The 57,671-nt window shown below is 47.2% G+C and carries 53 protein-coding genes, 4 tRNA genes and 1 other annotated feature (1 of these 58 running past the window's edge); of the genes, 4 read left to right on the top strand and 53 right to left on the bottom strand.

Features of this window, described 5'->3' with window-relative positions; all coding sequences use genetic code 11:
* Window positions 1-69 precede the first annotated feature (69 nt).
* The 3 genes from AC0YOB_RS12715 to AC0YOB_RS12705 all read right to left on the bottom strand — a co-directional run bounded on the left by AC0YOB_RS12715 (window position 70) and on the right by AC0YOB_RS12705 (window position 1,476).
* Entirely contained in the window at window positions 70-606 is a 537-nt protein-coding gene (locus AC0YOB_RS12715) for a hypothetical protein (RefSeq protein ID WP_475793136.1), read from the bottom strand.
* A gap of 225 nt (window positions 607-831) precedes the next feature.
* A tRNA-Val gene (locus AC0YOB_RS12710) sits at window positions 832-907 on the bottom strand.
* Window positions 908-1,161: 254 nt separating this feature from the next.
* On the bottom strand, window positions 1,162-1,476 hold the full coding sequence (locus tag AC0YOB_RS12705; protein WP_210042303.1) for a hypothetical protein: 315 nt from the start codon (window positions 1,474-1,476) through the stop codon (window positions 1,162-1,164).
* Window positions 1,477-1,726: 250 nt separating this feature from the next.
* Between AC0YOB_RS12705 and AC0YOB_RS12700 the strand changes: the two genes are divergently transcribed.
* Window positions 1,727-2,749 carry an S-layer homology domain-containing protein gene (locus tag AC0YOB_RS12700; RefSeq protein ID WP_475793135.1) on the top strand — a complete coding sequence of 341 codons (1,023 nt, stop codon included), beginning with the start codon at window positions 1,727-1,729 and terminating at the stop codon, window positions 2,747-2,749.
* A gap of 96 nt (window positions 2,750-2,845) precedes the next feature.
* Here the strand turns inward: AC0YOB_RS12700 and AC0YOB_RS12695 are convergent, their stop codons facing one another.
* The 7 genes from AC0YOB_RS12695 to AC0YOB_RS12665 form a co-directional block, all read right to left on the bottom strand.
* Window positions 2,846-3,664 carry an SPL family radical SAM protein gene (locus tag AC0YOB_RS12695; protein WP_475793134.1) on the bottom strand — a complete coding sequence of 273 codons (819 nt, stop codon included), beginning with the start codon at window positions 3,662-3,664 and terminating at the stop codon, window positions 2,846-2,848.
* Window positions 3,665-3,667: 3 nt separating this feature from the next.
* Complete coding sequence (locus tag AC0YOB_RS12690; RefSeq protein ID WP_475793133.1) at window positions 3,668-4,375, bottom strand: uracil-DNA glycosylase; 708 nt, start codon at window positions 4,373-4,375, stop codon at window positions 3,668-3,670.
* A 448-nt stretch (window positions 4,376-4,823) separates the two neighbouring features.
* Window positions 4,824-5,750 (bottom strand): restriction endonuclease, encoded by a 927-nt coding sequence (locus AC0YOB_RS12685; protein WP_475793132.1) that lies wholly within the window; start codon window positions 5,748-5,750, stop codon window positions 4,824-4,826.
* Window positions 5,751-6,053: 303 nt separating this feature from the next.
* Window positions 6,054-6,701 (bottom strand): restriction endonuclease, encoded by a 648-nt coding sequence (locus AC0YOB_RS12680; RefSeq protein ID WP_475793131.1) that lies wholly within the window; start codon window positions 6,699-6,701, stop codon window positions 6,054-6,056.
* A gap of 299 nt (window positions 6,702-7,000) precedes the next feature.
* Window positions 7,001-7,837 (bottom strand): abortive infection family protein, encoded by an 837-nt coding sequence (locus AC0YOB_RS12675; protein ID WP_442052792.1) that lies wholly within the window; start codon window positions 7,835-7,837, stop codon window positions 7,001-7,003.
* Window positions 7,838-7,921: 84 nt separating this feature from the next.
* Window positions 7,922-9,148: a hypothetical protein gene (locus AC0YOB_RS12670; RefSeq protein WP_475793130.1), complete on the bottom strand. Its 1,227-nt coding sequence runs from the start codon at window positions 9,146-9,148 to the stop codon at window positions 7,922-7,924.
* The gene (locus AC0YOB_RS12665; protein ID WP_475793129.1) at window positions 9,141-9,722 is read right to left on the bottom strand and encodes a hypothetical protein; all 582 of its coding nucleotides are present in this window, start codon (window positions 9,720-9,722) and stop codon (window positions 9,141-9,143) included. Before AC0YOB_RS12665 ends, AC0YOB_RS12670 begins: the two co-directional genes overlap by 8 nt.
* 402 nt (window positions 9,723-10,124) lie before the next feature.
* Between AC0YOB_RS12665 and AC0YOB_RS12660 the strand changes: the two genes are divergently transcribed.
* Together AC0YOB_RS12660 and AC0YOB_RS12655 are read left to right on the top strand one after the other, a co-directional pair.
* On the top strand, window positions 10,125-10,898 hold the full coding sequence (locus tag AC0YOB_RS12660) for a restriction endonuclease (RefSeq protein ID WP_475793128.1): 774 nt from the start codon (window positions 10,125-10,127) through the stop codon (window positions 10,896-10,898).
* Window positions 10,899-10,913: 15 nt separating this feature from the next.
* The gene (locus tag AC0YOB_RS12655) at window positions 10,914-11,492 is read left to right on the top strand and encodes a hypothetical protein (RefSeq protein ID WP_475793127.1); all 579 of its coding nucleotides are present in this window, start codon (window positions 10,914-10,916) and stop codon (window positions 11,490-11,492) included.
* Window positions 11,493-11,664: 172 nt separating this feature from the next.
* On the opposite strand, the gene AC0YOB_RS12650 is transcribed toward AC0YOB_RS12655, so the two are convergent.
* From AC0YOB_RS12650 to lspA, 31 genes are all read right to left on the bottom strand, one after another.
* Window positions 11,665-14,871 carry a hypothetical protein gene (locus tag AC0YOB_RS12650; protein WP_475793126.1) on the bottom strand — a complete coding sequence of 1,069 codons (3,207 nt, stop codon included), beginning with the start codon at window positions 14,869-14,871 and terminating at the stop codon, window positions 11,665-11,667.
* A gap of 84 nt (window positions 14,872-14,955) precedes the next feature.
* Window positions 14,956-15,414 carry a hypothetical protein gene (locus AC0YOB_RS12645; protein ID WP_475793125.1) on the bottom strand — a complete coding sequence of 153 codons (459 nt, stop codon included), beginning with the start codon at window positions 15,412-15,414 and terminating at the stop codon, window positions 14,956-14,958.
* 39 nt (window positions 15,415-15,453) lie between these two features.
* Window positions 15,454-15,789: a hypothetical protein gene (locus tag AC0YOB_RS12640; protein WP_475793124.1), complete on the bottom strand. Its 336-nt coding sequence runs from the start codon at window positions 15,787-15,789 to the stop codon at window positions 15,454-15,456.
* Window positions 15,790-16,089: 300 nt separating this feature from the next.
* The gene (locus AC0YOB_RS12635; RefSeq protein ID WP_475793123.1) at window positions 16,090-17,124 is read right to left on the bottom strand and encodes a hypothetical protein; all 1,035 of its coding nucleotides are present in this window, start codon (window positions 17,122-17,124) and stop codon (window positions 16,090-16,092) included.
* 218 nt (window positions 17,125-17,342) lie between these two features.
* Window positions 17,343-17,555, bottom strand: coding sequence for a helix-turn-helix domain-containing protein (locus AC0YOB_RS12630; RefSeq protein ID WP_475793122.1), 213 nt, complete (start codon window positions 17,553-17,555; stop codon window positions 17,343-17,345).
* A gap of 1,197 nt (window positions 17,556-18,752) precedes the next feature.
* Window positions 18,753-18,938 carry a hypothetical protein gene (locus tag AC0YOB_RS12625; protein ID WP_475793121.1) on the bottom strand — a complete coding sequence of 62 codons (186 nt, stop codon included), beginning with the start codon at window positions 18,936-18,938 and terminating at the stop codon, window positions 18,753-18,755.
* Window positions 18,939-18,993: 55 nt separating this feature from the next.
* On the bottom strand, window positions 18,994-19,506 hold the full coding sequence (locus AC0YOB_RS12620) for a hypothetical protein (RefSeq protein ID WP_475793120.1): 513 nt from the start codon (window positions 19,504-19,506) through the stop codon (window positions 18,994-18,996).
* 838 nt (window positions 19,507-20,344) lie between these two features.
* Complete coding sequence (locus AC0YOB_RS12615) at window positions 20,345-21,289, bottom strand: tyrosine-type recombinase/integrase (RefSeq protein WP_475793119.1); 945 nt, start codon at window positions 21,287-21,289, stop codon at window positions 20,345-20,347.
* A 163-nt stretch (window positions 21,290-21,452) separates the two neighbouring features.
* Window positions 21,453-21,541, bottom strand: a tRNA-Leu gene (locus tag AC0YOB_RS12610).
* Window positions 21,542-21,560: 19 nt separating this feature from the next.
* Window positions 21,561-21,637 (bottom strand) — tRNA-Ile (locus AC0YOB_RS12605).
* A gap of 21 nt (window positions 21,638-21,658) precedes the next feature.
* Window positions 21,659-21,735: transfer RNA gene (locus AC0YOB_RS12600), tRNA-Met, on the bottom strand.
* An 86-nt stretch (window positions 21,736-21,821) separates the two neighbouring features.
* Window positions 21,822-21,986 (bottom strand): hypothetical protein, encoded by a 165-nt coding sequence (locus AC0YOB_RS12595; protein WP_210046537.1) that lies wholly within the window; start codon window positions 21,984-21,986, stop codon window positions 21,822-21,824.
* Between the two features lie 192 nt (window positions 21,987-22,178).
* Window positions 22,179-23,714, bottom strand: coding sequence for an ABC transporter substrate-binding protein (locus AC0YOB_RS12590; protein WP_475793118.1), 1,536 nt, complete (start codon window positions 23,712-23,714; stop codon window positions 22,179-22,181).
* 5 nt (window positions 23,715-23,719) lie between these two features.
* Window positions 23,720-24,601, bottom strand: coding sequence for an ABC transporter ATP-binding protein (locus AC0YOB_RS12585; protein ID WP_475793117.1), 882 nt, complete (start codon window positions 24,599-24,601; stop codon window positions 23,720-23,722).
* A gap of 7 nt (window positions 24,602-24,608) precedes the next feature.
* Window positions 24,609-27,527: an ABC transporter permease gene (locus AC0YOB_RS12580; protein WP_475793116.1), complete on the bottom strand. Its 2,919-nt coding sequence runs from the start codon at window positions 27,525-27,527 to the stop codon at window positions 24,609-24,611.
* Window positions 27,528-27,530: 3 nt separating this feature from the next.
* A complete protein-coding gene (locus AC0YOB_RS12575) occupies window positions 27,531-28,613 on the bottom strand; it encodes an efflux RND transporter periplasmic adaptor subunit (protein ID WP_475793115.1) in 1,083 nt (360 codons plus the stop codon).
* Entirely contained in the window at window positions 28,579-29,379 is an 801-nt protein-coding gene (locus AC0YOB_RS12570) for an ABC transporter ATP-binding protein (RefSeq protein WP_475793114.1), read from the bottom strand. The genes AC0YOB_RS12575 and AC0YOB_RS12570 overlap by 35 nt, the downstream gene beginning before the upstream one ends.
* Window positions 29,380-29,759: 380 nt before the next feature.
* On the bottom strand, window positions 29,760-30,590 hold the full coding sequence (locus AC0YOB_RS12565) for an ABC transporter permease (RefSeq protein WP_475793113.1): 831 nt from the start codon (window positions 30,588-30,590) through the stop codon (window positions 29,760-29,762).
* Complete coding sequence (locus AC0YOB_RS12560) at window positions 30,574-31,392, bottom strand: ABC transporter permease (protein ID WP_475793112.1); 819 nt, start codon at window positions 31,390-31,392, stop codon at window positions 30,574-30,576. Before AC0YOB_RS12560 ends, AC0YOB_RS12565 begins: the two co-directional genes overlap by 17 nt.
* Window positions 31,392-32,405 carry an ABC transporter ATP-binding protein gene (locus tag AC0YOB_RS12555; RefSeq protein WP_475793111.1) on the bottom strand — a complete coding sequence of 338 codons (1,014 nt, stop codon included), beginning with the start codon at window positions 32,403-32,405 and terminating at the stop codon, window positions 31,392-31,394. The genes AC0YOB_RS12560 and AC0YOB_RS12555 overlap by 1 nt, the downstream gene beginning before the upstream one ends.
* Before the next feature lie 238 nt (window positions 32,406-32,643).
* Complete coding sequence (locus tag AC0YOB_RS12550; protein WP_475793110.1) at window positions 32,644-32,889, bottom strand: hypothetical protein; 246 nt, start codon at window positions 32,887-32,889, stop codon at window positions 32,644-32,646.
* A 259-nt stretch (window positions 32,890-33,148) separates the two neighbouring features.
* Window positions 33,149-33,796, bottom strand: coding sequence for an orotate phosphoribosyltransferase (pyrE, locus tag AC0YOB_RS12545; protein ID WP_475793109.1), 648 nt, complete (start codon window positions 33,794-33,796; stop codon window positions 33,149-33,151).
* A 1-nt stretch (window position 33,797) separates the two neighbouring features.
* Window positions 33,798-34,532: an orotidine-5'-phosphate decarboxylase gene (gene pyrF, locus AC0YOB_RS12540; RefSeq protein WP_475793108.1), complete on the bottom strand. Its 735-nt coding sequence runs from the start codon at window positions 34,530-34,532 to the stop codon at window positions 33,798-33,800.
* 67 nt (window positions 34,533-34,599) lie between these two features.
* The gene (gene carB, locus AC0YOB_RS12535; RefSeq protein WP_475793107.1) at window positions 34,600-37,815 is read right to left on the bottom strand and encodes a carbamoyl-phosphate synthase large subunit; all 3,216 of its coding nucleotides are present in this window, start codon (window positions 37,813-37,815) and stop codon (window positions 34,600-34,602) included.
* Complete coding sequence (carA, locus tag AC0YOB_RS12530; RefSeq protein ID WP_475793106.1) at window positions 37,802-38,947, bottom strand: glutamine-hydrolyzing carbamoyl-phosphate synthase small subunit; 1,146 nt, start codon at window positions 38,945-38,947, stop codon at window positions 37,802-37,804. The genes carB and carA overlap by 14 nt, the downstream gene beginning before the upstream one ends.
* A 134-nt stretch (window positions 38,948-39,081) precedes the next feature.
* A complete protein-coding gene (locus AC0YOB_RS12525; protein ID WP_475793105.1) occupies window positions 39,082-40,374 on the bottom strand; it encodes a dihydroorotase in 1,293 nt (430 codons plus the stop codon).
* 52 nt (window positions 40,375-40,426) lie between these two features.
* The gene (locus tag AC0YOB_RS12520) at window positions 40,427-41,326 is read right to left on the bottom strand and encodes an aspartate carbamoyltransferase catalytic subunit (protein WP_475793104.1); all 900 of its coding nucleotides are present in this window, start codon (window positions 41,324-41,326) and stop codon (window positions 40,427-40,429) included.
* A gap of 18 nt (window positions 41,327-41,344) precedes the next feature.
* On the bottom strand, window positions 41,345-41,911 hold the full coding sequence (gene pyrR, locus AC0YOB_RS12515) for a bifunctional pyr operon transcriptional regulator/uracil phosphoribosyltransferase PyrR (protein ID WP_475793555.1): 567 nt from the start codon (window positions 41,909-41,911) through the stop codon (window positions 41,345-41,347).
* A 281-nt stretch (window positions 41,912-42,192) separates the two neighbouring features.
* Window positions 42,193-43,428, bottom strand: a complete 1,236-nt coding sequence (locus tag AC0YOB_RS12510) for an LL-diaminopimelate aminotransferase (RefSeq protein WP_475793103.1) — start codon at window positions 43,426-43,428, stop codon at window positions 42,193-42,195.
* A gap of 119 nt (window positions 43,429-43,547) precedes the next feature.
* Complete coding sequence (locus AC0YOB_RS12505) at window positions 43,548-44,501, bottom strand: RluA family pseudouridine synthase (RefSeq protein ID WP_475793102.1); 954 nt, start codon at window positions 44,499-44,501, stop codon at window positions 43,548-43,550.
* Window positions 44,467-45,033 (bottom strand): signal peptidase II, encoded by a 567-nt coding sequence (gene lspA / locus AC0YOB_RS12500; RefSeq protein WP_475793101.1) that lies wholly within the window; start codon window positions 45,031-45,033, stop codon window positions 44,467-44,469. The genes AC0YOB_RS12505 and lspA overlap by 35 nt, the downstream gene beginning before the upstream one ends.
* A 185-nt stretch (window positions 45,034-45,218) precedes the next feature.
* Here lspA and AC0YOB_RS12495 point away from each other — a divergent pair, with 185 nt between their 5' ends.
* Entirely contained in the window at window positions 45,219-45,926 is a 708-nt protein-coding gene (locus AC0YOB_RS12495; protein WP_475793100.1) for a TraR/DksA C4-type zinc finger protein, read from the top strand.
* Window positions 45,927-45,979: 53 nt separating this feature from the next.
* On the opposite strand, the gene AC0YOB_RS12490 is transcribed toward AC0YOB_RS12495, so the two are convergent.
* From AC0YOB_RS12490 to AC0YOB_RS12435, 12 genes are all read right to left on the bottom strand, one after another.
* Window positions 45,980-46,264, bottom strand: a complete 285-nt coding sequence (locus AC0YOB_RS12490) for a DUF5665 domain-containing protein (RefSeq protein ID WP_379114353.1) — start codon at window positions 46,262-46,264, stop codon at window positions 45,980-45,982.
* Window positions 46,265-46,463: 199 nt separating this feature from the next.
* A complete protein-coding gene (gene ileS / locus AC0YOB_RS12485) occupies window positions 46,464-49,559 on the bottom strand; it encodes an isoleucine--tRNA ligase (RefSeq protein WP_475793099.1) in 3,096 nt (1,031 codons plus the stop codon).
* Window positions 49,560-49,651: 92 nt separating this feature from the next.
* Window positions 49,652-50,022: a binding site (T-box leader), on the bottom strand.
* Window positions 50,023-50,085: 63 nt separating this feature from the next.
* Window positions 50,086-50,583, bottom strand: coding sequence for a DivIVA domain-containing protein (locus AC0YOB_RS12480; RefSeq protein ID WP_210046556.1), 498 nt, complete (start codon window positions 50,581-50,583; stop codon window positions 50,086-50,088).
* Between the two features lie 141 nt (window positions 50,584-50,724).
* Entirely contained in the window at window positions 50,725-51,507 is a 783-nt protein-coding gene (locus AC0YOB_RS12475) for a YlmH family RNA-binding protein (protein ID WP_475793098.1), read from the bottom strand.
* Window positions 51,504-51,749, bottom strand: a complete 246-nt coding sequence (locus tag AC0YOB_RS12470; RefSeq protein WP_210046588.1) for a YggT family protein — start codon at window positions 51,747-51,749, stop codon at window positions 51,504-51,506. Before AC0YOB_RS12470 ends, AC0YOB_RS12475 begins: the two co-directional genes overlap by 4 nt.
* Window positions 51,750-51,783: 34 nt before the next feature.
* Complete coding sequence (locus AC0YOB_RS12465; protein WP_210046558.1) at window positions 51,784-52,236, bottom strand: cell division protein SepF; 453 nt, start codon at window positions 52,234-52,236, stop codon at window positions 51,784-51,786.
* A gap of 235 nt (window positions 52,237-52,471) precedes the next feature.
* Window positions 52,472-53,194: a YggS family pyridoxal phosphate-dependent enzyme gene (locus tag AC0YOB_RS12460; RefSeq protein WP_475793097.1), complete on the bottom strand. Its 723-nt coding sequence runs from the start codon at window positions 53,192-53,194 to the stop codon at window positions 52,472-52,474.
* Window positions 53,191-54,060, bottom strand: coding sequence for a peptidoglycan editing factor PgeF (gene pgeF, locus AC0YOB_RS12455; protein WP_475793096.1), 870 nt, complete (start codon window positions 54,058-54,060; stop codon window positions 53,191-53,193). Before pgeF ends, AC0YOB_RS12460 begins: the two co-directional genes overlap by 4 nt.
* Window positions 54,061-54,151: 91 nt before the next feature.
* Complete coding sequence (locus tag AC0YOB_RS12450) at window positions 54,152-54,430, bottom strand: PRC-barrel domain-containing protein (protein ID WP_210046560.1); 279 nt, start codon at window positions 54,428-54,430, stop codon at window positions 54,152-54,154.
* A 213-nt stretch (window positions 54,431-54,643) separates the two neighbouring features.
* Window positions 54,644-55,426 (bottom strand): RNA polymerase sporulation sigma factor SigG, encoded by a 783-nt coding sequence (gene sigG / locus AC0YOB_RS12445; protein WP_188992832.1) that lies wholly within the window; start codon window positions 55,424-55,426, stop codon window positions 54,644-54,646.
* A gap of 156 nt (window positions 55,427-55,582) precedes the next feature.
* On the bottom strand, window positions 55,583-56,812 hold the full coding sequence (locus AC0YOB_RS12440) for a hypothetical protein (RefSeq protein ID WP_475793095.1): 1,230 nt from the start codon (window positions 56,810-56,812) through the stop codon (window positions 55,583-55,585).
* Window positions 56,813-56,831: 19 nt separating this feature from the next.
* Window positions 56,832-57,671, bottom strand: the 3' portion of a protein-coding gene (locus AC0YOB_RS12435; RefSeq protein ID WP_475793094.1) for a hypothetical protein. It continues 9 nt past the right edge of the window; only the last 840 of its 849 coding nucleotides appear in the window; the start codon falls outside the window, past its right edge; its stop codon occupies window positions 56,832-56,834.

Below are 57,671 nucleotides of genomic sequence, written 5' to 3'. Positions count from 1 at the left end.
ACGCTACGCTCGAGCATTAAGTGCATACGTGTTTAGTTACTAGAGAGGAAGAAAAGATAAAAGCAAACGCTAATTTTTGATTGGGACTTCATTCACCCAAATAACATAGTTCTTTGTCTCACTGAAATTCATAATCCAAGGAGACCAAACTCGGAAAAACACAGATCTTCCTGGTTTGATTATGAGTTGATGCTCAGCCTGTTGATACCACCCATCATTTTTTGCATAGCTGTATGGACCATTCTTTTGTGCAAGATAGCTGTATTTATCATCAGGACGAACGGTTAAATTGTAACTGTCTTTAGTTCCTTTTGGAGTGGGAGTGGAAAACATTGGAGAGAAAAGCCAGACTTCAATGGCAATATCATGATCGGTGGTGTTGGCCCATTTAAAGTAATCCCTATCAGTTACTTTCGTTATCGGATCAGGACCACTGATATACCCCATAAAATATTGATTAAACTTAATGTTCATCGCTTGAGCTTCCCGATCACTGATGTCTTTCGTTTCAATAGCTGACGAATACGTTGCTGCAAATGCTGACTGCGCCGACGCCAACAGACTAATCCCGATTAAACTGGATATCAATAGCTTTTTCATTTTCATAAATGGACCTCCCTATTTGGTTTTGCCGTCTACAAAGATCATGCCACAGATACCCATGTGCTTTAAGAGTCCTTATCCTTATTTTCATGTCGAATCGTGTTTACGTCGGTTCGTATCAAAAGTAAATTCGTATCAAAACCATAATTCGTATCTTTTTGGTGAGTGATGGAGAAACATATAAACAAAAAAACCCTTGAATACCAAGGGTTTCGACATTTAAAGTTATGGTGATCTGAACAGGGTTCGAACCTGTGACCCCCACCCTGTCAAGATGGTGCTCTCCCAGCTGAGCTATCAGATCATAAGATAAGTCGTTCAGTGACAAATATTAATATATCAAAATCGAAAAACGAAGTCAACAATTAATTTCATCATTTTCCTGCGCTAGCAAGTTCCGGGTCTTTGATTCCATCCTCTTCCCGATATAAAAGGGCCACCCGGGATTCGAGTGGTCTTATTTACATAGAAAATGAACCCTTCACCGCATTACCCCTCCGGAATAAAGGGTAAGGCAATAGAAGGATGCGCAAACTATAAACTATCCGGATTGCCGATTTAATCAATTTTTACCGTTTTAAATACATTATCAAGTTTCTCATTCAGCTTCAGGCGTTTTTTCAAAGGAATTTTGATATCTCTTCCCAGCTCCTTGAAGAAGGTCTCCACATCACAGTTCACATTGCTCAGCAGCACAATCAATGAACCGCTTGCGGCAATATTATTGTTGTCTTCAGCAGGGACCGCAACATCAACCGTATATTTCTTGGTTAAAGTATTGCTGTAGCGGGCAAATATCTCAATTAGTTCCTCGTTATCGAAATTTTCAATTGCGGCCTGACCTTTTGCAGTGAAATTTAAATTTACTCTCACGTTCACTTTACCCCTTTTCTTTGAACCATTATTATTATCGTCGCTGGCCATCCTGGTTGATCATATGGGTTCCTGAAGAGAAAAGCTTTTATACTCAACTCTCTAATCATAGCACAAAACAGCCCGGTTCATCGATAAATATATGAATAAAACAACTGGTGAATATTTCAGGCGCAACATTCGGCCGTTTCGGTCCGTCTATTGGGATACAGACAAGATAAATACCAAATTAACCCTGAGGTGATAAACCATGAAAAGAAGTCTGGTTATGCTGTCCGTTGTCGTTCTGCTGCTGTTTGCCGCAACCCAATCCGTATGGGCATTCTCCGACACGAAAAATGATCCGAATGAGTCCAAGATTGCCGATTTGCAAAGCAAAGGCATTCTCTCCGGAGGTAAAGACGGTTTATTCAAACCGGGAAATAATTTGACCTACGCGGAAGGCGTCTCGCTTATAGTCAGAGGTCTGGATCTGAACATCGACACGATCCGCTTCGTCAAAGCGCCTAAAGCCAGTGATTATTATTCCAAAGCAAAAGACGGCTCATGGTATGAGGATGCATTCATCATTGCACAATTTAACGGCATTAACCTTCCTAAGGATGTCGATCCCAATGCAGTCATGACACGCGAGCAGTTCGCTTACCATTTGTTCCAGGGAATTATGAAAACAGGAGATTATGCGTTTATTGATATTTACGCGATGATTAATGACGAGGCGGACATCAATAAAGACTATATGAGCAATATTCAAAGACTGCTGATCGCCAAAATTGTCCAGCTCGACAGCAAACAAAATTTCTATCCGCAAAAAGCGATTACCCGAGGCGAAGCGGCCGGCTGGCTGTTCAACTCCATTCAATTCGTAGAAGAACAGGCAGACAACACGGTACCGCCAGTTGAGGAGCCCACACCTTCACCGCTTAGCGATGTGAAAATCAGCACGGTCGCCGTGAATGATAAAGTTAATGAAGTCACGGTCTCAGCCATGGCTCCCAACCCCGGCTACGGACTCAAAATCAGCTCCATCTCCTTTGACGGCGACAAGGCTGTCCTGCAAGTCGAGGCAACCTATCCAGAAGCCGATCAGGTCTATCCTCAGGTAATCACAGAAGTAAAATCGGTGACCTATGTCTCGTCAGCCTACACTCCCACGCTTGCTGACGCACCAGGTTCCACAGGAGGATCAGACGGCAGTGCTGGTTCCTCAACCGGTATCATGCACGGTGACTCGTCACAATTGGACCCAGGCGATAGTGTGAGCCCGCAGTAATCGTCCGGCAGAGAAAAAGAAGCTTCCCAAGACTTTTCGTAAAGTCATCGGGAAGCTTCTTTTTTGATTGGTCTTTCGCAAGCTACGCACGCCTCACTATGGCATAAATCCTTCATGGCCAAAATAAACCGCCCCCGGCTTCATCAGCTTGCCCAGCTCTCCAACAAAACGGTCCGCTGTTTCCTCCTCATAGAGATGCTCCAGTCCAAGCTGGCGATAATGCTCCCGCATCCCAAGCTGTGCGGAACGTTTGCCCTTGCTGCCGTCGCCGCGGAAGAAATCATCGACGACAACCCGTTCCACGGCTTCAGCGAGCTTCGCTGCAAAACGCTCTGAGCACGGCAGAAGCGGTGACACGGCGGCTTGAACCGGTATGCCATTATTCCTCAATTCGCGGATTGCGCTCCATCTTGCGGCGAGTGGAGGCGCTTTGGGAGTCAACTGCTTGCGGATATCCTCCCGGTCCGTCTCAACCGTCATACTGACGCGGACATGACTGCCCAGACGCTTGAGCAAGTCCATATCCCGCACAACAAGCGGACTCCTGGTCTGCACCAGTACAAATTCAGGCGGCTTCTCCGCCATAACCTCCAGCACGAGCCTCGTCCGCATTGATGCATATTCTGCCGGCTGATAAGGGTCCGTTGCCGAGGACATGAAGACCGTTACTGGCCCTTTCTTCAAGGCTCTGCTCCATTCCTTGCGGAAATCCTCGCCTTCAAATGGCTTGGGATCCACCCACTCGCCCCATGGCTCATCGCGAAACATGGCAACCGGCATACGCCTGACATAACAATAGGAACAGCCGAAGGAGCACCCAACGTACGGGTTCAGCGTATACGAATAACCCGTCAGATAGCCTGATGCGGGATTAAGCAGCTTCGATACCCGTTTCTTCGATTCTGCAGACGCCATATTTTACTCCTGATCCGCGGCGGATTCCAGCTGGGCGAGCGACGGCACGCACCAATCGATCTCCGGGCGGCCAATGCTGCGAAGGAAATGGTTCGTGCGCGAGAAGGGCCTGCTGCCAAAAAAGCCCCGGTGCGCGGCAAACGGACTGGGGTGTGCCGATGAAATCATGCAGTGCCTGTCCGAATCAATCGCCGAGGCCTTCTCCTGGGCATGCTTGCCCCATAAAATAAACACAACAGGCGTCTCCCGCTTGTTCAAGGCCTGGATAATGGCATCTGTAAACCGTTCCCAACCCAGCCCCTGATGCGATGCGGCAGCAGCCGCCTGCACGGTCAGCACATTATTAAGCAATAGTACACCTTGTTTGGCCCATGAAACGAGATGCCCATGGTCAGGAATGGGACAGCCCAAATCATCCTTCAGCTCTTTGAAAATATTTTGCAAGGAAGGCGGAGTCTTGACGCCCGGCTGTACGGAAAAGCTCAGACCGTGGGCCTGATTTGGACCATGGTAGGGGTCCTGTCCCAGAATGACCACACTTGTCTTCCCGTACGATGTGTAATGCAGCGCATTAAAAATATCATGCATCCCCGGATAAATGGTTTGTCTCCGATATTGTTCTGCAAGATGAGAGCGGAGTTCCTTGTAGTAGGGCTGCTCCAGCTCCTGATCCAGAATCGAAGCCCAATCATTTTTGAATATGACAGCCAACTTCATTTCCTCCCCAATGAAAATTAAAAAAAGCACCCCTCCGCTATACTCATCTGCTGACGAGGATATTACGGCTATGGGATGCTGATTTCTTTTCCGACTGCTCGTCCTTCGAACGTTATCGGTATGTATCGATCATATAAGTACAAAGCTGGTGCCGAGGACGGGAATCGAACCCGTACGGTGGTCACCCACCGCAGGATTTTAAGTCCTGTGCGTACTTGCATCACGTAAAACGCCTATAATATCAACACTTTGCGGTATCTGCTTGGTTTAAACTTAACAGGATTTACTTTGTTATCCCCTTCGAAATTAAAGGAATCCTGTGAGTTTATAATAGTCATTTTATCATGCTTATTGGGTGTTAACAAGATGCATTATACAAACACAATAAATCCCCCAAGGTATACGTGCCTAGTCAGCCGTCATGTCATTCGGTACATGACGGCTATCCGTACTTTCTCCTTTGGATTCCTACAATTGTATTTACGTCATCAATCCAATCGCTTCCTAAATGGGCGTTCAGAAGCGTATGCATATCTTTATACGACCATATCTGTATCCTCTTATCCTCTTTTTTCAGATTTTCACTAACATAACCAGTACAAAAAATGACCCCTCTGTTCACTTCATTCTTATCAATAACACGACTAAATGCTTGAACAGCCTGTAGAGTAAGTCGTGTAGTCTTATATAGCTTACACTCTACATAGACCTGCTCAAAACCATCAGGTCTTTTACCTCTAGCTATAATATCCTTTCCACCGTCGCGAGTGGCTTTAGTCCACAAGGTGTCATAGCCCATACGGTCATACAAATATTCAATAAACCATTCAAATTCTACCGATTTTAATGTCAGTAGCTTCTCAATAGGGTTTTCGCAGTGAATAAACTTGGCAAAGATAATTTCTATACACTGTGCTATTCCAATGATACGATCATCAGGGAGATTGGGCTGTGAGTATAAATAACTTTCAAGTGCTTGTACTGCATTGTATGGTGCTGCTGGAAGCAGTTCTAGTATCCATGTAACTCCTTCCCAAGCATCTAGTCCTTTACTAAGTCGGATTATATTTTCACTACTCGCCATCTTTTCAGCACGTTGACGAATTTTCGCATCTGCAACTCTCTGCATCATCTTGTTAACCGCATAGTCACTTGTATCTTGATTGCGTGTTAAAGGCTCTAATAGACACCTCAACAAATCTTTAACATCTCCCTGATGTACATCTTTGATGTTGTCTATATACTTATCCAGCCATTCGTCATACGGAATCCTTAATGCAGGATATACTTCTTCACTACTCAATACAAGGTTCTGCCACTCTTCAAATGTCTGATAGTTAGTTGTGTAAAGCCACTCGTTCAGCTCCATTTGTTCCGTCCTCCTATACATATTTTTCAATTATGTACCTGATCCGAGTACTTTATTCTGTCCCATTTAATCGTAGTTCTTGCCGCTAATCCCTTCGAAACTCATCAAATTATTCTGACTAGTAAGCCCAAGCATTGCACTCAATTCCCTTTTGCTTGTATTTTAATGAGTTACAACCCATCCTAATACGGCTATTGCTCCTGCTGCCATTAAATCCACCTGAGTTCGTTCAAACTCTGCAATTACCACCAGCATCCCCAATACAACTATTCTTTTAAACATAGTCCCAGCACGCCAGTCTTATTATTTTCGCATTACTTTTTTGACATATTTCTCTGCTTTGTAATCCTTCTTAATTTCATGAAGTACAGTACCGTTAACCTCACTCCATGATTCTAAGATCATCCTTGGCTCAGCTTCAATTCTGTCCTTGACCGCTTGAACATCATCTTGCTTGAATGCTTCGATTATGCTTATCAAATCATCACGATCTAATAGCTTCACATGATTAATTCCTGCAAGCGTTTCACATGGCTCTGTGAACTTAGCAGAAGCTATAACAATGGCTTTCTTTGCCTTATAGTACCTCATACATGAGAATACCTCCTGTACTGCACTTATACGAACTGGGTCAGTGTATCGCTTTGCCTGTACCACATTCCTTATGCCTTCACGATCAGTAAAAACTACATCTGCTCCAAAGTCTCTAGCACCGACTGTCTTATATACGCCCTGATAACCAAGATGGAGAAATAATCTGTACAAATACATTTCAAACTCAGAACCATCTTCCATCCTATCAATTTTTTCGATGTTTACTTCCTTTAAATCATAGTCCTCCTCCAATGGCTGAATAACACTCTTGTTTGCTGACTTTTTACTAATTTGAAACCCAACTAAGGCAATTACACTTACAATGATAATTGTTATGAAAATAATGAATCCAACCACAACACATAAACCTCCAATTTAACATTACTTTCCAACTAACTATAACCTAAACCTTATGGACTAATCCTAATAGAATACTAGTTAAATACTACCATAATTAGTGGACACAAAATATATCTATATTAATTCATCTCTTCAATAGCATCACGAGTTCCTGACTGTATAAGTACAGATCTTCAACTATGTTTCAACTGTATATTCATGCCGCCTTCACAACAAAAAGCCACCCAAATTGAGTGGCTAATCATTATACATACCATCTACTGCCATACCGTCGATGGAAGTAACAGCGCGGATGCCTATTGTGTATTTTGCAATTTCATCAGCATGTAGTCAGCTACGATACCAATGGCTTGAATTGCATTAATTGCTTCGGCTTGCGTAATACTAGGAAGAAACGGTCTTCCATGACCCGTACCTTCTTTGTTACGAATTGCATTTACTGAGCAGCCCAACTCGTATAGTGATCTTTCATAACGCTTCATATAAGACTCATTAGACTCAGCCCTCATTTGGGGTGTTGCCATCTCTAGAGCAGTAAATGCCTGACCTAACAAGAATGGAAAACTTTGATTCGAACTAGCTTGCCCCCACTTTACATGAATAACATGCTTTGAAACTGCTTCCATTAAATCTTTTCCTGTTCCTGCCAGTAAAGCCGCATCTGCTGAGCCTTTTCTTGCTCTCCGCACATATGCTTGTAACGCTTCGGTCATTTCTTTTTCAGATAGGTTATCAAGAACTGCTGGCTGAATTTCTCCAATAAGGGAAAACACGTATCCCTCTGACCGAAATGCATCAATAGCATTTGTTATCGCTTCTTTACCAACAAAGTTACTTGATTCCTCTCTAAATCCTCCGCAACCACGAATTGTATCAATTAGCCTTTTAATTAGCTTCTCTCCGGCTTGTACATCGTTTTCAAGCGCCCAATAAAGCACAGCACGTATACGTTTGAATTTGCCTACATTTTGCCCTTGCTTCTTAGGATCAGCATGAGTCAGCTTAACTTGATTAATAAGGAAATCAATTTCCGAATGACTTGGCTCTCTCTTAATATCAAGAAGTGAATCATCAATCATTTTAGCTACAGTTATAGCTATAGTTTCAGTAAATGGAACTGTTGCTGATCTCATATGATACCTCTCATTCTTTGATAGTTCCTAGTTTCTTATCCAGATGAAAACAGTTTGTTTTTAACCAGTTTATTAGTGCGTGCGTTAAATTGCTTTTTCAATATCTATATCACCAGAAATAAAATTGTTTTCCTCGAAGTTTTTCCTTAGCGAACTGTCCACTTTCATTTCGATTTCCACTAAAATAAAGTCGACTCCTTCATTCGGTTCAACATCTTCATCAATCTTTACTTCAATCTCTTGCGCCTGAGCATCTTTATCAGCAATGAATTTTTCAAGTTTCGATAGATTTTCTAACCATTGTTCTTCGTCATATATTTCAACTGCATCTTCATCAAATTCCATATATTCTTCTAGTATATCCGTCTCGTCAGCATCCTCTGCGTTTTCCATTAACTGTAATGGCGCATTTATGTCAATCTTATTACAGTACATTTGATACAACATCATAACGACTGTAGCACCTGCTGAAATAAATATCTCATATGGACTGTTATGTGTAACACTTTTTAGATCTATTTGGGATTCGTCATTTCCTTCTTTTTTAATAAAGCTTGTAGCCAGAAACTCTATTGATTTTGTCTCGTTATGAAATACACCAATTATTGGTCGCTGAATGTCATTGAACTTATTGTAAAATCTGCGTATGAGTTTGCTATATAGTTCTTTGAACTTCTTTGTTTTGAACTTCTCTAATAATGGTTGTTCAGATAGTAAAGTTTCAAGTTGCTCTAGCTCAGCCTTATCATTGCAGAAAAGTGCATGCTTCCCATTTAATTCCTTGATTTTGTTATTAACTTTTTCACGGATTTCGTCAAGTCTATCATTCTTAGATAATGGGGTAATTAGGGATCCCAAATCATTCTGAAAAGAAATTAAATTTAACTCCTTTTCATTCGATAAAAGAACCTCAGAAACATAAACATGTAACCTATCCTTAAAAGGTTTTACACCAGACTTGTTCATAATTGTATAGGTCGATGAAAACAATTCAAACAATAGAGAGATTGAATTGATTTCTTTGTTGGGATACAAAGATAATATGTTCCCCAAGTGATAAGTTTGCTTTGCACCCTTTTGTGTTAATAATGAACTTTCACTTAGGTTGGAATAACTACGATGAATATTAAATGACTTGTCAAATAGTACGATATTTTCAGGCTTCACTCCTTTGTTCAACCGTAATCGAATCTCTTTTAATAATTCTTCTTTATAATGTAGTATGGTTATCTTCTCGATGAAATCAGTGATTCTCCAAGGTTTTACATATCCAACGTCCTCTTGTTTAAATTTGATATTATATCTACTCATCCTTTTGTTTACCCCCATCAATTTTTCTATTCACCTGTTCCAATACTTTAGTAGTTTGATTTAGCTTTTTGATTAACGTCCGATTTTGTGAATTAAGTGCATTGTAACTTTCCACCAGTTCAATATGCTTCATATCTTTGTCGTTTATTTTTTGCTTTAGATTTAGAATTTCATGATTCAGCATTGTAATCTTGCTATTATCCGCTTTCGCCCTGTTCTCTGAAAATTTTCTATTCAATACAATTGCTCCAATGGTAGCACCCAAAGCTATCATAAGTACCGCATTTGAATCTATTTGCAACATATGATTATTAATTTCTTTGTACCAAATGAAGCCCGAGCCTATAATTGCAAGTAGAAAATATATCCCACCTAGTGTAATCATTATGTATTGAACCGCTGTTGAAATAGCTTTATGAACCTTGTGAAATATAGACCCTGAGCTAATACCAGATATCGTGAAGAACAATGCGCTAACATTAAGACACGCAACTTTAAAATCATCTAGTATGAAAATTTCAAGTTGCATTAATATTCCTAAGACAACAAGTACGATCGCTAGAAGGTAATACATACTTTTCCTCCCCTCGGATAATCTTAATTAATGTGAATATCAACTTTGACTATATCTAATTAAGTAGGCTAAACTACCCACATCTTCTCTTTGGTCAATTTTAACACATTATTTGTGATGGTAGTGTATCAAGATTCAAAGGGTCTGATTCTCAGAATAAATTGTTGAAAGAGGGCTGCAAAGAAAATAAAACTGAGACAAGCGTTTCGGAAAATACTCTTGTGACTGACACCACATCTGATAGTTTACATTGCGGGTAGTACAAGTCATTTTGGCGTACATATGTAATTTTCACAATCATCTGGCACCAAAACCAATTTGTAAGTATTCCCCAATTTAAGATTTATAGTTATAATGGCCTATGAGAACATAACTACACTAAAGAGACAGGGGAATACTAATTTGGCTAGAAGACGCAAAAAAGAACCTACATTTGTAGAATTAGCAATGCAACTAGCGATTGGTTGCGCCTTTATACTTGCCTTTAACTTAACGTTCAGCAAGTATGGAGCAAGTTTGGGAGGATCATGGTTAAACCCGCTTCTTATCATCATTATCATAGCTCTGGCTACCAGTATTGGCTTTAGAATCGTATATGTACAAGAGAAGTTGAAAAAAGCTAACATCAACGAGATCGACAAAATGAGCGGCACAAAGTTCGAACGCTACCTAGAGCAGTTTTTCAAACGTCAGGGCTGGCAAGTGAAACGCACTGGTGGTAGAGGTGATTATGGGGCTGATTTGATTCTGTCATCAGCAACGAAGAAAGTTATCATACAAGCCAAACGATGGAAGAAGAACGTGGGCTATGAAGCCATTCAGCAAGCTTATACAAGTAAAGATGTTTATGGCTGTGACGAAGCATGGGTAATAACCAACTCTGGTTTCACAGAGCAAGCAAAAGATGGAGCTAAGCGCCTTAGAGTTAAGTTGTGGGATAGAGAAGTTCTCATTGAGCAGATGGCGAAGGTAAATGCAGTACAAACGATTAACGTGAACTTAGAAGAAGCAGCTAATGAAGTAGCAGCAACCTCTATCCATGACTCCAAAGAGCATAAAGATGATTTGTTTGTTTGTGCTAGATGTGGAAAACCAGTGACTAATAAAGTCAAGGAATATTGCTTATCAAATCCTAAACGATTCAATGGAAGGATATATTGCTATAATCATCAATGATAATGAGGTGCTGCCATGCTGAATTATGGAGAAGAGTTGGTTTATTGGTATTTACGTTTTAATGGGTTCTTTCTTATTGATAACTTCGTTCTACATGCATCACCAACTACTGTTACAAAAACATCTGACTCAGACCTCTTAGGAATAAGACTTCCACATGTTTATGAAGAAATTGGGGGACAAGAAACAGATTGGGATGCAAACTGTTTGTTTAAAGAGCTTGATAAAGATAAACCAATTGCTTTAATATGCGAGGTAAAAACAGGCGGTTTTTCGACTGAAAAACTATTCAATCCATTGCACATCGAAAAAGCTGTCGCACGACTCGGTATTTCTTCAAATTACAAAGAGTTTGTACATCAGATACAATCCGATCCAATAACACAAGTCGCTGACTACCAAGTAGCAAAAATATTATTCACTAGAAAAAAGGAAAATCCACGAAATGATTGCCTCCATATTAAGTTAATCGATGTGGATAAATTTATAAAGCGGAGGCTTAAAAAATATATTGATCGCAAATATAATGACAGAATGTTTTTCCCCTCACCTCTCTTGCAATACCTTGCATGGCAGGAGCATAGAAATTTGTAGGCAGGACTTTTGGAGTAATTTGTTTCCTATTTGAAATCGTCAACAGTAAGCATTTCTAAGTGAAAATTGTAAAAATATTAACTACTATTCTCTAGAAGAGTATATAGAGAAATCAAGCTGGAATAGTCTTTTAATCCTCTTGATTTCTCCATTATTACTCATTTACATCAGTCTAATTCAGGTCAATCCTTGCCCCTCTAATCTTTATCTCCCCAGTCGCATTCAGGCTTATATCACCATTAATGTTCGCGTACAACCCTTCGCTATTCAGCTCCATCACACTCCCATTTGGCTGCTGCAAATAAATCTTCTCTCCTGCTTCATCAATCCCCAAAAGCGCCCCTGATGAATGTTCAAGCTGAATCATCCCACATTCTGAATTGATTCTAACCTCTTTCCCTTCAATCTTAACTGGTTTGTTTAGCGATGCAATATCAATCCCTTGATCGTACAGTTTAATCTCTCGTAAGTCACCAGAGCTGCTTGCGTTATACTTGAAATGAAACTCATTGGTTGTTTTGTAAATATACCCTCTTGCACTATCTTCCCATGTTGTACCTGTAGTTCCTGTTTTAACACCATCGCCAGCACCCCATACGCTATATGGATACGATGCAATACCAGAATCTTGGAATGCAATCTTCAACTTATCTGTTTCATCCATCTCATAGCTATATGCAATGTAAGGAGTCACATCTGTAGTCAGATACTTCTTCTCAGAATCCTTCCAATACAACGCATTTCCCCTTGAATCAATTGCAGGAGTCTTCGACGTAATCCTACCAGTAATCCATCTCGCTTCATTGTTCATGATATCGATAAAGTCAATGTATCCTCCAACATTCCCATCCTTCGCCAATGTTTTCAGGTGGTTAACTGTAAGGTCTGCGATGTATCCATTGTCCGCTGTGATTGTATTCGTAATGATATGTTCAGAAGTAATCAGTCCAGCACCGATGATATCGAACTTGTTGAGATACAACTTTCTTTCGTCTCCATCAATAAGCATATCACCATCGCCAGAAATGATTCTGAGTCTAATTGCTCGAAGTTCCTCCGCATAAAAGTTTCCTTCTATGTCTGCATAGAACTTATCTACCCATACTGGCGCATTAGCTGAACCTGTATTTTTTTGAAGCGCAAATCCTCTGGTGGCGTTCATGATTGCTCTGTTCATCATGTTCCCTCTGGTGACTACAATGCCATTCTCAGCGTCGATAACAGTGTTGTTGTAGTTTCTACCTAACTGCATCGAACTCTTCTCTAGGAAGTCAGAAAGCTTCTCTCTAGCGCCCTCATATGCCTTGTAGAAGTCTTCCCACTTGGAATGGAATATCAGCCTTGTCGATCCAAGATCATTGACGATATGAGTTGTAGCATTCATATTCGCGAAGATTGGATTCATATATGAGGTTAGTGAATTGTACGAAGAATCCAACTCATTCCCTGCTGTCATCAACTGGTTTCTGGCATCATCTAATTCATAATAAGATGAATCTCTATCGTTATACACACTTGTTGCATATCTTTGTATTTGATCCTTTAACGTAATGTACTGTTTCGTAATACTCTTATACTGATTCGACAGTGTGATCTTCTCTGTAGAAACAATTACATCGTCGAGGACAATGGAATCTAGCACAGTAAAGTCAAAGTTAAGAGCATCAGCATCAAGCAACACATCGCCAAGCTTCGTTTCAATTCGCAAGCGTTTAGCTACCAAGTCTTCCGCAATGAGTGTTCCATCCTCATACGATGAGTTTCCGATAGATGCATACACTTTATTTGTCCATTGGTTATTCTCCCACTTCTGCAATGCCAGTCCATTCGTTGCATTAAGAACAGAACGATACTTTCCATCACTCCTTAGAGCAATGAAGCCATATTCTCCAATAACGACATTGTTATAGAAGGCTCCCATGTTCAGACCAGAATAGAATTGGGCATCTTCTATTTTGTTTCGAAGATTTATCTCTTCATCATAATAAGTCTTGAACTTTAAGATGAACTCGGCACGATCAGGGATTTCACTCGTTTGATCTGTTTTAGGAGAATTGATGTTAACATTTAATGGCTCTCTTCCTACAATGTCAATGTATTGTACCATGTAGTCAAGCAATGCGTTATAGGCATTTGACAGTGGCGTTGTAGAATACAGATCGATTGTGCTTGGAGTTTTAGATAAGAATTGAGCATCCATATCAAATACATCATCTCGTTGTGAGCGTTTGTATTCTTCTACCTGTTCAAGCATCCTGTGATAGCCTGATTCGATCTTATACAGTTCAGTAATGACCTGCATTTTTTCAAGCGTTGTCAGCTTATTGTCCATGACAATATTCTTGAAATCTCCAATGTTTAGATAGTTATTCTCAGCATCCAGAATAACATCACCCACATTATTGACGATCTTGATATTCTCAGCTATAAGACCTTTTGTGTAGAGAGTTCCATCACTTGGGTCTGCCCACAAAACCTTCTCCCATCCATCAGGATGATTTGTTGTATCTGTGGTCGCTTTGTCGATTACAAATCCAGAAATATCATCCATTTTGACTCTCGTAATATCATTAAATGACCAGAGTCCAAAAGTATCTGGTTCTTCATCAACTAAACCAAGCTTCATGACAAGCTTCCCATTGCGGTCAAAGATTTCACCTTTGGAGCCTTGGAATTTCAATACACCATCCTCGTCTTCAAGGGCAAGGTTTGTACCCATGAAAATCTTTCCGTAGAGTCTTTCAGCCACTATACAGTGCTTCTGATAATAATCAGCCAGAACACTTATACTAAGCATTCTTAAATCATGTGGTTCTTTGATTTGGTGTGTAAGATATCTACTTATTCCTTCTTTATTTATCCTGAACACAGAAAGCATCCCGCCGATACCTTCAAAAGCAATGCTATCAAACACTCTTTTATAGGTTTCTTTAACAGTTCGGCCCCCAAATATGTTCATACATGCAACTTCATGCGATTCCCTGGTCTTTATCCCTGCGGAGAGTACGTGAATGCCACCCTCAGGAATATTGCTATGAATCACAGGAATGAAGTTATTGTACGACGATAACTGATGAATAACAGTCTGATCCCCATCATGTTCACAAATTACGATTTCAATGACTTGTCCGGCATAATGCTGATAGATAATCTGTCTAAGCTGCTCAATGCCTCTCGTTTTTGATTGCTGAAATTTCTCCATCACACTATAGCAAAAGTGCAGTTCACCAGAAGCGAAAATAATCTTGTCGTCAACTTGATACAACTTTATTGCTTCGGTATCTTGCCTGAATAAGTCCCCATTAACTTCAATTGAAGTTGCGCTATCAGAACCAATAAACACATTATCTCTTGTCTGAATAATAGTGGCATTGCTCATTCCAATCACACTCCCTTACTTTTTTTTTATACAAAACAAAAGCCTACGAGCTTGAATTTGCTCATAGGCTTTGTTAATTATTGCTTATTCTTCATCGTCATCATCATCACGCATGGCTCGTGCAATTGATTCGCGTGCTTCCTTACTAAGAAGATGAAAAGGGACTATTCGATCATGATGCTCTCGCATATTCAACCAATACTCAATATCCTTAATAGCATCAAGAGCATAAGAATCATAGTATTGCTCTAAACAATCTGGATTTGAACATTGTGCGCCATACACCTTTACGCTCAATAACCGCTTATTGTTTGATTTTAACGGAATATCCAATAAAACATTTGGTACATCATCACTTCCACACAGCGAACAAGTGACCAAGTTAATTGCTTCTTCCTGATAATCTGACTTTAGTTTCCGAGCTTCATACTTTGCTTTTTCTTTTTCAAGTTCTTCTTTACCCAGATAGATTTTCCACAGATCCTCTAAACTTTTACCTTCGAGTGAATGTGAGGTATTATTATTGTCTTGGTTTTTCTTCATAATCCCGCTCCTTCATTCTAAATAAAACTCATCTTCCATTTAGAATCGTTTTAGAGTCTTCAATAAGTCCTGAACTTCCGAATAATGAACATTAATCATTTCTCCATCTTCAACTAAAGTGATCTGTATTTGGGAAAAGAATCGTGAATAATCTGATACTCTTCTCCGCGTTTTACCACTAGATATTAAGCGAATATACACTCTATAGTCGCTCATATTTTGATTAGGCTCGACAGCTAGAATAAACTCCTTGTAATCACGAGCCATTCCTTTTGCCATTGGTAGAACACCCTTAACTTTGACTTTCACTTCATGACCAATTAATGATTCGAGTGGGACGCTGCCATTCATATTTGAAGCTTGCATTTCAGACATTGAAATCCCTCCATATTGGTTTGTTTTAGTTTCATCTGACTTACTGATTCATGCAGTTATAATTACATTTCAACCCCCCTACTCAACGAATGCCAAATAAAGTGCAGCACCAATTTTTCGTAAAAAAAAGCAAAGTAGCTTAGTAGCTACTTTGCTCGTAAAAACCGTATGATTTTGTCTCGGGATTCCGATCTATATGGAAACTTATAGACACGACACTCATCTCTTTCATAAAGGTATTATTACGAGAGCATACCATACCAAATACAATTTGTAAATTTATGCCAAATAAAGTACTATTTAAAAAGGGAGATCATTCAGTTCGTCATCATCATTTTCTTCAATAGATGAATCTTCATATAGATATCTTCCTCCTGTCCTTTCGTATGCCGCTTGACTCATAACTTTCCGTACCTCTACTTCCCTTCTTGAATCAGTAAATTGAGTTCTATTCAGTGTCCTGTAACCATTCGCTGGAATACTCTTATCCTGAGACAAAAAAGGCACAAAAGTGCTGTGGGAATTTGTAATCATATTATGCGCTTCCAATGTTGTTATTGCTTCTGAAAGCTTAGTACTCTTTATACCAGTGTTTACAACTATTTGTTCAATGGGGCTATTGTATTCACCTCCGAAGTAGCTATTCATACTCTTGATGAAAGAATACAAATAGAATCCAACGACTCCTATATCGCTGTGCTTCATGCAGAAGATAAATGTATTAATGTCCACCTCAGTGGTGTTTTCGAAGCGATAGAAATAACCTGTTACTTCATTCTCTCTTTCTGATTGTTCATCTCCATAAATACCTCTTACAGGAAAATTAATCACTCTAGCCCTTGGTTTATCAAATACCCCAGTCAATCTATTTTGGGATGAATACATGTGCCAATCTACAAAATTATAATCTGTATTTCCATATTCATCAGTGTAATAATCATAGCTTATAGGATAATCACCTTCCTTTCGCAAGTAACCTAACTTCGAAAGGATACCTTGTTTCTTGGTGATATAACTTTTCCCTTCTTTTCCTCTACTGTCAGGTGAAGTGTTGCAGATCATGTACATGACCTTATCATCAATAAAATTCTCTCTAAAGTAGTCTTCATAATAAGTAAAACGAGCATATCTATACATGTACGAAGCTAAATAAAGATAAGAAAAGGCAAATGCTATGTGAGTCGCATTTGCCTTTCTTGATTTGAAATCTTCGCATTTGACCAAGTCGTTGAAAACCCCATTTGGCATGTATATTCTATGCTTACTTTCTCCATCTGCCCCTAAAATCATTCTAAGCTGTTTTTCGTCATAATAAGTACCACTGTTAATAGCCAAGCCAACCACCTCTATATATTCACTATTCTATAATCATTACCTACACTGGTATTCCTTCAAGGCTATCTCTAACTCATTGTTTTTTTCGAACATCCAGAAGGGCATAAGAGTTTTAGAGTGAAGAGCATAGCAAATAAAAGAAATACCCTTGTCCATTTTAAGAAACTTGAACAAAGGTACCGAGTAACAGTAAAAATATTCTGTTGTAAATGTCCTGTTCACAATGATCCATCCCCTTCGTTACCAACCGCACTAATAATGAACTCACGATATTGTTTTTCCTTTTCTTTGTGAAGGTTCACAATTTCGTTCTCGTACATTGATAACATAGGAACCAATACCCCGATTTTTGATGCAAGGTCTTTTAATTTTATCTTCTGCTGCTTTCTCAACAACTGGTATCCTTGCCTTACACTAAACTCAAATTGCATTCTGTAACTCCCCCTCAAAATTGTCTTCTTAACTAATTAAGTGATGGCAGCTTAAAAAGTTAAGTAATTTGGCAGGGGATGTTGAAAATCAATAACGTGCGATTTGCGGTGTATATATAATATATAGATATACATCTGAAATAGATTTATCTAGATATAATACATATTATATATATGCCGTAAATCGTACATTTTAGAAAATCGACTTTCTTAAATGTCTAAATGCATTGCACACAGTTGCAGCGATTCATAGCATTACAGATTTTAAAGACATTTAAAGGTTTGCAAGGTTTGAACAACGTTAAAGGTACTTTAAAGGTTCTCAGATTGCATGTCGCGCTACCTTTTAAAGTGTTTTTACCACATTGAAATTCTCTGAAAGCTTGCAAAGGTATGAAAGGTTTCAAACCTTTAAACGAGGTTGAAACTATTCTCAAACTCGTCTTTCCTCCAAAATCACAATTAGAGACGCAGCACAGTCACTGTACATAGAGATGTGATTATCGAATAAAATTAATAACTTCACGAAAGAGCATTATCGTAATCACGAAAGCGATTTGTTACAGATATTAGGGATCGTTCGTAAATCGAAGTCGGAAGTCCGTGAGTATGTGTTTAGGCGCTGTTGCAGTGAAACCATTGATTTTCATCTGCAAACCATCCCCCCTCCAATTATCAAGCTTTTTCCCATAATTGTGATTATGGGCAAAGTGGAAAAACTTCATTTCGTTATGGGCGTTTATCATCGATGACGAATGATACAGAGTAATCGGCACGGTTAAATAAACTAAATTCTTTAAAATGTTTGAAAGGTTTTATATGATTAAAGGCTTTTAAAGGTTTAAACAACTATCACACCTCAAATATTGATGTGAACATATCTATCGTATCGTGAAAATATAATTACTAATTATCGAGAGTAAGTATCCGAAGAAAATATCGTTATTCTGCAGTTCGATTCCTCCGTTATATAGTTATGGTGAACTAACCGAAAAACACACGTTATAAAAAAATGCCATGACATGTCATGGCTAATTGTTGTATGAAGGTTATTTTTATCTCGAAGAAATAAGTCTTTCTTCCAACCACAAAAAATCTCATCTCATAAACACATCATTGCTAATAAGATGAAATCAACTTCAATCTATCTTCATTCAAGCAATGCTTGCAGAAATCAACTTGTTACACTTCTATTCTTTAGCGTCTTAATAACACATATCGCTGGTCTCCTAGACGACCTGCATATTCCCATCCATCTTGACCTAAATAATTTAAAACCTCTAATAAGGTGTTTCCTATACAGTCTTCTAAATGTTCTTCATTAATAAACCATTTATGTGAAAACTCACATGTAAGAATTACGTGTTCAATTGTTGCCATCATATCACCTCGTTCCTAACTTTATGCAATGTGTCTGTCTACTCAATCAACAAATTTATTAATTTCTTAAATTCTTATTCTTTATTCGTAAATCCTTCAACGCAATTTTTTTTAATTTAGCAATACATTCGTCTGAAAATCCCACTTCGTCATCAAGCGCCCCTTGCCAATCATAAATGTCTCCATTCTCAACTTGTTTAATAAAAATCGAAATCGTATCAACTGCTTCTTGAGGAAAAATAAAAACACCTTTTGACTTATATTTTTTCACTTCACCTAATGCATCATATTTAATGGTATTATACTTTTTCGTAAATTCATTTGATGGATTTTGAGTGCTAGTATAATGATCAAACAACGTTTCTGCCGCATGTTTAAAAATAGCAATTTGTTCAATGATCATTGCATAATTTGATGATTTTTGTTCCCACCACTTCTGAGAATAAAATTGTTTGAGTGCAATTCTTATTGAATGAAATGGGATTATAAAAGCTATTATTAATGTTGGTAATGCAGCAACAATCATTTTAACTACATTCTCTTCAGAAAAGATATCCCTTATGTAATACATCTAAGCCTCCTCATTGAAAATGATATTTTAAATGCTAAGTTAGATATATGCTGACTATTTCAGTCGCACCATTACTAACTTTTTTATTTAATCCTATTAACTTTTATGTTGTAAATACAGCAAATAAATAAAAAACATAAGCACGAAAATTAGAATCAATAACATTTGGATCCACTGAATGATAATTTTTTTATGGATGGTGGGGCTGTAATTTTATGTTTTTCACGCAGTTCTTGTTCCATCCTTATCGACGATTTAGAATAATCAAAATAGTCACTAGATCTCGAATTACTGTCAGAGGATGTATTATCGTAATATCCAATTTCTCTCTTCCAGTGTTGTTTGGCTTTCCTGATGGCATGTCTTCTCATATTGTTTTTAAAACTCATTTATAAAAAAAACCTCCTGATAGATTTTTTTGTTCTATGAATGAATCAGCAATTCTATTGGTTTTCAGTTAATTAAACACACCCTAAAACTGACATTGGATTTCATGAATAGGTATATGTTACCATTCTCAGTGACATGGAGGAAGGACAAATATAATCGAGTAGAATTATTAAATGTAAGTTTAAAATAACGCTCTAACAAAAAAGGACTCCTAACGTGGAGTCCTCCCATACCCTCTTGTTCTGAGGATATTAATATGCTGTCCCAATCCACTCTTAGACGTTCAATTTCGGCTCTTATGGCTTCTCGACGCTCATTTAAGGTATCATTTCCCATATGCGCCATACTAGGCTTAGAATGCCTTTAGCGAGTTTTACAAGCCTTTGAGCTGTAATATCATCCTCCCCCATAACGCGATACATTATTTCTAGTTATCACGGCTTAAACCTCATTTCCCCTCAATATTCCGTAATCGTTTCTTCTGAGGAAGTATTCTATTAACAGGAGAAGCCATCGAATGTTGCTCTTTTACGTCACTATTCGTTAATCTTACATACCGTTTTGTCATAGTCATATCTACGTGTCCTAACATCATTTGGAGCGCAAAAGCATTTCCTTTGCCGCGCAGAAACATAATTGAGAATGCATGACGTAAAGCATAAGGATGAAATCGTGTTCCAAGCTTCTTACAATACATTTCGACTCTGTCCCCCCAAGTATGCCGGTTTAACGGCTTACCTTCATTTGTACAAAAGAGTGGAGCTTTGTTTTTCCATTCCTCTGGACGTACGGATAGCAACTCATTTATTGCCTTTGCCGTTTGGGGTAATATATGAAGTGTTCGTGATATTCTTGTCTTTGCCTTCTCTGCGGTTACTGTAAGTTCACAAGAACGATTATTATAGTCTGATTCCATCAAGCTAAAAGCTTCTTTCGGGCGTATACCGCTGTCTAGGAAAATCAACAGCAGTGCGTAATCGCGTAATCCAGCATACGTGCTTTGATTAGGTAATTGAAGAAGATCAGTAAGTACATTCTCATCAATTTGAACGATTCTACCCTCATCTTTTCGTTTTTTAAAGCTATCCAGTGGATTATCAGACAATACTCCTTGTTCTACACACCATTTGAAGAATGTTCGCAAATAAACCAAACGATTATTATAAGTTGCTGGTTTGATATTCTCTTGTCCCAAGTGTTCATATACCGCTTTCTCAAGGTGTTCATACGATTCTGCTGCATTGGGAAAACGTTTAAAGAGAAGATTAACATGAGTGGTGTAATCGAGAATAGTTTGTTCACTGAGGTTGTTTGCTTTCTTCCAATTGATAAATTGAGTTAATGCTTCTTCCATTGTTGCGGGTGCCGCTTTTTTAACTTTCGTTATACGCATAACAAAAATACCTCCTTCGACTGCATCTGATTTAGTCAGATACTGCAAAGGAGGTATTATCGGCTTTTCGTGAATCCTGTGTACTTAAATTAACCACACAGGACTATCAAATTTACTACAAGTATGTACATCATAAAAACCTAGTAAAATCAAGGTTTTGTAATGGTGCCGAGGACGGGAATCGAACCCGTACGGTGGTCACCCACCGCAGGATTTTAAGTCCTGTGCGTCTGCCAGTTCCGCCACCCCGGCATGAGTGACGTGTATGAGATGGTGGGCCCTGAGGGACTCGAACCCCCGACCAATCGGTTATGAGCCGACCGCTCTAACCAACTGAGCTAAGGGCCCTTAAGATAATAATCGAAAGGTTGGTTGCGGGGGCAGGATTTGAACCTGCGGCCTTCGGGTTATGAGCCCGACGAGCTACCGGGCTGCTCCACCCCGCGAAAGTACCATTTTCACAACAACGTCATTTGAATGGCGACAAGATATAATATACAACACATTCCAATATTAAGTCAAGATTTTTTTATCAAGGGACATACCGGACTCCGAAACGCCCTTTCCGCGACTGGAATACCTCGATTTCCCGGGGACTTTCATAGCCATAAACCCACCAGTCACTCTCCATTCGGCTTACCAGACATCCCGCCTGAAACTTCGTTTCATACAAACGGATCCAATATACCCATCGCATGAAGACAACCTCCATTACCATTTTTCCAATAGGTTGTCCATTTAAGGAAGAAATAAGTCTTCTTCAGCGGACAAAAAGAAACGGCAGTCGCCGTCCGGTTGAGGCTAACCCAAGTTTCCTCCCTTAGAAAAAATAACCGTTCTTACGCTTCAAAAAAATACTGCCGCACGATTGTGCGGCAGTGACGGAGTGTTAGCCTCCGGAGTTATATATGACTTTTCCTCCGCCGCCTCCAGCAGCAGGGTCAAGCATGGCATTCGGATCTGTTTTAAGCTTTTGCAGAAAAGAATCGCCTTTAGTCTGCCATTCCTTGAGCGCGGCATCCACTGACTTCTTGCCATCGACAACCTCCTGGAAGAGAGGTTGGCCCAATTGGTTCACTTGATAAAGGCCCTGTTTGTCCCGGTATAATTTATCCAGCTCAATGTCCTGCGGCGGTACTGGCTTGAGAGCGTAGAAAGCGCCGATATTATAGCTCATGCCATCCTTGGGCTTGAGGAACGATTTGCGGGCCACCATCTCGTAGGTGCTGCGTGATTTCAGCTTTGCCCATTCCTTGCTGTTATTGAATTGAATGAATTCCCAGGCATCCTCGCTGTTTTGCGCTTTCGCATTGATGGCCATCAGATTGCTCAGATAAATACTTCCACCCACGCCTGGCGCTTCGGGAAAGGTAGGAACGGTTACGACATCCCAATCGATCGGTTTGATATCTTTGTTTGTAGCCGAGTAGTCCTTGGCTTTTGCCAGCTCGTTCACATAATCATAGCCGCCGATTGTCATCGCGACGCGTCCACTCAGGAACAAATCGCCCTGGAACGGATTAAAGACCGGTTTGGAACTGCTGGATGCCATCCCATTATCAAAATTCATATCCGCCTGCGAAGGAACAATTTTCTTCTTATACAAATTGACGACGTCGGTCCACACTTTATTCCACTGCGGCGTATCAACGGTCATTTTCTCGCCTTTTTTGTCAAACATCATGAGCTGCAGCGGTGCCGCATAGTTCTGCGCATCAGAAAAGCCGTCGCCGCTCCAGCGGTTGAACGAAAAGCCGAAGGTGCGTGTTTTTCCTTCTCCCTTGGCAACTCTCTCCGCCAGTGCCAGTATATCCGGCCACTGCATATTATCAGTCGGCGGCGTGACGCCGGCATCGGTAAATATTTTCTTGTTGAAGTAAAGAGCAGACGCGCTGAATGTCGGCGTCAAGGCATAGATGTTGTTATCGCCAGCATCTTTGATTCCATTGATGACAGCAGGCACAAAATCCTCGATATCGAACTTGCTTTCCTGAATAAGCGGGTCCAGCTGTTTCAGCATATTATCCTGTACCAGACGCTTCAGATAAGCGGATTCCAGAACGACAACATCGACCGGATTGCTGCCAACGAGCATTTCCTTCAGCTTCTCGTACGGATCTGGTTGTTTGTTGTTCGCATCCGGCTGCTGAAAGCGTTGATCATCATAATTGATTGCCGCCGCGATTTCGATATCCACATTGGGATGTGTCAACTCATAAGAGTCCGTAAATTGCTGGCGCAGATAAGGCTCATTATCCGAATTGGAGTACATGAAACCAATTCGCAGAACATGCCGCTCGGCATCGCTGCCGCTGTCTCCCTTCGAGCAGGCTGCAAGCACGGTCGATACAAGAGCGAGCGACAATACAAGCGCAGAGGCTCTGCGGATGACTGATTTTCCTTTAGGTTTGACCTTGAGTTCCATTACGGTTATCCCTCCAATGATTTTGGCGGCGAAATAATTATGCGCTCGCCATCGAATTCCATCGACGCTTTATCGGTAATCTTTAAAGCCGTTAAATAATTTTTGGGTATTTGGAGCCGGCCAACCCGGTCGACCACCACATACTCCTCATGAACCTCGCCTACGCCCTGCTGCGACAGGCTGATGTTGCCATCTGCATCTATGTTGGGATTCCGTTTAATAAATTCCGTACTGGTCAGCCCGTCGCGAATCGCCACGACACGGTCCACCTTGCCTGCCAGCGAAAGATCATGGGTTACAATCACGATCGTAATCCCGATTTCACGATTTAATTTTCGAAAGATATCCATAATCATGTCCGAGGTCCGTGAATCGACCGAGCCGGTCGGCTCATCGGCCAGCAGCATCTTCGGATGATTGGACAATGAGATCGCTATGGCTACGCGCTGCTGCTCCCCGCCTGAAAGCTGATGGAGCTTATTGTGCATCCGCTCCTTCAGACCCACCCATTCCAGCAGCTGCTTGGCATAAGGGCGGTCCAGCTTGGATGACAGCATCATCGGCATCTCCACATTCTCCAGCGCCGTTAAATAAGGCAGCAGATTGCGCGCGTTGTTCTGCCAGATAAAGCCCACGGTGTCCCTTTTGTAAGAGACGAGCTGCTCATCGGTTATCTTGAGCAAATCCCAGGGACCGACTGTGACGGAACCGGCAGAGGGCCGGTCAAGCCCTCCCAGAATGTTAAGCAGGGTGGATTTCCCGCTGCCGCTGTTGCCGATGATCGCCATCATCTCGCCCTCGCGGACGTTCAGATTCAGTCCTTGAAGAGCAACAACTTCGAGATCTTCGGTTTTATAAATTTTGACAAGGCCTTCGCATGTAATCATGTTGGTATTAACGCTCCTCTCCCATCTTCACCGCCTGATGCACACGCAATCTGCGGATATGCACCAGCAGCAGCGCCGCTCCCAGAAGCATCATGGCACCTACGACAATATATAATTGTGTCGTATCCTTCGAATCGAAAACCACCCGGAACGGCGGAACCGAATTCGTGACATTTTCCGATGTCTGCAGAAAGGGCAGGAAGAGCAAACTCGCAATCTTTCCAATCAATATGCCGAGGCCGATCGACAAGCCGGCTGTAAAAATCTGCTCCAGCAGGAGCATGCCTGTCAACTGCCTGCGCGACAAGCCCATGGCTCGAAGAACGCCGAATTGTACGATCCTGCCTGATAGATTAAAGAACCAATAGAGTACATAACCGGTAAGCGATACGATGATCGAGACCAGAAAACCCAGACTCAGAATACCGAAGACGCCGCCCCTGGTCGGATGCTTGGCTTGAGCCGCCAGCTCGATGCGGACATCCTGGACGCCCGCAAGTTCAATTCCCTGACTCTCCAGCTTCTTCATGATCGGCCCCGTAAGCGCGCCAGGCTTCATCTTCAGCCATACATCATAAGGAATGATCGGAACCTGATCATAGATATAATCCAGATTGGCAATGACAAAAGGTGACTGATCCGGGTATTGGGCAGGCCAGTAAGGCACAATGCCGACAACGACAAAATCGATCATCCCTTCCTGCAAGCCGACCGAAACGACATCCCCAAGCTTCAGCTGATATTTCTCCGCGACACCGGAGGGAATAATTGCTGCCTGCTCATACATACCCAGATAGTTCAAATAATTGAAAGGATGCGTCTGGAACAAATCATCCCGGAACCAGGCAACCTTGGAGAAATCGACATTATCGATTCCCATCAATGTCCCTTGACCGATGGAACGTCCGGAGATAACTACATTACCTTTGGTCTGCAGCACGCGGGCCGCTGCTTCCACACCGTCAAGCTTGCGGAAAATTTCGAAAGGCGGCTCCGAGTAATTGATTCGCGTCGGAACCGTGGAACCACCGCCCTGGCCGCCGCCGCCGCCAGCTCCTCCACCGCCTCCTGCTCCGCCGCTGCCCTGGCCGCCACCTTGACCGCTGCCGCCGTTTTGGCCGCCACCGCCGCCATTTTGGCCTCCGGTATCGATCACTTCGGCCTTTCCTTCCCAGACTGTCTGCATAATGACGTCTGTTCCAAACTTGTAGAGCGTTCGCTCCGTAGAGTTCAGGTCAATGGTCCGGGCTGCCGAGGCATTGTATACGCCCAGACCAAGCGTCAAAATAAGCAGAATCATAAGCGGATAATAACCTTTCGACGAACGGGAGAGCTGAGTCAGTGTCAAGTAAAGCGGCACCGGCAGCAGCTTCCGGCCAAGCCAATTAAAGAGCTTCAGCAGCCACGGGAACACGCGCAGGAAGAAAAGCCCCATCGCGAAGATCGCCAGCGCCGGAACAAAGAACAGGAACGGCTGGACATTCAATTGGTCCGTAGTCATCCCGCTTTGGAACGAAATCATCTGCCGTTCATTGAACAAATACCAGCCGTATCCGGCCGCTCCCAGCAGCAGTACATCCAGGTACCAGCGCTGCCATACCGGCCTTCGATCCGATCGGGCAAGCTGCTGCTTGTAATTGACGATCGAAGATCTGGCATAGATAACAGCCGGAATAACCGTTGCCAGCATCGCAAGGACGACAGCCGCAAGCCCGGCGATGATCGCTTCCGTAGAGAAGCCGACCGGAATCGATTGACGGTTGACAAACTCCAGGAATCCATTGGCTGAACCGATGCTCTTGGCCATAAACCATCCAATGGAAGGACCGATGATCAGAGCAATAATGCCCAGCACAATGCTCTCGAGCAGATAGATCCAAATAATCTGCCTTGTGCCCGCTCCCCGGCTGCGAAGCACCGCGATGTCGCTTCGCTGCTTGTCGAGCGATTGCCTTGCATTCATCGCAATAAAGTAGAATACCATCGCCAGCATCGGCGCCGCCAATGTAAAGAGCAGCAGCTGAAGCTGGAGACTTTGTGTCCGGAATTCACTCAGCAGACTGGCGAAGGAAATTTCAACCTTCGTATCCTTGAGCCGCTGGTACAATTCAATATTGAGGCGATCCAGCGTTTTCTCCAGAGGTGACAATTGACTCGTCTGGATTTCTCCCAAATCAAAGGCATAATACCAATTCGCCGTATGAAGAGGGATTTTACGGTCCTGGAGGAGACCCTTCTCGAAGGCGGTCCCGCCAATTTGCAGCGTGCTCATCATGCCTTCAAGCCCCTGATACCAATAGGGGTCCGTCTCGCTCAGCGGTTTATAGGCGCCGACGATCTTTACCCGCAGCGTCAAATTCAATCCGCTGTATATCGGATACTCGAACACATCACCGATATGTATATCACTTCTGTACATGGCTTCTTCCATGATCACCGCTTCAACCACGTCATCGTCGCCTACAGCATCGGCGAACCAGCGCCCTTGGGTCAGCTCGCTTTTGTCCTCAAGCCCCGACATGGAGGTTAAAGACATTTGCCTGGAACGGCTGGCATCCACCTTGGTAGGATCTTCAGGCGTAATGTCCGCACTGCGGATTGCCAAATTCTGAACATAAGTATTGTAAGGAAACCCGATATCGGGAGGAACATCTTCTTTGACATAACGCGATACTTCCGTCAGTGCATTCACATCCGTGCTGCCGCCGCCTGTCGCCTGATAGCGCATAAGCAGCGATCCCGCGGGCAATCCGCTGCTTTCTTCCTTCAGCGATTGCGCGACAACCCGTTTAAGGGCGCCGTCCGCATACATCGGAATGCTAGTCGCGAATGCTACGGCAATAATCAGACCGGCAAGCGAGCTTAGCGTCATCCATCGCGTGTTCCACATTTTGCGGAACAAAAAGCGAAATAACGGCATCCCCATCGTCTATCGACCTACGACTTTCTGTCCAGGCGTTAAACCTTTTATAATTTCAATTTCTGTGGCTGTCTGTTCGCCAACCTCGACATCCACCTCGCGTTTGCCCTGATCGTCAACAACCTGGACATACGTGCGCGAACCGATGGTGCGAAGAGCCGAAGGAGGAATAACAATGACATTTTCCTTGCGCGATGTGGTGATGCTGATGGACAGAAGCGTTCCACGCACGGCCTTCGCCGGCATTTTCTCGAGCTCTACAATAAGAAAATCCTCAGGACGCTCAGGCTTTTCCGGGGCATTGCCGTTGCCGCCACCACCACCGTTGCCCACATTCTCATCCTCCTGTTCAACAACAGGCAGCTGCTTCACCGTGCCCTTGACCTCGCCGGCTCCGTTAATGTCCACAGTTACCGGCATGCCGACGCTGATTCCCGTCAGTTCTTCCGGTGTCATCTTGGCTCCGGCCGTTAATTGAGCCGTGTCCGCAATCACGCAGATCGGATCATAAGCCGTAATGGAATCGCCTTTCATCACCGACAAGGAAACGACGGTTCCCGTAAACGGTGCCTTGATCGTCGCCTTATCGATCTCAGCCTGGGCTTCCACCAGCTGCTGGCGCTTGGCCTCAAAATCGACGACAGCCATTTCAAAATCGACAGGGTCCATTTCATCCTTCTTGCGCAGCGTATCTTTCATTTGCACTTCGTCTTTCTTAAACTGCAGTTTGTCGGAACGCAAAGTCTTCACCAAATCATCGACGTCCAAGGAGGCGATAACCTGACCGGCTGTAACCTTTTGCCCTGCTTTTACGTTCAAATCCTTAAGGCGCTTGCCTTCAAGCGTAAAATACATCGTCTCTTCCCGCAGCGAGATAATCTTGCCGGTTCCCGTTGTTTTCGATTCAAGCGTCGTCGTCGTCACCTCATATTCCGGCTTCTTCGAAATTTGCGGCGGCGTGATCTCAGGCAGCACTTCCTCCGGGTCCTCATTGGGGAGCAGCGAGCAGCCGCTTGTGAACACGAGTGCAGCCCCCAGAATAACTGCGGCTGTCCGCTTAAATGAACCTTCCGTCAACCATTTCGTAAACATGATCGGCAACCTCCAAAATCGTAGGATCGTGCGTTGTCATACAAATTGTAACTTGCTCCGTGCGGATAATCGTTTGAAAAACCGACATGATTTGGGCTGACATCTGCGAATCCAGATCCGCCGTCGGCTCATCCGCCAGCAGCAGCAGCGGGCGGTGCGCGATCGCCTTGGCAATGGCCACACGCTGCTGCTCGCCCCCCGAGAGCTCAAAGGGTCGGTGATTCATCCGCTTGGTCAGGCCCACCAGCTCCAGACAATGATGCACCCGCGATTTCCATTCGCCCTTGGGCGTCCCGGCCATCCGCAGCGACAGCTCCACATTCTCATAGGCCGATAACAGAGGCATAAGCGCGAAGGCCTGAAAAATAAAGCCCATCTGCTTGCGCCTTGTAGACGTCCTTTGATCATCATTCATCTTGTGAAAAGGCAGCTCATGAAAAAAAATCTGTCCCTTCGTCGGTTGATCTAGTCCCCCGATCATGTTGAGCAGTGTCGTCTTGCCGGATCCGGATCGCCCGCGAAGCATGACGAGCTGCCCGGGCTTTAGCTCCATGTTAATGCCCTTTAGAACATGAAGCGGCTGTCCGCCGACCTGGAACGTCCGCTCCACTGATTCGACAGACAAGAGCGGCTTGCCGCTCTCCGCCAATTGCTTCAGTTCAGCCCTGACCTCTTGTTTAACCAACTCTGTCGGTTCAAGTGCCGGCTCTGCCGAAGGCTCGATAATGGCAACTGATTCGGTTTGTTTGCGTCTCCACAATGCCATGCTGGTATCCGTGACCCCCTTCCTCATTAGAATTCTTTAATCCCAATATACCGTATAGACGGAGCTCAAGGACAAAAAGTTACGAATAAAGTGGCACGATTAGATAAATTTTTAATAAAGTGGCAGCATTACCACATAAATTTCCTGAATTATGGATTTATCGCTTAATTACGCGGATACCCTGACTTTATAGCAGACATCAAGAATAAACGGTTATCCCGTCCTTTTGGAAGCGCAGTTAGTTTCTTCCATTAGAAATCCATGCAAAGTATGGGAACGTTTTATACGTTGCTTAGATTTGAACAAAGGCCGCCGTCATGTTGACGGCGGCCCGAACACGGTTCGATCCGGATGAAGGGAATGGCATTCCCGTTGAAGGATCAGCCCCGCATGGCGATGGCATTGCCTGATGTATAACGACGCAGACCGATTTGAAAAAACACCACCGCTGCAGCAAACAGCAGAACAGTAATAGCTATGGCGCTGAAAGCAAACAAAGGGTTAAAATGCTTCAGCATGCCTATGGGCAAATAACTGATGAAACCTGCGGGAACCAATGAGAACAACAGCATCTTGGCCAATCCCCGAAAAATATCTGAAGGATAGGTGGTGAGCGCAAGAAACCCGTTGAATACCTGCTGTGAAATCCCCTCGGAATTCCCCATGAAGAACGAGCAGCAGCCGGCAATAATCATGACCGCCATGAATAAAACACCGCTGATAAGCATAGCGATTGTGAACAGCAGCGCCCCGATAATTGTATGGTGGCCCACCAGCAGATACACCGCGATGCCAAAGGCAAAATCCCCTATCGCAGTAAGCGACATCCGGCTTGCAATGACATGGAGAAGCACGGGCTTCGGCTGCGACAGGTAGACATCCAGTTGACCTGCGGCGACAATCGACGCAATCCGGTGAAAGTTGCCAAACAGCATACTGGCCCATCCAAAGCCTCCTGCACCGACAGCCCACAGCATCATCACATCGTTAAGATCCCAGCCATTGACGGCCGGAAACCGGTTAAAGAACAGACTCCAAAAGAACAGCCACATAAAGTTATTCACAAACATCATGCCGGCCATGAGGAAAAAACTGATCCGGTATTCCATCGCCGATGCGAAATTCACTTTCCAGCAGGTCAGCAGAAAACGTACGTTTGACAGAAATGATCCGCCTGCTCTGCGGCTAACTGCCCTATCCCCCATTGACATGAAGCTTCGCCACCCCTCTCCGGTAGATGAATATCACAACAAGCGCCATGATCGATATCCAGGCTGCTTGAATGGCAAACTGCTGCAGCATGGGCGCATGCTCATAATTGACGGCCGTCCGGGCAGGAAAGTACAAGACGGCCTGGAAGGGCAGCCATGCACAAACCCGCTGCAGCCACTCCGGCATCAAATCGATGGGCAGCAGCATGCCGCCTACCGTAAACTGCAGCTTTTGCAGGACAAACTCCATTCCCCGGGTTTCCTCCACCCAGAAAGCCGTTAAAGCTACCGCAGCATTAAGCAGGAAGGCAAGGGTAAGCGAACCTAAGCTAAGAGACAGAAAACCGAGCCATCCAAGACCGAACGACGGCGCGCCGACGAAAGTCCAGGCAATCATGCTGCCCACCACCAGATGAACGGCAAAGCGAAAGACGGATTCCGCTATATAGGAAATATAATGATAGCCCACATAAGACAGCGGCCGAATAAGCCGGATCGCAATATCGCCGTTCTTCACCTCTTCCTCGATGCGCAGGCAGAGGGAAGGAACCGCCATGGTCAACGCCTCGGTGAATACCAGATACCAGACGATCTGCTTGAGTGTAAAGCCGGAGATAACCCGCTCGCTATCTCCTTCATAAGCTGCCGACCACAGCTGGGTAAAAACATAGAGAATGACCAGCAGAAAAATCGCGCGCATCGCAAAATCAGTTTTGTACGCCAGCTGCTGGCGCACGGTTATCCGGGAAACCGCTCCCGCCTTCAAGCTTTTGGCCTGCCACTTCAGCAATCGTCCGCTCATTAGCTCTCTTCCCCTCCCGTCCCGGCCGCACTCATCCCGTAAATATGCTTAATAATCTCTTCCATGGGCGGATCTTCTATCGTCACATCCTCAAGCCTGACCTGCGTAAGCAGAGCGCCAAGCACGGTTTCAATATCGGTTTGCCGCAGATCCACAGCCAGCTTCATCCGCCTTCCTTCTGCAGAAACCAGGCTTGCTCCTGCTACCGCCGGCTGAACAGATCCCGTATGGGATGCGGACAACGTTAATACGATCGTCTTGCTGTTCATGACGTCGCGCTTCAATTTCTCCACAGGCGCGTCCAGCAGAATGCCGCCATGATGGATGACTACCGCCCGGGCGCAAAGCTCCTCAACGTCTCCGGCATCATGGGAGGTCAAGAACACCGTCGTGCCTTCCTCGCGGTTGCACTGCCTGATCAGCTCGCGAATGCGCTGCTTCACCACGACATCCAGCCCGATGGTCGGCTCATCCAGAAACAGCAGCTCCGGTCGGTGAAGGAAGGTGACTGCGATTTCGCAGCGCATTCTTTCGCCAAGCGACAGCTTGCGGACCGGCGTATACAGATACGGCCCCAGTTCAAAGCGTTCAATCAAATCTGCGCGTCTTGCGAGATAATCGCTTCTGTTCAACTCATATACCCGGCTGATCAGATCAAACGTATCAATCGGCGGCAGATGGTACCACAGCTGAGATTTCTGGCCGAAAACAGCGCCTATCCGGTACGAAAGCCGGGAGCGGTCGCGCCACGGCGTGAAGCCAAGTACTTCCGCGCTTCCCGAGGTGGGATGAAGGATGCCGGTCAGCATTTTGATGGTCGTCGATTTGCCGGCCCCGTTCGGACCGAGAAAAGCGACCGTTTCCCCGGCATGAACAATGAGGTCGATGCCGCCCACCGCCTGTTTTTCCTCCCACTCCGGTCTGAACAAGGCCCGGATACTTCCGCTCAGACCTGCCGATTTTCGTTTCACCCGGAACGTCTTGCACAATCCATTGGTTCGCAAAGCGATCATATTGGCCGTCCGCCCCCTTTTTATAAAATAGCAAAAAAGACCTTCCGCAAACGCCGCCCACTATAAGTGAGGCGGAACTTGCCGAAGGTCTTTTATCCCTACGGTGTGGCATGACTATCGTCCTTTGCCTGGTTTCGCTCGGTTCGCCCGGTGGCGGAGCCCTAGAAACCCTTCCGTTTAATGTAACATATTACTATCCCATAAACGGTTTGGCAAGCATTTTATTACGATCCATAAGTCAGGCGGTAAATAATAAATCCTCCATCATCGTAACCAGCCTGTACTTCATTTGCTGGAGCTTATGGGCAGCCCGTTCCTTCCAGGCGTCGTTGTCCATTCTTTTCAGCTTTCTCTCGATCATGCTGTAGGCTTCATCCATTTCGATGATTTCGTCAACCTTTGTTAATTCCCGATCGTAGATGCGTACACGGTAAAGCAGGTCGCCTGTAGTTTCGAATAAATGTTCAAAATAGGTGTTGTTCATATCGTTTTGCCCTCTCATTATCAGATTCTATTGGGTGGATAAGCTATTGTATGCAGCAGCGTTTTTACTTATTACACAGGTTTATAGGATTTGAACCAATTGAATGAAAAAGAAACTAACGCTGCCGTCCTTTTGGCGGCAGCGTTAGTTTCTTCCTCAAACATATAAGCAAAGTATAGGTCGAATTTTATGCTTTCTTATATTTCAAAAAAAGAGAACATGGATGATTCCCATGTTCTCTGCTATGTTTAAGCGTCATTTATTGCCCGAAGGCCTGCGGATTCTCCCGCCATTCGAGCAGCAGCTCCACTTCGCTTTGCTGTACTGCGCCGTTCTGTACGGCCACTTCAATTAATGCGGTATAGTTTGATAACGTATCCAGCGTAATATTTTGTGCGGCAAAAGCATCGATCGCCAGCTGGAACTGATAGGTGAAGATGGCAATGACCCCCTGCACCTCGCAGCCCGCGTCCCGCACCGCTACAGCCGCTTTGAGAGAACTGCCGCCTGTAGAGATCAGATCCTCGATCAGGACCACCTTTTGGCCTGGCGTGAAATGGCCTTCAATCTGGTTCGTCTTGCCGTGTCCCTTGGCTTTATCCCGCACATACAGCATCGGAAGGTTCAGCTTCTGAGCCACCCAGGCGGCATGCGGAATTCCGCCTGTCGCGATCCCCGCAACAGCCTCGCAGTCCGGGTAGCGCTCCCGTATAACGGCAGCGAACCCTTCCGCAATCCGGTCACGGATTTCCGGATAGGACATCGTCAAGCGGTTGTCGCAGTAGATCGGCGATTTCAATCCCGACGTCCAGGTGAAGGGATCTGCGGGACGCAGCATCACCGCGTTAATTTCCAGCAAGGCTTTGGCAATTTCAACAGGCAGCTGTTCCAATAAAGGTATCGTCATCTTATAGCATCTCCCTCAGAATGGATTCAAGCGCTTCCCGCGGATCGGGAGCAGCCGTAATGGGACGGCCAATTACCATATAATCAGTTCCTGCTACGAGCGCTTCGCGCGGCGTCATAATCCGTGATTGATCATTGACGTCCGCGCCTGCCGGACGGATGCCCGGCGTGATCGTTTGAAAAGCTGCGCCGCAGGCGGCTTTGATGGACTGTACTTCCTGCGGCGACGCAACTACGCCGTCGAGTCCCGCCTGTTTGGCGATCCGGGCATAACGCAGAACGGCGTCCTCGACACTTCCTTCAATGCCGATTTCCCCATTGAGCGTAAGCCGGCTTGTACTTGTCAGCTGAGTTACCGCAATAACCGCAGGACGCTTCTGGCTGCCGGAACTGTCAAATGCCGCATCCACCCCTTCAAGGGCAGCTTCCATCATCCGGACGCCCCCGGCTGCATGTACATTGAAAATATCAACCCCAAGCTTCGTGATGCTGCCCGCCCCGCCTTTGACGGTATTGGGGATATCATGCATCTTCAAATCCAGGAAAATCCGGTAGCCCCTCTCCTTCAGTCCGGCTACAAAGCCAGGGCCGGCGGCGTAAAAGAGCTGCATGCCCACTTTCATGTAGCAGGGAATACCCTCCAGACTGCGAAGCAGCCCTTCGGCTGCGGCGGCATCGGGATAATCAAGGGCTACCATAATGCGCCCTGCCGCTTCCTCACGAGACAGCTTAATCATGAACCCACCTCCGAAATTTTGCGAACGCATGGCAAAAGCCTGCTTGTGGGCAGGCTTTTATGGCCTTTTATTTCTGCAGAACCGGCATCGGACGGGATGAGAAGTTAATCGTCTCGAGCATATTCAGCAGCGCGCGGACGGTATCCAGCGAAGTCATACAGACAACGCCGTTCTCCACCGCTTCACGGCGGATGCGGAAGCCGTCACGCTCCGGTGTCTTGCCTTTGGTCAGCGTATTGACCACGAAATGCGCCTGTCCATCGCGGATCAGATCCAGGATGTTCGGCGAGCCTTCGCTGAGCTTGTTGACGGTTTTCACGCGAAGCCCTGCGGCTTTGAGCGATGCTGCCGTTCCGCCCGTGGCAATGATGTTGTAGCCAAGATCGTAGAAGCCGCGCAGGATTTCAAGCGCTTCCGGCTTGTCTTTGTCAGCCACCGTCGCGATGATCGCACCTGTTGGCGGAATTCGCATACCGGCGCCGATCAGACCTTTGTACAGCGCTTTGGCATACTGCTGATCGCGGCCCATCACTTCTCCGGTCGATTTCATTTCCGGCGTAAGTGTCGGGTCAACGCGGCGGAGCTTCGCAAACGAGAATACCGGCACTTTTACCGAAACAAAGTCATCTTCCGGCCATAGTCCTTCGCTGTAGCCCAGATCAAACAGCTTCTCGCCCAGAATGGCTTTGGTCGCCAGATTGGCCATTGGAATGTTCGTCACTTTGCTCAGGAACGGCACCGTACGCGAGGAACGCGGATTGACTTCGATAACGTATACTTCGTCCTGGTAGATAACGAACTGGATGTTCACAAGTCCGATGACTTTGAACTCCTTGGCGATTTTAATCGTAATATCGACCATTTGCTGCTTCAGCCTGTCAGACAGAGACTGTGGAGGATATACCGCAATGGAGTCGCCGGAATGGACGCCCGCACGCTCGACATGCTCCATAATTCCCGGAATCAGCACGGTATCGCCATCGCAGATCGCATCGACTTCCGCTTCCTTGCCGAGCATATAACGGTCGATCAGGACCGGATGCTCCGGATTGATTTTTACCGCCTGCTCCATGTACATGAGCAGCTCCTCATCGGAATAGACGATTTCCATGGCGCGTCCGCCAAGCACATAGGACGGGCGTACCAGAACCGGGTAACCGAGTCCTTGAGCGGTCTCGACTGCCTCGCCGACGGAGATGACTGTCTTCCCTTCCGGTTGGGCGATATTCAGCTTGCGCAGCAGCGCTTCGAATTTCTTGCGGTCTTCCGCCGCGTCAATGCTTTCCAGATCCGAGCCCAGAATGCGGATGCCGGCCTTGGTGAGCGGAGCCGCAAGATTGATTGCGGTCTGGCCGCCGAACTGCACGATGACGCCGATCGGGTTCTCCTGCTCAATGACGTTCATGACATCCTCGAAGAACAGCGGCTCGAAGTACAAGCGGTCGGACGTTGAGAAGTCCGTAGAAACCGTCTCCGGGTTGTTATTGATGATGACCGCCTCATAGCCGGCGCTTTGAATGGCCCACACGGCATGTACGGTGGAGTAATCGAACTCGATGCCCTGACCGATCCGAATCGGACCGGAGCCAAGCACAAGCACTTTCTCCTTGGAGGTCTGGATGACTTCATTCTCTGTTTCATAGGTCGAGTAATAATAAGGCGTGGTTGCTTCAAATTCCGCCGCGCAGGTATCTACCATTTTGTAAACCGGATTCAAGCCCTGTTCCTTACGGAATTTGCGCACATCATGCTCATTGGCCAGATCCCTGTGATTGCCTTCCATGCGGATTTCCGCAATGGAGCGGTCAGAGAAGCCCTTGCGCTTGGCCTGGTACAGCAGCTCGTAGGTCAGTACTTCAGCGCGGCGCAGTTCATCCTCGAAGCGGACGATGCCTTCGATTTTATCCAGGAACCACCAGTCGATCTTCGTCAAATCCTGAATATCCTGAAGCGCGTATCCGCGGCGGAAGGCCTCTGCTACAAGGAACATCCGCTCGTCATCCGGCTTCTCCAGCCGAGTGCGGAGCGTTTCCTCGGACAATCCAGCCGCATCCTTCAGATGAATCCGGTGCGCGCCGATTTCAAGTGACCGGACCGCTTTATGAATCGATTCCTCGAATGTGCGGCCGATCGCCATTACTTCGCCGGTCGCTTTCATTTGCGTACCCAGCTTGCGGTTGGCGGACAGGAATTTATCGAACGGCCAGCGTGGAATCTTCGATACGATATAATCCAGCGTCGGCTCGAAGCAAGCGTAGGTCTGGCCTGTGACGGGGTTGACGATTTCATCGAGCGTATAGCCGATTGCGATTTTGGCTGCCATCTTGGCGATCGGATATCCGGTCGCTTTGGATGCCAGAGCCGATGAACGGCTGACGCGCGGATTCACCTCGATGACATAATATTGATAGCTGTGCGGATCAAGCGCGAATTGTACGTTGCAGCCGCCCTCGATGTTCAGGGCGCGGATGATTTTCAGCGAAGCCGAGCGCAGCATTTGATATTCGCGGTCGGACAAGGTTTGGCTTGGCGCCACAACGATGGAATCGCCCGTATGAACGCCTACCGGATCGAAGTTCTCCATGTTGCATACGACGATACAGTTGTCGTTCGCGTCGCGCATAACCTCATATTCAACTTCCTTCATGCCGGCGATCGATTTCTCGACCAGACACTGGCTGATCGGGCTGTAGCGGATACCCGAGGCTACAATTTCAAGCAATTCCTCTTCGCTGTGACAGATGCCGCCGCCTGTTCCGCCCAGCGTGTAGGCCGGACGTACGATAATCGGATAACCGATTTCATTGGCGAAATCGACCGCTTCCTGCACCGTTGTCACAATAACGCTGTCCGGTACCGGCTGCTCCAGCTCGCGCATCAAATCGCGGAACAGATCGCGGTCCTCGGCCTTCTCAATAGCCGTCAGCTGAGTGCCGAGAAGCTTGACATTCTCCCGCTCCAGCACACCTGCCCGGGCAAGCTCGACCGCCATATTGAGGCCGGTCTGTCCGCCAAGCGTCGGCAGCAATCCATCCGGACGCTCCTGGCGGATAATTTGGGTAACAAATTCAAGCGTAATCGGCTCGATGTATACTTTGTCGGCCATATTCGTATCGGTCATGATTGTTGCCGGATTGCTGTTGATCAGCACAACCTCGAAGCCTTCTTCTCTCAACGCCTGGCAGGCCTGCGTGCCTGCATAGTCAAACTCCGCCGCTTGTCCGATGACGATGGGTCCGGAACCGATGACGAGAATTTTTTTGAGTTCATTATTTCTGGGCATACTGCAGCTCTCCTCTCAATGACTCCGCTAGTTGCGCCTGACGCGGTCTCTGTGGGTTGTCTTTTTTATGGGTGCGGATCATTTGCAGGAATTCATCAAACAGGTAGCTGGAATCGAAGGGACCTGGCGCTGCCTCCGGGTGATATTGAACCGAGAAAGCCGGGAACTGCGTATGCTTCAATCCTTCAATCGTACGGTCATTATTGTTGATATGCGTCACTTCCAGCTGAGTGCCGCTCACTGAGTCTTCAAGCACGGTATAGCCGTGGTTCTGCGAGGTAATGTAACAGCGGTTGGTCGCCAGTTCCTTAACCGGGTGATTGCCGCCGCGGTGCCCGAATTTCAGCTTCGAGGTATCCGCGCCGCAGGCCAGTGCGAACAGCTGGTGACCCAGGCAGATGCCGAACATCGGATATTCGCCCAGCAGCTCCTTGATGGTTTCAGCCGCATGCGGGACATCCTTGGGATCCCCGGGGCCATTGGACAGCTGTATGCCGTCAGGCTTCAGGCGGCGGATTTGGTCGGCTGTCGTGTCCTGCGGCACGACGATGACGTCGCAGCCGCGCTTGGTCAGCTCGCGGAGAATTCCGCTTTTTGCGCCGTAATCGATCAATACGATCCGCTCGCCTTCACCCGGGCTTGAGAAGATGCTTTTGGTCGAAGTGCGGGCCACCTGATCGGTCATCAGCGGAGTCAGGCCAAGACGCTCCTGCAGCTCTTCCACCCGCTCGGAGCCGGTCGTAAGAATGCCCTTCATGGTTCCAAAATGACGAAGTTTACGGGTAAGCATGCGGGTATCGATTTCGCTGATGCCGATAATGCCATATTCCTTCAGCAGGCGGTCAAGCGTATATTCAGCGCGCCAATTGCTCGGAACCGGCTCATGACGGCGCACAACAAATCCATGGATAAACGGACTGATGGATTCAAAATCATTGCGCGTAATGCCATAGTTTCCGATAAGAGGGTACGTCATCGTGACAATCTGTCCGCAGTAGGACGGATCGGAAAGGACTTCCTGGTAGCCGGTAATGCCGGTGTTGAACACGACTTCGCCGGCCGACTGGCCCTCCGCGCCGAAGCCAAGGCCTGTAAACAAAGTGCCGTCTTCCAATAACAATCTTGCTTGCATCCGTATCACTCCTAAAGGTTTGAAAGTTTTGCTTGTAACGCATCCTAAACGGTTTCCTGCTCCTCTGACAGAAGAATAGGTTCGCATCAGACGCGAGACACTGATCTAAGTTGAGTATGTTTCTCTCTGTTATGTTACAGTTCCGACCAAACCACAGATCCGTCCACAATGGTCAGCACGGGCCACCCGGATAATTTCCAGCCGCCAAACGGCGTATTATTGCTTTTGGAAACGAAGCTGTCCGGATCAACCGTCCGCTCGTTCTCCAAATCCACAATCGTCACATCCGCTGGCGCTCCGATTTCAAGCCTGCCGCTGCTGAGTCTGAATACCCGCGCAGGGTCAGTCGTCATTCTCTTGAGCAGGAAGCCCAGCGTCCATTTGCCAGTCTGCACAAATTTCGTATACAGGAGCGGAAAAGCTGTTTCAAAGCCGACAATTCCGAACGGCGCAAGCTGCATGCCGCGCGCCTTCTCCTCTGCACTATGCGGCGCATGATCGGTCACGATCATGTCCAGCGTTCCGTCCTCGAGTCCTTCGATAACCGCTTCGACATCGCGGGGCGTCCGCAGCGGAGGGTTCATTTTCCAATTGGCATCCATCCCCGGAATGTCCTCATCCGAGAGAACCAGGTGATGGGGGCAGACCTCGGCAGTTACTTTAATCCCGACCTGCTTGGCGAGCCGGATCAGACGAACCGACTGCTCGGTGCTCACATGGCAGACATGATAGTGGACGCCTGTCGATTCCGCCAGCAAAACGTCCCGTCCGACATGGATGGCCTCCGATTCGTTGGGAATGCCTTTCAAGCCGCTGCGTTCAGCGAATTTGCCCTCGGAGACGAACAGGCCTTCAACGAGCGAATCGTCTTCGCAGTGGGCAATGACCGGCATGTCCATGGAAGCTGCCAGCGCCATGGCGTTTTTCATCATTTGCGCATTCTGAACGCCCACACCGTCATCGGTGAAGCCAACTGCGCCAGCTTCCTTCAGCGCTGCAAAATCGGTCAGCTCGCGGCCAAGCTCGTTCTTGGTTATGGCCGCGTAGGGCAGCACCTTAACGACGCCTTCAGCTGCCGCCTTGTCCAGAATGTACCTGACGGTTTCCGGCGTGTCGGTAACCGGGCGGGTGTTGGGCATACAGGCAATCGTTGTGAAACCGCCTTTGGCAGCGGATCTGGTGCCTGTTGCAATATCTTCTTTATGTTCAAAACCGGGATCGCGCAGATGAACGTGCATGTCGATCAATCCTGCGGAAACCAGCTTTCCTGCCGCATCCACAACCTCACATCCAGCTGTTTCCGGAATCCCTGCTGCGCCGTCTTCAATGGCGGCAATCAGGCCATTCTCAATCCTCACATGTCTGGTTTCGAGCTGCTCTTTATTCTCATTCCATATTTGACCGTTTACTATCCATAAGGACCTCATATTTATTCAATTCTCCTTTTTGGCATTTGCATTTGATCTGATTAGCCGCTGCTTAAGCGAGCGCCCGCTCGATAACGGCCATCCGGACCGCTACGCCGTTCTGCATTTGCTGGAAAATCCGCGATTTCGGATGCTCCACCAGTTCATCGTCGATTTCCACATCGCGGTTGATCGGAGCCGGATGCATGATGATGGCGTGATCCGCGATTGACGCAGCCCGCTCTGCCGTCAGCCCGTACTGCTTCCGATATTCCCCGGCTGATTGGAACACGCCGTTCTCATGACGTTCCAGCTGCACGCGAAGCATCATGACCACATCGGACTTCAACGCTTCTTCGATCGTGACGTATTGAACGTCGAGCTCGTAAGCTGCCATGCCTGGCGGCGCGCAAAATCGTACGTTCATCCCCAGCTTCCGCATCGCCCACAGGTTGGACCGGGCAACCCGGCTGTGCAGAACATCGCCTATAATGGAAACGGTCAATCCCTTTAATTCACCGAACTCCTTGCGAATCGTATAAAGATCGAGCAGCGCCTGTGTAGGGTGCTCGTTATTTCCGTCCCCGGCGTTAATCAGCGGCACCTTGACTTTGGTTGCCAGGTCCGCCAGCACGCCGATCGGCTTCAGACGGATGATCCCGGCGTCAATTCCCATGGATTCAAGCGTGCGCACCGTATCGTAGATCGATTCGCCTTTCTGCACACTGGATACCGCTGCGGAGAAGTTCAGTACCTCAGCTCCCAGACGCTTCTGGGCGACCTCGAACGAGAATCTCGTGCGGGTGCTGTTCTCAAAAAACATATTGGCCACAAATCTACCCTGGAGCACAGGGGTTAGCTTGTCGGGCTGGGCTTCCCAATAAGCGGCGCGTTCCAGCAGTTCGGTTATTTCCTCCTGCGGCATATCCTTCAATCCCAGCAAACTGCGCTGTTTTACTATCGTTTCATTCATGCTTATAGCCTGCCCCCTTTAATGGATAATGGTCACTTTATCTTCATGATCCACTTCTTGAAGCGAGACCTGAATCTGTTCCTGTTTGGATGTCGGCACGTTCTTGCCCACATAATCAGGCCGGATCGGCAGCTCGCGATGTCCCCTGTCCACCAGCACCGCCAATTGAATCGTCTGCGGCCTGCCGCAATCCATCAATGCATCCATGGCAGCTCTGATTGTACGGCCCGTATACAGCACATCGTCGAACAAAATAATCCGCTTGTCCTGCACACTGATGACATTGTCGTCTTTGCCTGCCTCCAAGGATGAAGCTGACTGCTCTGAGCCGGAACCCGACCTTCCGCCAGTTCCTCTGTCATCGCGGTACAGGGTAATGTCGATTCCCTTCACCTCTACAGGGAGCCCTTCAATCTCGCGGATTTGCTCGGCGATTCGCTGCGCCAGATAAATGCCGCGTGTACGAATGCCGACGAGTACACAGTTATCAATGCCCTTGTTCTTTTCCACGATTTCGTGGGCGATACGCGTGAGAGCACGGCGGATCGCAGTTTCGTCCATAATGATGCGGTGCTGCCCATCCATACGCTTCATCCGCCTCCCTGACTCCAAGCGATGATCGGTCACAATAAAAAACTCCTTGCGGCCGTCGCAAGGAGTCGTTCAAATGAATATTCCCTTCTCTTTCCGTCAAGAGACGTCTGCGCGCAAAAAGCCGCCAGCGGTTCTTGTCCGGGTTGCATGAGGAACATTCCATTATTCACGATACCTTGACAGCCTCTCTGGACTGAATTAAAGGTACTACTGTTCATTAAAGGAATTATCCCACGTTCGACAAATGATGTCAATACCTTACATGAGAGTTGTTACAGGCTGAGCTTCGTAATGCGTTCAACGGCTTTCTCGGTATTCTCGCGGCTGCCGAAAGCGGTGAGACGGAAGTAGCCTTGTCCGCTTTGGCCGAAGCCTACGCCAGGCGTTCCCACAATGTTGGCCTCGGACAGCAATTTATCGAAGAATGCCCATGAATCCATGCCGTTTGGTGTTTTGAGCCAGATATAAGGGGCATTGACGCCGCCGAATACTTCCAGCCCAAGCGAAGCCAGTCCGTCACGGATGATGCGGGCATTGGTCATGTAATAATCGATGGTGGCGGCAATTTGCTGCTTGCCTTCAGCGCTGTAGATCGCCTCAGCCCCGCGCTGGGTCACATAGGATACGCCGTTGAATTTCGTTGTGTGGCGGCGGTTCCACAGATCATTGACGAGCAGCGTATTGCCGTCCGCATCTTTGGCCTTCAGTTCGCGCGGAACAATCGTATAGGCGCAGCGGACGCCGGTGAAGCCTGCTGTTTTGGAGAAGCTGCGGAATTCGATGGCTACTTCCTTCGCCCCTTCGATTTCATAAATGCTGCGCGGAACATCCTCTTCCTGAATAAACGCTTCATAGGCGGAATCATACAGGATGATGCAGTTGTTCGCTCTGGCATAATCCACCCAGCGCTTCAGCTCTTCCTTGCTCAGCGTCATACCCGTCGGATTGTTGGGATAGCACAAGTAGATCAAATCCACTTTGCGGTCAGGCAGGCTTGGAATAAAGTCATTCTCCGAGCTGCATGGCAGATAAACAATGTTCTCGTACTGGTTTTTTTCTTTATTGAATTGACCCGAACGGCCTGCCATGACATTGGTGTCCACGTAGACCGGATATACCGGATCCTGGACCGCTACTACCGCATCCTGGCTGAAAATCTCCTGGATGTTGCCTACATCGCATTTGGAACCATCGCTTACAAACACTTCATTGGTCGCGATATCGATGCCCCGCGCTTTGTAGTCATTCTCAATAATGGCCTGAATCAGAAAATCATATCCCTGCTCCGGACCGTACCCGCGGAATGCATCGGGGCTTGCCAGCTCGTCCACGGCTTTGTGCATTGCTTTCACGACAGCATCAGGCAAACCGCGGGTAACATCGCCGATACCCAGGCTGATAATTTGCGCATTCGGATTCTCCTGGGTGAATTTGGTGCGGCGCTTGGCAATCTCGGAAAACAGGTAGCTGCCCTGCAGCTGCGTATAGTTGTGGTTAATTTGTGTCATCTGACTTCAATCTCACCTTTCTATGGCCGTTCGCGGCATAGTATGAATTGCTATCATCATAGCCTACAGACAGAACAAACATAATAAAGAAAATAGTGAAAAGTTTGCACTTTTCACCATTAACGCTGCCGCAATATCATCAATTCATGTTCAATGTCCTCTGGAATAGGAGCCGAGAACTCCAGATACTCTCCGGAACGGGGATGCGTAAAGCCCAGAACGGCCGCATGCAGCGCTTGCCCTTTGAGCGCAATCGTCTTGTTGCGCCCGTACATGGGATCCCCTGCCAGCGGGTAGCCGATGTATTTGAGATGAACGCGGATCTGATGCGTACGGCCGGTTTCCAGCTGCAGCTCCAGCAAAGTAAAGTCCTCGCCCAATCTCTCCAGGACTGCAAAATGCGTAACCGCATGCTTGCTGCCCTTCTGGGTGACCGTAAACAGCTTGCGGTCCTGCGGATCCCGCCCGATCGGGGCATCGATGGTGCCATGCTCATGCGGCACTTTGCCGTGAACGAGCGCGATATATTTGCGCGTCACGGTGTGGTCCTTCAGCTGGGCTGCGAGTGAAGCGTGTGCCAGATCATTTTTGGCCGCCATAATCAGTCCGGAGGTGTCTTTATCTATACGATGTACGATGCCGGGACGAAGAACGCCGTTGATGCCGGACAAGTCGGTGCAGTGAAACATAAGCGCGTTAACGAGTGTCCCCGAATAGTGGCCTGGCGCCGGATGCACGACCATCCCGCGCGGTTTGTTGATCACGATGACATCGCTGTCCTCATAGGCAATTTCAAGCGGGATATCCTCGGGATCGATTACGGCTTGCTCCGGTTCGGGAATGACAATGACGATATGCTCGTCGGCTGTAATCTTGTGATTGGCTTTAACCGTCCGTCCGTTCACCTGAATCGCGCCGGTCCTGATCCATTCCTGCACCTGCGTGCGTGATGCCAGTCCTTCTTCAAGGCTTTCCGTTACATATTTATCAAGCCGCTGTCCTGTCTGACTCTCGTCTACTGTGAACTCAAGCGGCTCGTCATTGAATGGGTTGATGCTCTTGTTTGCTGTCATGTCCGTCTTGTCCATCCTGTCTGTCCTGTTCGATAGGCTCTTTGTGTTCATTCGAATCTCCGTTCTCATTCTTCATGGATAAAATGGCGTCCAGCAAAATCAGCGCAACCCCGCATACGATACCCGAGTCGGCCAAGTTAAATATCGGAAAGATGTAACGCCCAAAGGTAAATTGCAAAAAGTCGACAACATGGCCATAAAGCGCACGGTCGAGGAAGTTGCCTACGGCCCCGCCAAGCACCATGCCAAGGCCGACCAGTAACAAGGGCTTGCCGGACTGACGGTTCTTCTGGAGATACCAGACTATTCCGGCCACAACCACCAGAGTGATGCAGAGAAACAATATCTGCTGCTGCTGGAGGATGCCAAATGCCGCTCCTTCGTTGCGGAGGGAGGTGATAATAAAAAATCCGTCGCCGAGCACATTGATTTTTTCACCGATTACAAGATTATTCTCGATTAGCCTTTTGGTAACCCAATCAATCACAAAGACGAATAAAGCGATCCAATAATAATATAATCTCAAAAACATCATGCCCCCTTGTCCCAAACATTGTAGCATATTCCACCTATTTGCCACCAGCGAATCCTTCATTGGTCCCGCCTGCCCCCGTTTGCCAAATGCCCCAGCGATGCCCACCTCTAAAATCAGGCATATCAGCGAAAGCTAAAGGCAATCCTGCACAGCTATACAAATGGAAAAGAGGGGCTGCAATCGTGAATACATTGACGATGAATCAGTTGAATATGCTGCGAAGCCAACTGGAAGCGGAGAAGAATGAAACTGCCCGGCGGCTTGAAGACAGTGATCATTATGGTCATGCCGACTCCCAGCGGGATGAAACCGGAGAATTGTCGATGATCGATAACCATCCCGGCGATGTGGCAAGCGAAATCTATGAGCGTGGCAAGGATACGGCGCTTTTGGAGCAGGAGGAGCTTCGGCTGGAACGGATTGAAGCGGCATTGACGGCGATGGATAATGGCGTTTACGGCAGCTGTCTGGTGTGCGGCGAAACTATCCCGTATCAACGGCTGCAGGCGCTGCCCGATACCTTATATTGTGTGGAGCATTCGCCCAGGCAGGAGATATCAGAGCGCAGACCCATTGAAGAGCAGGTGCTCACGCCTGCCTTCGGGCATTCCAGCATGGATGAGCATGAGGGCTACAATGGCTTTGACGGGGAAGACGCTTGGCAAATCGTGGAGCAGTGGGGAAACTCCGACTCTCCGGCCATGTCCGAAAACCGCGACGTCGAGTCCTACGATGAAATGGGTATTGAAGCCGGCGAACCAGACGGTTATGTAGAGCCGCTGGAGAGCTTCCTGGCTACCGATATTACCGGGAAAGTAGTCAGCGTCGTTCGCAACCGGGAATATTACGATTATCTGAAAAACAATGAAGGAGACAGCGGACTCGAATAGCTGGCTTAAATCTTATGCACAGAACAGGAAACGGACTTGCCCGTTCTTAACGGTCAATAAACCTTGCCTTCGAGCTGATGCTGGACGATCCGTACAATATCAGCGATATAGTCGCCGACAATCGGCAGGTTCAGCGCGCCAAGGAACTGCAGGATATAAATAATCGTTGCCGCAAAAATGGAAAATCCCAGCGCGATGCCGACGCCGCGGAATATGCCGGCCAATAAATTGCGCCATATCAGGGAAAGGGGCCGATTAAGAAGCAGCACATAATCCGCCATTTGCGAACGTTCCATATCCACGGCGACTTTCTCCAGCCGGCGGTCCAATATTTCCATCGAATGCTGGATGGCGTTCAGGTTTTTTGTTTCCTCGGTCATATTGAACCCTCCGTATGATCGTGGTAGTTGATGAGCAAGGCAAGAAGTAAAAAAACGCCCATGCAGATGCTGCCGGCGAAGCGGCATTTGCCGCTTCGCCGGCAGCACTCGCATGAACGTTAAGCCCATATGCGGTCATTCACCGGTTATAATGCCCTTAACCGCCGATTAAAATTCCAATTTCTTTCTCGCCGAGCTTCAGCCGCTCCATTCCCTCGCTGCTTCCATAATCGACTCCGCTCAGCAGCACATTCTCCATCAGAACAGCTTCGAATGCCTTCAGCGCTGCCGTCAGCTCGGCATCCACGTCAAGCGTCAGATGAACCCGCTTCTCAATCGGCAAATCCAGCTTCTTGCGTGTATCCTGAACTGCACGGATGACTTCACGGACCAAGCCTTCCTGTTCAAGCTCGGGTGTAATATCGGTATTAACCGCCACCGTCAACTGATAACCCGAAGCGGATGCAAACCCGGCCTTGGCCTGTTTCTCAATCAGCAGCTCGTCGATTGCAAGAGTCAACGTTTCACCTTCGGAGGATGGATATGCAAGCTCCCCGCTTTGCACCGCCGCTTGAGTCTGCTCCGGCGTCAGCTGCTTCAGATAAGCTTGAATGCCCCCTACCAGTTTGCCGTATTTTTTACCCGCAACCTTCAGGTTCAGCTTAAAGGTGAAATCCACAAACCCGCTATCGCCGCTTGCAATTGCAATAGTCTTGATATTGATTTCGTCCTTGATGATGTCTTCATACGCTGTAAGATCGAATTCACGGTCCAGTGCAATAATCAACTCGGACAACGGCTGACGGGTCTTGATCCCCGTTTCGTTGCGGACATTGCGCGCAAGCTCGACAATCTGACGGGCGGTCTCCATATCACGCTCCAAGGTTTCATCGATTGCGGAGTCATCGGCTTTTGGGTAATCGGCCAAATGAACGCTTTCCGTACCGCCTCCCAGGTTGCCGTAGATGTCTTCTGCGAGAATTGGCGCATAAGGGGCAATAAGCCGCGAGAGCGTGAGCAGCACATGCCGCAGCGTCCCGTAGGCATCCAGCTTGTCATCCGTCAGGCCGCTTCCCCAGAACCGGTCGCGGGAACGGCGGATATACCAGTTGCTTAATTCATCGACGAAGACCTCTATGGCTTTGGCCGGGTTGAGAAAATCATTCACCTCAAGGCCCTTCTCCACCTGCTTGATCAAGCTGTTCAACCTCGACACAATCCAGCGGTCCAGCTTTCCTGAAGATTCCCGGTATGGATGCTTGGAAGGCTCATATCCGTCAATCGACGCATACAAGGCAAAAAACGCATGAGTATTGACGATAGTGTCCATTACCTTCGATTTGGCTTCGCCAACGATCCCCCGCGAGAACCGTTTGCTGTTCCATGGCGCGCTGTCAGACAATAATGCCCAGCGGAACGCATCGGCTCCATATTCATCGAGGATTTCCCACGGGTCAATGACATTCCCTTTGGACTTGGACATTTTCTGCCCGTTCTCGTCAAGCACATGTCCGGTTGAAATAACCGCTTTGTACGGAGCCTTGCCGTTATAGAGCGTTGATACGGCCAGCAGGCTGAAGAACCAGCCGCGCGTCTGGTCAATGCCCTCGCAAATAATATCTGCCGGGTACTGATCCGCAAATGCCGCCTCGTTCTCAAACGGATAATGCTGCTGCGCGAACGGCATCGAGCCGCTGTCGAACCAGACATCGATAACCTCAGACGTTCTGGTCATCACACCGCCTTCGCAATGCGGACAGTTCAGCTTAACTTCATCCACATAGGGCTTGTGCAGTTCAATGTCGGGAGAGATGGGTTCTACCGAACGCGCAACCAGATCCGCCCTGCTTCCAGGCGCATGCTGTCCCCCGCAGCTGTCGCAAACCCAAACATTAAGCGGCGTTCCCCAGTAACGGTTGCGGCTGATGTTCCAGTCGACTAGATCCTCAAGGAATTTGCCGAACCGGCCTTCCCGGATATGCCCCGGATACCAGTCCACCTTTTTGTTATTGGCAATCAACTGTTCCTTCACCGCGGTCGTTTCAATGAACCAGCTCTCTGTTGCATAGTAGATAAGCGGCGATTTGCAGCGCCAGCAGAACGGATAGCTGTGTTCGTACCTCTCCTTGGAGAACAGCAATCCCTGCTCGCTGAGCATCTTGACAATATCGACATCGCAATCTTTTACGAAGCGGCCTGCCAGATCAGTCACCATGTCCATATACCGGCCGGCATTGTCCACCACATTCAGGAAGCTGACGCCATTCTGGCGGGCCACTTTGTAGTCATCCTCACCATGGGCCGGCGCAATATGAACAATACCTGTACCGCTCGTATCGCTGACAAAGTCACCAGGAATGACGAAATGCCCGTTATCCAGCGCGGCATAGCGAAATGGAGGCTCATATTTCAAGCCGAGCAGATCAGCCCCTTTTACAGTGGACTCGATTTCATAGCCGCTTTTCATTACACTTTCCACAAGACCCGCTGCGACGATATACAGCTCCCCTTCTTTTCTCACCCGGACATAGTCCAGCTTCGGATTGACGGCAAGCGCTACATTCGCCGGAAGCGTCCAAGGAGTTGTCGTCCATGCCAGCACATACGCGCCGGAATCGGTCAGCTTGAATTTCACCGTTGCGCTGAGATCCTTCACATCTTCATAGCCCTGGGCAACCTCGTGAGAGCTGAGCGTTGTCTGGCAGCATGGGCAGTAAGGGCTGACCCGGTGACCGCGGTACAGCAGCCCTTTGCCATGAATCGTGGATAAAATATGCCACACGCTCTCAATGTAGTTGTTGTCCAGCGTAATATAAGGCTTGTCCATATCAGTCCAATAGCCGATCGCTTCCGTCAGATCACGCCACTGCCGTTCATACTCAAAGACGCTGTCCTTGCATTTTTTGACAAAGGCTTCGATGCCGTATTTCTCGATTTCCTGTTTGCCGGAGATGCCCAGCTGCTTCTCCACCCCAAGCTCGACAGGCAATCCGTGCGTATCCCAGCCTGCTTTGCGCACAACACGGTATCCGGACATTGTCTTATAGCGGCAAACAAAATCCTTGATTACCCGTCCAAGCACATGGCCGATATGCGGCTTGCCATTGGCAGTCGGAGGACCTTCGTAAAATACAAAATTAGGTTTCCCATTACGATTTTCGATCGATTGCTCAAATGTCTGTTCTGCTTTCCATTTGCCCAGTACCCGGATATCGCGGGCTCTTGCACGTTCCTTCACATCTACGCGCTGCATGCTTTACAGATCCCCTTTCTTATTTGAAAATTCATTGAAAGACCATGCGAAAAATCTGACTGCTGTGACAACAAAAAAAGCCCCATCCCCTGGAAAGGGACGAGGACCTGCTCGCGCTACCACCCTTGTTCCAAGCATAATGATAAAAGTGAATCCAACATGCCGCTTGCTTGCCGGGCACTGTTCTTCTCACATTTTCTATGCTTGACACTTGTTACGGATTTTAAAGAAATCCGTATTCCTGGTAACGGGGGGAGTCCGGCAGCGCTTAGTGCAAGTTCAGCTTGCAAGAGGAGAATGATGCTGTTCGCACATCTGGTCTTGTCAGCAATTTATCCACTTGGGCATTCAGCGCAGCTTCTCGGAGATGATCTTCAACCACGTTCTGCGCACCGATTCACAGCAATCATCGGATTCTCTGGGGGCAAACGCATGGTCTACTTGTTCTCGTCAATGAATTTGGTTGATTAATTATTCACATTTATACGCCAGCCCTGCGTGTTTGTCAAGAGCGGCGAGTGCGTGCCTAGGAATTATTGATCACTTCATTGGGTAAGCGGTCTCTGCCTTCAAGCGAATCCCAGCCATTATGGCTCAGCAGCTCGAGCTGCGCTTCGACCAGCGAACGGAAACGGGCGCGGTAGATGGAAGCCTGTTGTTTGAGCTCCTCGACTTCAAGGGCAACCTTCCGCGATTTGGAGAGAGCTTCATTAATGATCCGGTCTGCATTCTTCTCCGCTTCCTTGACAATCAGCTGTGCTTCCTTCTTGGAGTTGCTTTTTACATCATCAGCCGCTTCTTGTGCGACAATGATCGTTTTACTCAGCGTTTCTTCGATATTGGAGAAATGGTTCAGCTTCTCCTGAAGCGATAACGCCTGGTTTTGCAATTCTTTGTTTTCCCGAATAAGCGCCTCATAGTCTTTGATGACCTGATCGAGAAACTCGTTTACTTCATCTTCGTCGTAACCGCGAAGACGTCTTCCGAATTCTTTATTATGTATGTCCAATGGCGTAAGCGGCATTGGCGCACCTCCCAAGAGTATGAAGAGTCGAAGAACGAAAACAATTCAGGGCAAAATCAAACCCAAAGTCCCATGCCCCGCACAATTAGTTCGGGTCTGCCTGTTTACATTCGACATATCGGGCTAAAATCCTGCAAGGTACTATATAAATTTGCCGATTTTCACCCGTACTCTGCCTTTCTTCGTAACACCTTCGACGCTGAGGACTTTAAATCGGCCCAGGCCCTGAAAAGAAACGACATCCCCTTCTTTAAGCATCGCTGAAGGATCTTCTTCCGCACGCCAGTTGACTCGGCAGCGTCCTGCGCGGATGGGATCCACGATTTTGGACCGGCTGACCCGGTAAACATCGCTTGCAATCCCGTCCAGACGCAAAGAAGCCACCGATAGGTTCTGTTCCTCCAGCACCGGAGCCGCAGCCTGCAGACCGGTTAACGGAACAATGTCCGTCAGGACGTGAACCCGGTGAACTTGACGCAAATGAATGTTCACATAATCGGCAATTTCCTCTTCAACGAGACAATGGCAGAATTCGGGGTGAATGTGAAGATCCCCTACCCGGTCCCGCTTGATTCCAAGCCCTAGCAGAGCGCCAAGGTAATCGCCGTGATCGAGCTGTAGATGCCCTCCGGTGCCGGCCGTAATCTGAATCAAGGCTATACCTTCAGGCTCATCATCCAGCATCCGGTAATCCGGCGCGATAAGAGCACGCCGGCGCTCCGCCTGCTCATATCCGCCCATCAGCTTAACCTGTATGTCCATTTGGCGGTTAGCCAAACTCATTAGAATATCAACCTGTCTGGGATCGAGGAAGTCCGTGCGTTTCATCTCATGGCCAAATGCTGCCCGTTCGACCCACTCCGAGGCCCGATCGACAAAAGCACGCTCATCAGGATGGAAATGCACATAGATTTCTGGCTTCATTGGAAAATCATGTTGAGAATCGCGATAATCCCATATGCCACAAACCGGAGTGCAAACAAGGCAACGATGGGGGAAATGTCGAGCATTCCGCCAATGGGAGGAATAATCCGTCTGAATGGCGTCAAATAAGGTTCTACGATCTTAGCCAGCAGCACGCCGATAAAGCTTTCGCGCGCGCTTGGGAGCCATGACAAAAGAATGTAGCCAATAATCAAAAAGTTGTAGATCGTATAAAGATTCATGACAATGCTCGTTACATTCCAGTCCAACTAAAGGTCACCTCGTCTTTTTGTATTCGTTCTCTTCTGCCAGCATATCCGTAATCGTTCCCTGGATTTCAACCGTATCCGGCGTGCAAAGAAAAATATTCGGTCCAAGCTTCGAAATGCTTCCATTCAGAGCGTAGATGGTTCCGCTCAGAAAGTCAACAATCCGCACAGCCAGATCCGTACGCACCCGCTGCAGATTCACAACGACAGCGCGCCGCGAGCGCAGATGATCGGCGATTTCCTGGGCTTCGTCATAAGAACGGGGTTCATTCAGAATGACGCGCACATTTTTTTGCGAATGGATGCTAACTACATTATTGCCTTTTGTAGATTGTTTACGTGCTTCGAATGGAGAAGTTTCAACCTCTTGCTCCTCATGATGCTCAATTCTTTCACGTTCGACGATTTCTTCTTCCTCCTGCAGCCCAAGAAAACTCATGAATTTATTCATAACACTCATTATCCATTCCTCCTAAGAGTTTCTGGTAATACTTCTCGCGGATTACTCCAAAGCAAGCCAGAAACTCACTTCGGAAGCGTTACTGAAGTTTCTGGTAATACTTCTCGCGGATTACCCCAAAGCAAGCCAGAAACTCACTTCGGAAGCGTTACTGAAGTTTCTGGTAATACTTCTCGCGGATCACTCCAAAGCAAGCCAGAAACTCACTTCGGAAGGCATATCTATGACCGTTGTGTCAGCTTTTGCCGACTAGAACCGTCCCTAATCGAAGCCATGTGGCTCCTTCTTCAACAGCCACTTCAAAATCATTGGACATGCCCATAGATAACCCATTCACGGGCTGCCGAAGCAATGCCAGGGCATTTAATTCATCCCGCAGCTGACGCAGCTCGCGAAAAACCGGACGGGCCTGCTCCGCTTCCCCGTCCAGCGGGGCCATGGTCATAAGCCCAACAGGCTCAATATGGGGCAGATCTGCAAGCTCCCGCGCAAACACGGGCAGCTGCTCGGGAGCCAAGCCATGCTTGCTGTCCTCTCCTGATACGTTCACCTGTATGAAACAGGGTACGATAATTCCAAGCTGCTGCGCCCGATTTTCAATGGCCTGCGCCAGTGAAGAACGGTCAAGTGAATGTATATAGCTAAATTTTCCTACGACTTCTTTCACTTTATTGGTCTGCAGCGATCCGATAAAATGCCACCGGGCTTGTCCCTCCGGAAGATCCGGGAACCCGGAGCTGCTTCCTTCCCCGCTGATCGCATTCCATTTGGCAGCGGCATCCTGCCAGCGGTTTTCGCCCAGATGGTTGAGCCCCTGCCGGAGCACATCAGCAGTCTGTTCTATGCCAACATATTTGGTTACTGCAATAAGCTCAATATCTTTCCGGCTTCTGCCGCTGCGCCTACAAGCCTCGGCCAGCCGCCGTTCCACCGTTTCAATCCGTTCCGACAAGGTCATATTAACCGTTCACCTCTCATGCCAATCCAGCTGACCATGCGTCCAGTGGCTCCTCCTTCCATACGATGAGAATAGAAGAGTTCGGTATTGCAGCCGGTGCACCACTCAGATAATTCGATAGCCATCGGCAAAATTCCTGCTTTTATCATAATCTGTCGGTTGATTTCTTTCAAGTTGATCCGTGCCCGGCCATTTTCCGTCGGCTGCATCCACAGCTCCGGATTGGCCCGGAACTCCGGACCGAAGTCGCCAATCAGCGGTTCAACGCGCCGAAGCACGGTCTCATCGACTTCATAACAACAGCTTCCGATGGACGGACCAATCGCCGCCCTGATATCCTCTGCGGCGCAGCCGTAGCCATCCGCCATGGCCTGTACGGTATGCCGCGCAATCTCCAGCACCGTGCCCTTCCAGCCGGCATGGGCCAGCGCAATTACCCCCTGCTTGGGCGCAAAAAAATACAGCGGCACACAGTCTGCATAAAAGGAGGTCAACAAAATATCCTTCTCATCGGTTACAAGCGCATCCGCATCGGCAATCGCTGTCTCCCGGCTTAAACGTCCTTTTCCCCTATCTACCGCCGTTACCCGGTGGATATGATTGCCATGAACCTGTTCCGCACATGTCCAGCTGTCAAAAGGCCAATCCAGGGCAGCCGCAAGCAGCGCCCGGTTGTTGACCACTGCCGCCGTTTCATCGCCTACATGCAGTCCACAGTTCAGCGATGTCCATGGCTTGCTGCTTGTCCCGCCCAGCCTGCTGGTGAAGCCGGCCGTCAAACCGGCATATTGCTCCGCCCATTGCGGCAATAAAAAAAGCGAAGGCCCCTTCGCTGTATCTTCACGTTTGAATGCTTCCATCATCATCGCTCACCCCGCTACCAGTTTACCATAGGGGCAGCGGCTCATGCGAGCGGTGTTATCCGCCCGCCCAAGCCGAAGAATCGCCCTTTGAAACCTACCTTGCTCCTTGTTCCTCGTCTTCATTCTTGTGCACCTTCGTATCATCGATCCGTACAAGCACTACATCCGTGCCGATTTTCACAATATTGCGCCAAGGGATCACAACATCCGTTCCGCCGCCGCCGAACAACCCGAAAAATCGGGTATAACTCGGCACGACAATGGAATCGATTCGCCCCTGCCGCAGATCCAGCTCCAAATCGCTCACTTGACCCAGCTTGCGGCCATCGACGATATTAATGACATCCTTCGTTTGAAAATCGGATATTTTCAATCGGTACTCACCACGTTTCCGCAGAGGTTTTGCGTGCATCAGCAGCTTCTTTCCGCTCCTGCCTTTACTATTACTATATGTACGATATAGTTAAAATGTCCTGATTCCTATTAAAAACTTCCTGTCCACTCTGCTGCTTGCCTCCCTGTGGTCAAGCTCTTTCGACCAAGCTTTCGGGAGGGCATAAGAAAAACGGCGCGATAGCGCGCCGTTTCAGGTTTTTACATGCTTTTGCATTTGCTGGATGGCCGATTTCTCAAGACGTGAAACCTGGGCCTGCGAGATGCCGATTTCATCGGCTACCTCCATCTGGGTCTTTCCTTCGAAAAACCGCATCGATAAGATCATTTTTTCCCGTTCGTTAAGCTTGTGCATCGCTTCCCGCAGCGCAATTTCTTCGATCCACGATACATCCTTGTTCTTGTCGTCGCTGATTTGGTCCATCACATAAATAGGATCGCCCCCGTCGTGATAGATCGGTTCGAATAAGGATACCGGATCCTGAATAGCATCAAGGGCAAAAACCACTTCTTCCTTCGGCACATTGAGCGCCTCGGAAATTTCCATTATTGTCGGTTCCCTTGAATTCTGATTCGTCAAGGTATCCCGCACCTGCAGCGCCTTGTAGGCGATATCCCGCAGGCTTCGCGATACGCGAATCGGGTTGTTATCCCGTAAGTAACGACGGATTTCTCCGATGATCATCGGTACAGCATAGGTTGAAAACTTGACATTCTGACCAAGGTCAAAATTGTCGATGGCCTTCATGAGACCGATGCAGCCGACTTGAAATAAATCATCAACGAATTCGCCGCGATTGTTAAACCGCTGAATCACACTGAGTACCAGCCTCAGGTTGCCGTTGACCAATTTCTCTCTTGCTGCCCATTCATTCTGTGTTTGCAAAGCCGTGAAAAGTTCCCGCATTTCGACGTTGGTAAGTACAGGTAGTTTTGCGGTATCCACACCACAAATCTCGACTTTGTTTCGGGTCAACGTGATTACCTCCCAAGGAGAAACATTAATCTACAGTATCTCCTCGGTCCTCCAATTTATTCCCGAAACAAGAAACGGAATGCAGCCGGATTTGCTTCATCAACGGTCAACCGAATGTCAATGCCTGAGCTGCCAAGGGCTGCAGCCTTTTTTAAATTATTGGGAAGGAATCAGATTTATTACAGTCAGCCGGCTCAGCAAAATTTCGCGCTCCTCCGGAGTCCCCTCCACGCTTACAGCGCCTTGATACAAGACAGCTCCGCTTTTCCAATCCACTACCGCAATACCCGGCTTTCCGCTAATTTCAATTAAGGCGTACAGCTTATTCTGCTGCAGAATCAGGCGGTCTATCGACTGCCCTCCGAGCTCCTTGTAGGTGATGAGCTTATCGCTCGCTATTTTCTTATCATCGAGACTGTATATGGCAATATGGAGCCCCAAACTGCTGCCGCTTGCACGTACAAGCTGGTTTCCGGCAGTGGTAAACGACATGGAATTCTCCTGAAAATCTCCGTCGCCGCTGAATACCACAGGTTCGAATTGCCCGGAAGCCAGACTGTAGGACATTAGCTTTTCCCCAATCTGCTCTGAGGTACCGGCGCCTGTCTGGATATTCTTCATTTCATGCGCCCGATAGACTACAAACGGGCTTGCATCCAGGGGATCCAAGGTAGGAACCACCTGATAATTTATATCATGAACATTCCCGGGTTCTATTTCATTGTCGGCAAGTTCTTCCATGCTGGTTATGGATCCGTCTGCTTCATCGATGGTGTATACGCCAACAAGCTGCGAGGTTTTCCCGGTTCCTTCTGCAGTCAGCTGCGTCTGGGTGAAAATTTTAAACTGATTCCCGCTCATCTGGACCTCATCAATCGTTAACCACTGCAGCTTGATTCCCTTCGGCTCCGCAATCGGAACTTCCATGCTGCGCGCTTCTTTTGTCTTCTTGTCCCAGATCGAAATGACAATTCTGAAGTCCACGCTGAGATTACCGGTAACTTCATAAGCTGTTTTGGCAAAAGCGATCAGATTGTCATTCTCATAAAAGCCGCCCGGCTGATGACTGCCCTTCAGAAACTGACGATGCCCGGCAAGGACAGAATTAAAATGGCTCCAGGGGCTTGGATGAAAGGAAAACTGGTCAAGGAAACCCTTATTGGCTTCATAATCACTTCCCTGTATGCCGATATGCAATGGTTCGGAAATGATTCCGGACCCATAGTAACCTTCCAATTGAATATGTGCCGCCTCCTTCCCGTCGCCGCTGAGCTTCGCCAATCTGTACTGGGGAAGCCCGCTGCCGGATGAGGCCTGCACATAATAAGTCCCGATACTAATAATGATCAGTGCAAGAAGTGCGGCTGACAGCCCGTACCTTTTCATTTTTGTAATCCTCCCCCGGTCAAACCGCCACTTTTCTTTTGATTAGAAATAAGCCTGTCCAAATTGAAATAACACCTACGATCAAGCCCAATATCAGCTCGAGGATAAAGATTTCCATAGGGTACAAATAATTTTCAATGATGGTGTTCCACATCAGAAAAGGGATAAGAATTGGACAAGTCACGATGAATACCGAGAGTGCCACATATAAAATACCGCCTGCAAGCCCCTTTAGCCGATAGCTCCGTTCGATCAGAACCCCCGTGAAAATCACGCTCACTGCAAGCAGGCCCGCTCCATAATAAATCACGAAGGACATGAAGCTTGAGGGCAGCAGAATTTGCAGCATTAATTGAGAACGGATGAAGTCTCCGGTTGATATCGTCTCTCTCAATTCTGCAGGCACCAGGGATTGAAACAAGCCGATTTCCAGCGGCAGCAGCAGCAGCTGGAAAGCAACAAGCCCCAGAAACATGATAAGAATGGCGCTTAACTTGGAGAAATAAAGATGATACCGCTGCGTCGGAAGCATTAGAAGCCGATAAATAAAGGGTTGCTTGAACAGCCAGTCGCGATACCAGATCAGAATTATATAGAGCAGCAGTACCGAGGCGCTTAGAAAGACAGGAGCCATAAAGAACAGACTGTTCGACATCACATCCGCGAAGTTTGCTTTGCCTGCCTGAGCTGTATATTCCAAATAAGCATCGAGGCCGCCATTGTGCCACTTCCCGGCCCTTTGAATGATATCCTGCGCTTTCATCCATACTCCCCCCATCTGCACCAGCAGGATGAGCGCAAATAAACTGAAATAAATTCTACTGAAGCGGCCAAGCTCCATATGAACCAGCTTCAAATA

Source organism: Paenibacillus sp. JT31N17 (genome assembly GCF_056269255.1).
Note: the sequence above shows the minus strand (reverse complement) of the source record. Positions and strands in the feature narration are given on the sequence as shown.

Bases quoted from the DNA above. Each gene is read 5' to 3' on its own strand.
- AC0YOB_RS12715 (WP_475793136.1), bottom strand. From the start codon at position 606: ATGAAAATGAAAAAGCTATTGATATCCAGTTTAATCGGGATTAGTCTG.
- AC0YOB_RS12700 (WP_475793135.1), top strand. From the start codon at position 1,727: ATGAAAAGAAGTCTGGTTATGCTGTCCGTTGTCGTTCTGCTGCTGTTT.
- AC0YOB_RS12695 (WP_475793134.1), bottom strand. From the start codon at position 3,664: ATGGCGTCTGCAGAATCGAAGAAACGGGTATCGAAGCTGCTTAATCCC.
- AC0YOB_RS12685 (WP_475793132.1), bottom strand. From the start codon at position 5,750: ATGGAGCTGAACGAGTGGCTTTACACAACTAACTATCAGACATTTGAA.
- AC0YOB_RS12675 (WP_442052792.1), bottom strand. From the start codon at position 7,837: ATGAGATCAGCAACAGTTCCATTTACTGAAACTATAGCTATAACTGTA.
- AC0YOB_RS12670 (WP_475793130.1), bottom strand. From the start codon at position 9,148: ATGAGTAGATATAATATCAAATTTAAACAAGAGGACGTTGGATATGTA.
- AC0YOB_RS12665 (WP_475793129.1), bottom strand. From the start codon at position 9,722: ATGTATTACCTTCTAGCGATCGTACTTGTTGTCTTAGGAATATTAATG.
- AC0YOB_RS12655 (WP_475793127.1), top strand. From the start codon at position 10,914: ATGCTGAATTATGGAGAAGAGTTGGTTTATTGGTATTTACGTTTTAAT.
- AC0YOB_RS12650 (WP_475793126.1), bottom strand. From the start codon at position 14,871: ATGAGCAATGCCACTATTATTCAGACAAGAGATAATGTGTTTATTGGT.
- AC0YOB_RS12645 (WP_475793125.1), bottom strand. From the start codon at position 15,414: ATGAAGAAAAACCAAGACAATAATAATACCTCACATTCACTCGAAGGT.
- AC0YOB_RS12640 (WP_475793124.1), bottom strand. From the start codon at position 15,789: ATGTCTGAAATGCAAGCTTCAAATATGAATGGCAGCGTCCCACTCGAA.
- AC0YOB_RS12630 (WP_475793122.1), bottom strand. From the start codon at position 17,555: ATGCAATTTGAGTTTAGTGTAAGGCAAGGATACCAGTTGTTGAGAAAG.
- AC0YOB_RS12625 (WP_475793121.1), bottom strand. From the start codon at position 18,938: ATGATGGCAACAATTGAACACGTAATTCTTACATGTGAGTTTTCACAT.
- AC0YOB_RS12620 (WP_475793120.1), bottom strand. From the start codon at position 19,506: ATGTATTACATAAGGGATATCTTTTCTGAAGAGAATGTAGTTAAAATG.
- AC0YOB_RS12615 (WP_475793119.1), bottom strand. From the start codon at position 21,289: ATGCGTATAACGAAAGTTAAAAAAGCGGCACCCGCAACAATGGAAGAA.
- AC0YOB_RS12595 (WP_210046537.1), bottom strand. From the start codon at position 21,986: ATGCGATGGGTATATTGGATCCGTTTGTATGAAACGAAGTTTCAGGCG.
- AC0YOB_RS12590 (WP_475793118.1), bottom strand. From the start codon at position 23,714: ATGGAACTCAAGGTCAAACCTAAAGGAAAATCAGTCATCCGCAGAGCC.
- AC0YOB_RS12585 (WP_475793117.1), bottom strand. From the start codon at position 24,601: ATGATTACATGCGAAGGCCTTGTCAAAATTTATAAAACCGAAGATCTC.
- AC0YOB_RS12580 (WP_475793116.1), bottom strand. From the start codon at position 27,527: ATGGGGATGCCGTTATTTCGCTTTTTGTTCCGCAAAATGTGGAACACG.
- AC0YOB_RS12575 (WP_475793115.1), bottom strand. From the start codon at position 28,613: ATGTTTACGAAATGGTTGACGGAAGGTTCATTTAAGCGGACAGCCGCA.
- AC0YOB_RS12570 (WP_475793114.1), bottom strand. From the start codon at position 29,379: ATGGCATTGTGGAGACGCAAACAAACCGAATCAGTTGCCATTATCGAG.
- AC0YOB_RS12565 (WP_475793113.1), bottom strand. From the start codon at position 30,590: ATGTCAATGGGGGATAGGGCAGTTAGCCGCAGAGCAGGCGGATCATTT.
- AC0YOB_RS12560 (WP_475793112.1), bottom strand. From the start codon at position 31,392: ATGAGCGGACGATTGCTGAAGTGGCAGGCCAAAAGCTTGAAGGCGGGA.
- AC0YOB_RS12555 (WP_475793111.1), bottom strand. From the start codon at position 32,405: ATGATCGCTTTGCGAACCAATGGATTGTGCAAGACGTTCCGGGTGAAA.
- AC0YOB_RS12550 (WP_475793110.1), bottom strand. From the start codon at position 32,889: ATGAACAACACCTATTTTGAACATTTATTCGAAACTACAGGCGACCTG.
- pyrE (WP_475793109.1), bottom strand. From the start codon at position 33,796: ATGACGATACCTTTATTGGAACAGCTGCCTGTTGAAATTGCCAAAGCC.
- pyrF (WP_475793108.1), bottom strand. From the start codon at position 34,532: ATGATTAAGCTGTCTCGTGAGGAAGCGGCAGGGCGCATTATGGTAGCC.
- carB (WP_475793107.1), bottom strand. From the start codon at position 37,815: ATGCCCAGAAATAATGAACTCAAAAAAATTCTCGTCATCGGTTCCGGA.
- carA (WP_475793106.1), bottom strand. From the start codon at position 38,947: ATGCAAGCAAGATTGTTATTGGAAGACGGCACTTTGTTTACAGGCCTT.
- AC0YOB_RS12525 (WP_475793105.1), bottom strand. From the start codon at position 40,374: ATGAGGTCCTTATGGATAGTAAACGGTCAAATATGGAATGAGAATAAA.
- AC0YOB_RS12520 (WP_475793104.1), bottom strand. From the start codon at position 41,326: ATGAATGAAACGATAGTAAAACAGCGCAGTTTGCTGGGATTGAAGGAT.
- pyrR (WP_475793555.1), bottom strand. From the start codon at position 41,911: ATGGATGGGCAGCACCGCATCATTATGGACGAAACTGCGATCCGCCGT.
- AC0YOB_RS12510 (WP_475793103.1), bottom strand. From the start codon at position 43,428: ATGACACAAATTAACCACAACTATACGCAGCTGCAGGGCAGCTACCTG.
- AC0YOB_RS12505 (WP_475793102.1), bottom strand. From the start codon at position 44,501: ATGACAGCAAACAAGAGCATCAACCCATTCAATGACGAGCCGCTTGAG.
- lspA (WP_475793101.1), bottom strand. From the start codon at position 45,033: ATGTTTTTGAGATTATATTATTATTGGATCGCTTTATTCGTCTTTGTG.
- AC0YOB_RS12490 (WP_379114353.1), bottom strand. From the start codon at position 46,264: ATGGAAATATTGGACCGCCGGCTGGAGAAAGTCGCCGTGGATATGGAA.
- ileS (WP_475793099.1), bottom strand. From the start codon at position 49,559: ATGCAGCGCGTAGATGTGAAGGAACGTGCAAGAGCCCGCGATATCCGG.
- AC0YOB_RS12480 (WP_210046556.1), bottom strand. From the start codon at position 50,583: ATGCCGCTTACGCCATTGGACATACATAATAAAGAATTCGGAAGACGT.
- AC0YOB_RS12475 (WP_475793098.1), bottom strand. From the start codon at position 51,507: ATGAAGCCAGAAATCTATGTGCATTTCCATCCTGATGAGCGTGCTTTT.
- AC0YOB_RS12470 (WP_210046588.1), bottom strand. From the start codon at position 51,749: ATGAATCTTTATACGATCTACAACTTTTTGATTATTGGCTACATTCTT.
- AC0YOB_RS12465 (WP_210046558.1), bottom strand. From the start codon at position 52,236: ATGAGTGTTATGAATAAATTCATGAGTTTTCTTGGGCTGCAGGAGGAA.
- AC0YOB_RS12460 (WP_475793097.1), bottom strand. From the start codon at position 53,194: ATGACCTTGTCGGAACGGATTGAAACGGTGGAACGGCGGCTGGCCGAG.
- pgeF (WP_475793096.1), bottom strand. From the start codon at position 54,060: ATGATGATGGAAGCATTCAAACGTGAAGATACAGCGAAGGGGCCTTCG.
- AC0YOB_RS12440 (WP_475793095.1), bottom strand. From the start codon at position 56,812: ATGAAAAGGTACGGGCTGTCAGCCGCACTTCTTGCACTGATCATTATT.